The sequence below is a fragment of the Streptomyces scopuliridis RB72 genome, assembly GCF_000718095.1.
Lineage (GTDB): Bacteria > Actinomycetota > Actinomycetes > Streptomycetales > Streptomycetaceae > Streptomyces > Streptomyces scopuliridis.
The window spans coordinates 1-57105 of record NZ_JOEI01000030.1 but is presented as its reverse complement, the minus strand read 5'-3'; the positions used below and the strand labels follow the sequence as shown (position 1 = coordinate 57105).

Annotated in this window: 46 protein-coding genes, 1 rRNA gene and 3 pseudogenes (1 of these 50 only partly in view); 10 read left to right on the top strand and 40 right to left on the bottom strand. The window is 72.0% G+C overall.

The window, feature by feature from the left end; genetic code table 11:
* The 7 genes from IF11_RS0130180 to IF11_RS0130150 form a co-directional block, all read right to left on the bottom strand.
* A protein-coding gene (locus IF11_RS0130180) for a DNA polymerase III subunit alpha (protein WP_030354945.1) crosses the window boundary here: on the bottom strand, positions 1-1815 show its 5' portion. Its footprint begins 1749 nt before the window's first position; 1815 of the gene's 3564 nt are visible here — the first part of the coding sequence; the start codon lies at positions 1813-1815; its stop codon lies off the left edge, out of view.
* A gap of 255 nt (positions 1816-2070) precedes the next feature.
* A complete protein-coding gene (locus tag IF11_RS0130175; RefSeq protein ID WP_030354944.1) occupies positions 2071-3153 on the bottom strand; it encodes a S1 family peptidase in 1083 nt (360 codons plus the stop codon).
* 263 nt (positions 3154-3416) lie between these two features.
* A complete protein-coding gene (locus IF11_RS0130170; RefSeq protein WP_030354943.1) occupies positions 3417-4247 on the bottom strand; it encodes a DUF1684 domain-containing protein in 831 nt (276 codons plus the stop codon).
* On the bottom strand, positions 4244-5587 hold the full coding sequence (locus IF11_RS0130165; RefSeq protein WP_030354942.1) for an NtaA/DmoA family FMN-dependent monooxygenase: 1344 nt from the start codon (positions 5585-5587) through the stop codon (positions 4244-4246). The genes IF11_RS0130170 and IF11_RS0130165 overlap by 4 nt, the downstream gene beginning before the upstream one ends.
* Positions 5584-6705 carry an LLM class flavin-dependent oxidoreductase gene (locus IF11_RS0130160; protein WP_051746366.1) on the bottom strand — a complete coding sequence of 374 codons (1122 nt, stop codon included), beginning with the start codon at positions 6703-6705 and terminating at the stop codon, positions 5584-5586. Before IF11_RS0130160 ends, IF11_RS0130165 begins: the two co-directional genes overlap by 4 nt.
* Positions 6706-6720: 15 nt before the next feature.
* Positions 6721-8763, bottom strand: coding sequence for an FAD/NAD(P)-binding protein (locus IF11_RS0130155; protein ID WP_078490999.1), 2043 nt, complete (start codon positions 8761-8763; stop codon positions 6721-6723).
* Positions 8764-9156: 393 nt separating this feature from the next.
* Positions 9157-10323 (bottom strand): DUF5685 family protein, encoded by a 1167-nt coding sequence (locus tag IF11_RS0130150; RefSeq protein ID WP_063759265.1) that lies wholly within the window; start codon positions 10321-10323, stop codon positions 9157-9159.
* A gap of 237 nt (positions 10324-10560) precedes the next feature.
* Between IF11_RS0130150 and IF11_RS0130145 the strand changes: the two genes are divergently transcribed.
* A complete protein-coding gene (locus IF11_RS0130145) occupies positions 10561-10995 on the top strand; it encodes a cell division protein SepF (RefSeq protein WP_030354938.1) in 435 nt (144 codons plus the stop codon).
* A gap of 35 nt (positions 10996-11030) precedes the next feature.
* Here IF11_RS0130145 and IF11_RS0130140 read toward each other — a convergent pair whose 3' ends face one another.
* Positions 11031-12245, bottom strand: a complete 1215-nt coding sequence (locus tag IF11_RS0130140) for an acyl-CoA dehydrogenase family protein (protein ID WP_030354937.1) — start codon at positions 12243-12245, stop codon at positions 11031-11033.
* 143 nt (positions 12246-12388) lie between these two features.
* Entirely contained in the window at positions 12389-14131 is a 1743-nt protein-coding gene (locus IF11_RS0130135) for an MFS transporter (RefSeq protein WP_037728967.1), read from the bottom strand.
* Positions 14132-14556: 425 nt separating this feature from the next.
* On the opposite strand from IF11_RS0130135, the gene IF11_RS0130130 reads away from it, so the two are divergent.
* Positions 14557-15558 carry a phosphatase PAP2 family protein gene (locus IF11_RS0130130; protein ID WP_030354935.1) on the top strand — a complete coding sequence of 334 codons (1002 nt, stop codon included), beginning with the start codon at positions 14557-14559 and terminating at the stop codon, positions 15556-15558.
* Positions 15559-15690: 132 nt separating this feature from the next.
* On the opposite strand, the gene IF11_RS0130125 is transcribed toward IF11_RS0130130, so the two are convergent.
* The 4 genes from IF11_RS0130125 to IF11_RS0130110 form a co-directional block, all read right to left on the bottom strand.
* On the bottom strand, positions 15691-15906 hold the full coding sequence (locus IF11_RS0130125; RefSeq protein WP_030354934.1) for an I78 family peptidase inhibitor: 216 nt from the start codon (positions 15904-15906) through the stop codon (positions 15691-15693).
* 353 nt (positions 15907-16259) lie between these two features.
* Positions 16260-17219, bottom strand: a complete 960-nt coding sequence (locus IF11_RS0130120) for a helix-turn-helix transcriptional regulator (protein WP_030354933.1) — start codon at positions 17217-17219, stop codon at positions 16260-16262.
* A 55-nt stretch (positions 17220-17274) separates the two neighbouring features.
* On the bottom strand, positions 17275-18153 hold the full coding sequence (locus tag IF11_RS0130115; RefSeq protein ID WP_051746365.1) for a hypothetical protein: 879 nt from the start codon (positions 18151-18153) through the stop codon (positions 17275-17277).
* Positions 18150-19421 carry a glycosyltransferase family 4 protein gene (locus IF11_RS0130110; RefSeq protein WP_030354931.1) on the bottom strand — a complete coding sequence of 424 codons (1272 nt, stop codon included), beginning with the start codon at positions 19419-19421 and terminating at the stop codon, positions 18150-18152. The genes IF11_RS0130115 and IF11_RS0130110 overlap by 4 nt, the downstream gene beginning before the upstream one ends.
* Before the next feature lie 470 nt (positions 19422-19891).
* On the opposite strand from IF11_RS0130110, the gene IF11_RS0130105 reads away from it, so the two are divergent.
* Both IF11_RS0130105 and IF11_RS0130100 read left to right on the top strand, forming a co-directional pair.
* Positions 19892-20686 (top strand): hypothetical protein, encoded by a 795-nt coding sequence (locus IF11_RS0130105; RefSeq protein WP_030354930.1) that lies wholly within the window; start codon positions 19892-19894, stop codon positions 20684-20686.
* 101 nt (positions 20687-20787) lie between these two features.
* Positions 20788-21141: a hypothetical protein gene (locus tag IF11_RS0130100; RefSeq protein WP_030354929.1), complete on the top strand. Its 354-nt coding sequence runs from the start codon at positions 20788-20790 to the stop codon at positions 21139-21141.
* A gap of 87 nt (positions 21142-21228) precedes the next feature.
* Here the strand turns inward: IF11_RS0130100 and der are convergent, their stop codons facing one another.
* The 5 genes from der to aroH form a co-directional block, all read right to left on the bottom strand.
* Positions 21229-22689, bottom strand: a complete 1461-nt coding sequence (gene der, locus IF11_RS0130095; protein ID WP_030354928.1) for a ribosome biogenesis GTPase Der — start codon at positions 22687-22689, stop codon at positions 21229-21231.
* 66 nt (positions 22690-22755) lie between these two features.
* Complete coding sequence (locus tag IF11_RS0130090; RefSeq protein ID WP_240627722.1) at positions 22756-23343, bottom strand: lysophospholipid acyltransferase family protein; 588 nt, start codon at positions 23341-23343, stop codon at positions 22756-22758.
* A 107-nt stretch (positions 23344-23450) separates the two neighbouring features.
* The gene (gene cmk / locus IF11_RS0130085) at positions 23451-24164 is read right to left on the bottom strand and encodes a (d)CMP kinase (protein WP_051746364.1); all 714 of its coding nucleotides are present in this window, start codon (positions 24162-24164) and stop codon (positions 23451-23453) included.
* A 173-nt stretch (positions 24165-24337) separates the two neighbouring features.
* Positions 24338-25423 (bottom strand): prephenate dehydrogenase, encoded by a 1086-nt coding sequence (locus IF11_RS0130080; RefSeq protein WP_030354925.1) that lies wholly within the window; start codon positions 25421-25423, stop codon positions 24338-24340.
* Positions 25420-25782: a chorismate mutase gene (aroH, locus tag IF11_RS0130075; RefSeq protein WP_030354924.1), complete on the bottom strand. Its 363-nt coding sequence runs from the start codon at positions 25780-25782 to the stop codon at positions 25420-25422. The genes IF11_RS0130080 and aroH overlap by 4 nt, the downstream gene beginning before the upstream one ends.
* A 125-nt stretch (positions 25783-25907) precedes the next feature.
* Between aroH and IF11_RS0130070 the strand changes: the two genes are divergently transcribed.
* On the top strand, positions 25908-26591 hold the full coding sequence (locus IF11_RS0130070; protein WP_030354923.1) for a nucleotidyltransferase domain-containing protein: 684 nt from the start codon (positions 25908-25910) through the stop codon (positions 26589-26591).
* 23 nt (positions 26592-26614) lie between these two features.
* Here IF11_RS0130070 and IF11_RS0130065 read toward each other — a convergent pair whose 3' ends face one another.
* The 11 genes and pseudogenes from IF11_RS0130065 to IF11_RS0130015 form a co-directional block, all read right to left on the bottom strand.
* On the bottom strand, positions 26615-27637 hold the full coding sequence (locus IF11_RS0130065; RefSeq protein WP_030354922.1) for an ADP-ribosylglycohydrolase family protein: 1023 nt from the start codon (positions 27635-27637) through the stop codon (positions 26615-26617).
* Positions 27634-28377 (bottom strand): NUDIX hydrolase, encoded by a 744-nt coding sequence (locus IF11_RS0130060; protein ID WP_030354921.1) that lies wholly within the window; start codon positions 28375-28377, stop codon positions 27634-27636. The genes IF11_RS0130065 and IF11_RS0130060 overlap by 4 nt, the downstream gene beginning before the upstream one ends.
* A gap of 135 nt (positions 28378-28512) precedes the next feature.
* Entirely contained in the window at positions 28513-29712 is a 1200-nt protein-coding gene (locus tag IF11_RS0130055; RefSeq protein ID WP_030354920.1) for a pseudouridine synthase, read from the bottom strand.
* Complete coding sequence (gene scpB, locus IF11_RS0130050) at positions 29712-30278, bottom strand: SMC-Scp complex subunit ScpB (RefSeq protein WP_240627723.1); 567 nt, start codon at positions 30276-30278, stop codon at positions 29712-29714. Before scpB ends, IF11_RS0130055 begins: the two co-directional genes overlap by 1 nt.
* Positions 30279-30370: 92 nt before the next feature.
* Positions 30371-31432, bottom strand: coding sequence for a segregation and condensation protein A (locus IF11_RS0130045; RefSeq protein WP_051746362.1), 1062 nt, complete (start codon positions 31430-31432; stop codon positions 30371-30373).
* A 47-nt stretch (positions 31433-31479) separates the two neighbouring features.
* Positions 31480-32082, bottom strand: coding sequence for a hypothetical protein (locus IF11_RS0130040; RefSeq protein WP_030354917.1), 603 nt, complete (start codon positions 32080-32082; stop codon positions 31480-31482).
* A complete protein-coding gene (locus IF11_RS0130035; RefSeq protein WP_030354916.1) occupies positions 32079-33200 on the bottom strand; it encodes a ParA family protein in 1122 nt (373 codons plus the stop codon). Before IF11_RS0130035 ends, IF11_RS0130040 begins: the two co-directional genes overlap by 4 nt.
* Positions 33201-33582: 382 nt before the next feature.
* Positions 33583-34698 (bottom strand): alanine dehydrogenase, encoded by a 1116-nt coding sequence (gene ald, locus IF11_RS0130030; RefSeq protein WP_030354915.1) that lies wholly within the window; start codon positions 34696-34698, stop codon positions 33583-33585.
* Between the two features lie 155 nt (positions 34699-34853).
* Positions 34854-36852, bottom strand: a pseudogene (locus IF11_RS0130025) (AAA family ATPase).
* A gap of 756 nt (positions 36853-37608) precedes the next feature.
* Positions 37609-38235, bottom strand: coding sequence for an NUDIX domain-containing protein (locus tag IF11_RS0130020; RefSeq protein WP_030354913.1), 627 nt, complete (start codon positions 38233-38235; stop codon positions 37609-37611).
* Between the two features lie 98 nt (positions 38236-38333).
* Complete coding sequence (locus IF11_RS0130015; protein ID WP_051746361.1) at positions 38334-40052, bottom strand: CTP synthase; 1719 nt, start codon at positions 40050-40052, stop codon at positions 38334-38336.
* A gap of 415 nt (positions 40053-40467) precedes the next feature.
* Here IF11_RS0130015 and IF11_RS0130010 point away from each other — a divergent pair, with 415 nt between their 5' ends.
* Both IF11_RS0130010 and IF11_RS37140 read left to right on the top strand, forming a co-directional pair.
* Positions 40468-42294, top strand: a complete 1827-nt coding sequence (locus IF11_RS0130010) for a glycoside hydrolase family 15 protein (RefSeq protein ID WP_030354911.1) — start codon at positions 40468-40470, stop codon at positions 42292-42294.
* Between the two features lie 115 nt (positions 42295-42409).
* Positions 42410-43887, top strand: a pseudogene (locus IF11_RS37140) (PucR family transcriptional regulator).
* A gap of 18 nt (positions 43888-43905) precedes the next feature.
* Here IF11_RS37140 and IF11_RS0130000 read toward each other — a convergent pair.
* The 6 genes from IF11_RS0130000 to IF11_RS40490 form a co-directional block, all read right to left on the bottom strand.
* Positions 43906-44994 (bottom strand): glycosyltransferase family 4 protein, encoded by a 1089-nt coding sequence (locus IF11_RS0130000; protein ID WP_030354910.1) that lies wholly within the window; start codon positions 44992-44994, stop codon positions 43906-43908.
* Between the two features lie 175 nt (positions 44995-45169).
* Complete coding sequence (locus IF11_RS0129995) at positions 45170-45937, bottom strand: hypothetical protein (protein ID WP_030354909.1); 768 nt, start codon at positions 45935-45937, stop codon at positions 45170-45172.
* Between the two features lie 243 nt (positions 45938-46180).
* On the bottom strand, positions 46181-47935 hold the full coding sequence (gene recN / locus IF11_RS0129990; protein ID WP_030354908.1) for a DNA repair protein RecN: 1755 nt from the start codon (positions 47933-47935) through the stop codon (positions 46181-46183).
* Positions 47936-48107: 172 nt separating this feature from the next.
* A complete protein-coding gene (locus IF11_RS0129985; protein ID WP_030354907.1) occupies positions 48108-49013 on the bottom strand; it encodes an NAD kinase in 906 nt (301 codons plus the stop codon).
* Positions 49010-49825, bottom strand: a complete 816-nt coding sequence (locus IF11_RS0129980) for a TlyA family RNA methyltransferase (protein WP_030354906.1) — start codon at positions 49823-49825, stop codon at positions 49010-49012. Before IF11_RS0129980 ends, IF11_RS0129985 begins: the two co-directional genes overlap by 4 nt.
* Positions 49826-49861: 36 nt before the next feature.
* Positions 49862-50203: a hypothetical protein gene (locus IF11_RS40490; RefSeq protein ID WP_078490998.1), complete on the bottom strand. Its 342-nt coding sequence runs from the start codon at positions 50201-50203 to the stop codon at positions 49862-49864.
* 42 nt (positions 50204-50245) lie between these two features.
* On the opposite strand from IF11_RS40490, the gene IF11_RS0129970 reads away from it, so the two are divergent.
* On the top strand, positions 50246-50593 hold the full coding sequence (locus IF11_RS0129970; RefSeq protein ID WP_030354904.1) for an SCP2 sterol-binding domain-containing protein: 348 nt from the start codon (positions 50246-50248) through the stop codon (positions 50591-50593).
* Between the two features lie 30 nt (positions 50594-50623).
* Here IF11_RS0129970 and IF11_RS0129965 read toward each other — a convergent pair whose 3' ends face one another.
* Entirely contained in the window at positions 50624-51439 is an 816-nt protein-coding gene (locus tag IF11_RS0129965) for an ABC transporter ATP-binding protein (RefSeq protein ID WP_030354903.1), read from the bottom strand.
* A gap of 65 nt (positions 51440-51504) precedes the next feature.
* Here IF11_RS0129965 and IF11_RS0129960 point away from each other — a divergent pair, with 65 nt between their 5' ends.
* Positions 51505-52395 carry a siderophore-interacting protein gene (locus IF11_RS0129960; protein ID WP_030354902.1) on the top strand — a complete coding sequence of 297 codons (891 nt, stop codon included), beginning with the start codon at positions 51505-51507 and terminating at the stop codon, positions 52393-52395.
* A gap of 11 nt (positions 52396-52406) precedes the next feature.
* On the opposite strand, the gene IF11_RS0129955 is transcribed toward IF11_RS0129960, so the two are convergent.
* On the bottom strand, positions 52407-53462 hold the full coding sequence (locus IF11_RS0129955; RefSeq protein ID WP_030354901.1) for an HAD-IIA family hydrolase: 1056 nt from the start codon (positions 53460-53462) through the stop codon (positions 52407-52409).
* Positions 53463-53534: 72 nt separating this feature from the next.
* Between IF11_RS0129955 and IF11_RS0129950 the strand changes: the two genes are divergently transcribed.
* Positions 53535-54812 carry a DUF1015 family protein gene (locus IF11_RS0129950; RefSeq protein ID WP_030354900.1) on the top strand — a complete coding sequence of 426 codons (1278 nt, stop codon included), beginning with the start codon at positions 53535-53537 and terminating at the stop codon, positions 54810-54812.
* Between the two features lie 73 nt (positions 54813-54885).
* Here the strand turns inward: IF11_RS0129950 and IF11_RS41690 are convergent, their stop codons facing one another.
* The 3 genes and pseudogenes from IF11_RS41690 to rrf all read right to left on the bottom strand — a co-directional run.
* Positions 54886-55683, bottom strand: a complete 798-nt coding sequence (locus tag IF11_RS41690) for a tetratricopeptide repeat protein (RefSeq protein WP_037728958.1) — start codon at positions 55681-55683, stop codon at positions 54886-54888.
* Positions 55684-55917: 234 nt separating this feature from the next.
* Positions 55918-56478: pseudogene (locus IF11_RS43435) on the bottom strand (DEAD/DEAH box helicase); the annotation flags it as partial.
* A 531-nt stretch (positions 56479-57009) separates the two neighbouring features.
* Positions 57010-57105: ribosomal RNA gene (gene rrf, locus IF11_RS37985) — 5S ribosomal RNA — on the bottom strand; the annotation flags it as partial.

Below are 57105 nucleotides of genomic sequence, written 5' to 3'. Positions count from 1 at the left end.
GCCCAGCACATCGAGTTTGAGCAGCCCCATCTCCTCGACGTCCTCCTTGTCGAACTGGGACATGGGGAAGTGCTCGCCGCTGGTCGGCACCACCGGGGTACGGCGCAGCAGCGAGGCGTCCGAGAGCAGCACTCCGCACGGGTGCATGGCGACCCCGCGCGGCAGCGCGTCCAGCGCCTCCACCAGCTCCCACAGCCGGCCGTACTTCGCCCCGTCCCGCCGCAGCTCCCCGGCCAGCTCGCGCAGTTCGGGCAGTTCCTCCATCGCGGCGCGGGCGTCCCTGGCCCGGATATGCGGGAAGGACTTGGCGATCCGGTCGATCTCGGCCGGGTCCATGGAGAGGGCCGCGCCCACGTCCCGTACGGCATGACGCACCCGGTAGGTCTCGGGCATGGCGACGGCCGCGACCCGTTCCGGGCCGAAGCGGTCGAGGATCGCCCGGTAGACCTCCAGCCGGCGCGCGGACTCCACATCGATGTCGATGTCAGGGAGTCCGCGCCGGCGGGTGGAGAGGAAACGTTCCATCAGCAGTCCGTGCGCGACCGGGTCGGCGTGGGCGATCCCCAGCAGATGGTTGACCAGGGAGCCCGCGCCGGAGCCGCGCGCGGCGACCCGGATGCCCATGTCCCGTACGTCGTCCACGACTTGGGCGACCGTGAGGAAGTAGGAGGCGAAGCCGAGCTCCTCGATCGTGCGCAGCTCGGCGTCCATCCTGCCCCAGTACGTCCGGTGGTCGCGGCGCCGGTCGTAGCCGCGCAGCACCATCCCGGCGGCGCAGCGCGAGCGCAGCACCCGCCCGGCGGTACGGCGGTCCGCGCCGACCAGCCGCGGTTCGGGGAAGTGGACGGTGCCGAGGCCGAGATCGTCCACGGGGTCGACCAGACAGCCGGCGGCGGTCTCCTCGGTCAGGGCGAGCAGCCGGTGGGCGGTGTCGCGGCGGAATCCGGCGGCCTCGGCGACCAGCTCGGCGGTCCGTACCATCCCCGCCGGGTCCTTGAGCCAGCGCTCCCCGCTGTCCAGCCCCTTGCGCGGGTCGATGGGGACCAGCCGGCGGGCCGCGTCGAGGACATCGGCGACCGGGCCCTGCCCGGCGTCGGCGTAGCGCACGGCGTTGCTGAGCACCGCGCGTACGCCCTGTTCGGTGGCGAAGCCGAGGGTACGGGCGGCATGCCGCAGCGAGCCGGGGCCCGTGCCCGTACGCCCGTGGTGCACGACCTCCAGCCGGAGCGCGTCGCCGTAGATCTCCCGCCAGGGCGCGAGCAGCCGGGCGGCCCGGTCGGGACGGCCCGCCGCGAGGGCGCGGCCGATCTCGGAGTCGGGCCCGAGCAGCACGGTGAGGCCCGAGCCGTAATTGTCCTGCCAGGGCAGCAGCGGACCGCCGCCGCCCGGAACGTGCCCGCCGCCCACCGGAGCGTGCCCGCCGCCACCCGAAGCGGTGTCCGCCGAGGCGTGCGCGGTGGAGATGAGCCGGCACAGCTCCGCCCAGCCCCGCGCGCCGTCACGGGCGAGGAAGACCGCGCGGGGCGCGGACTCGTCGATGAAGGCGCCGCCGCGCACGGGCGTACGCCTGCGTCCGGCCGGGCCCGCCTCGCGCGCCCGCTCGCCCACCGCCAGCTCCACCCCGAAGAGCGGCCGTATCCCCTCCGCGGCGCATGCCCTGGCGAAGCGGACCGCGCCCGCGAGGGTGTCGCGGTCGGTCAGGGCGAGGGCGTCCATGCCCCGCTCGGCGGCGCGCGCGGCCAGCCGCTCCGGGTGGGAGGCCCCGTACCGCGAGGAGTACCCGGAGACGGTGTGCAGATGCGTGAAGCCGGGCATCCGCACCTCCTGGATCAGTCCGTTCTCAGTCTGCTCTCACCTCCCCCGCCTCTCCACCATAGACCAAGTTTCGAACGTGCGTACGATACTGCCGCGAGGGTGGGGGACCGGTCCCCCGGTCAGCCGTGCGAGCCCTTCCCACCTGCGCCGATACCAGGGAGAAGCGGCGCCGTGAACGCCCGGAGGGGCCCGGTCCACCACGGGCAGTGGTGGACCGGGCCCCTCCTCCCAGCGGGTTCGGTCAGCCGATCTCGGTCAGCCGATCTGGGCACCGTACGCGGCGAGCGCCTCCGGCACCGGCTGGAAGAACGTCTCACCGCCCGAGGAGCAGTCACCGCTGCCGCCCGAGGTCAGCCCGAGCGCGGTGTCGCCCGAGAAGAGCGAGCCGCCGCTGTCGCCCGGCTCGGCGCAGACCGAGGTCTGGATGAGCCCGTTGACGATGTCGCCGTTGCCGTAGTTCACGGTGGCGTCGAGTCCGGTCACCTCACCGTCGTGCACCTGGGTGGTGGAACCGCTGCGGGTCACCTGCTGGCCGACGGTCGCGTCGCCCGCCCGCGTGATCGCCTGCGTGCTGCCGTCGTAGAGGTTCACCTCGCTCGGGTGCGCCACGTCGGCGGTGTACTTGACCAGGCCGTAGTCGTTGTCCGGGAAGCTGGAGCCCTCGTTCGTCCCGATCTCGGTGCCCTGCGCGTCCGACCAGGTCTGGATGGACTCCGTGCAGTGCCCGGCGGTCAGGAAGTACGGCGCGCCGTCCTTGACCACGTTGAAGCCGAGCGAGCAGCGCCCGCCGCCGCCCGTGATGGCGTCACCGCCGGAGACGAAGGGCTTGAACTCCCCCGCCGTCTTCTTCAGCTCGGCCTTGTCGCCGAGCGCCTTCACCACGCCGCTGAGCGTGTCCCAGGACGCGCCCGTGACCGTACGGTCGGCCGTGACGACCACCTTGTTGGTCACCGGATCGACGGCCCACGACGTACCCGGAATGGTCGCCCGGTCCGTGAGGGTCTGCCGGGCGCTCTTCAGCTCGGCCAGGGAGTTCTGAACCAGTCTGGCCTTGCCGCCGGCCTGGCGCACGGTCTCGGCCGCCTGCTCGTTGACGACATTCACCACGAGCGCCTTCGACCCGGCGTCGTAGTACGCGCCGGCCGCGCCGGCGCCCAGGCTGTCGTCCAGGGTGGACGCGAGAGTTCCGGCCGCCGTGGCGGTCAGCGACTTCACCGTGAACTGGGGTGTGCTCTCACTGGCGTTCGCAGTCTGGAAGGTCACACCCGCGACCACCAGAGCGACCACGGCACCTCCCGCCATCGTCACTCGCTTCTTGGATATACGCCGATGATTCAACGTCAGCCTCCTGTGGGGGGACCGTGTCAGGCCATGTGGGGTGTACCTGACACGGAGGTTGCGGCTCCCACTATTCCGAGACTGGCCAGTAACACACAAGGTCGACTTCAGGACGGACACCCGCAACGGCCCTCGTACGCCGGGTCGTCGGCCGACCGCTTCCGGGCAGGGACGGTTCCATGTGCGAACACCTGGTGCGATCACCGCGTCATCAGCGGGTGAGGACTAGTCCTGTCTTGAATTCGCCCCTGTTATCGGAGGCGTCAGCCCGGCAGCACCTGACGCTCGCCCGCCGGCACGGCGATCGGGAGGGTGTTGCCGGGCGGCGGGAACGGGCAGATGAAGTGGTCCGCGAAGGCGCACGGCGGCAGCAGGGAACGGTTGAAGTCGACCGTCACCGACCCGTCCGCCGCCGGGGCGGCGGGCCGCAGGAAGCGGAAGCGGTAACTCCCCTTCCCGCTGGTGGTGTCGGCGAAGACCGCCCAGAGCGAGCCGTCGGGCTCGACCGCGACCTGGAGGGTGTGTTCTGTACCGCCGACGGTGAAGGCGATCTCACCGCCGAGCCCGAGGCCCCGTTCCCGCCCGTCGGCGTTCTCGACCCGGACGGTGCGGCTCGTGCCGTACGGCCGGAAGCGGCCCGGCAGCGTCCAGTCCGGGTCGTACGGCGTGGCCTCGATGCCCCGGAACGCGCGCCGCGCGGCGGACTCCGGGTCGAAGGAACGGACCGCCCAGAGCCCTTCGCGGCGCAGCACGACGAGCCTGCGCCCGCCGGCCGCGATCCGGGACTCCTCGACCGGGCCGCTGTCCGCCGTCAGCCGGATCTCCCGGACAGGACCCGGCGGCCGGCCGTCGGCGGTCAGTCCGTCTCCGTCCGCCGCCGTCAGCACCACCCCGTCCCCGTCCTCATCCACGCGCCACACCCCGGGGACATCCGGAAGATGACCTTCCGGATAGTCGGCGAGCCAGTGCGTGCCGGTGAGCGAGAGCGGTCCGTACGGCGCCGAGACCGTGGCCGCCCGGCGCTCGCGCCACCTCTCCCATTTCTGAACAGATGTGAGGGAAACGCCGGATACATCCGTTACATCCGTGCTCATGCGGCTGACCCCTTCCATTCGGGTGCGGGAAGCCCGAGATGAGAGCGCAGGGTGGCGCCCTCGTATTCCGTACGGAAGGCCCCACGCTCCTGGAGGAGCGGTACGACCCGGTCCACGAAGTCGTCAAGACCGCCCGGGGTCAGATGCGGTACGAGAATGAAGCCGTCCGCCGCCCCGGTCCGCACGAAGGTGTCGAGGCTCTCGGCGACGCCCTCCGGGGTGCCGATGAAGGACTGCCGCGCGGTGGTCTCGATGACGGTCTGCCGGATGGACAGCCCCTTGGCCTCGGACAGCGCCCGCCACTTGGCCGCGACCGCGAGCGGATCACCGATCCGCACCCGGCCCTGGACCAGCGCGGAGTCCGGGTCCGGATCGATCCCCGGCAGCGGCCCGTCCGGGTCGTACGCCGAGAGGTCCCGCCCCCAGACCTGCTCCAGGGCGAGGATCGCGTTCTGCGGGGAGACCTGCTGCCTGCGGATCCCGGCGGCCCGCTCCTGCGCCTCGGCGTCGCTGTCGCCGAGGACGACGGTGACCCCCGGCATGATCTTGAGGTCATCCGGGTCCCTGCCGTACTTCGCCAGCCGGGACTTGGTGTCGGCGTAGAACTCGCGGCCCGCCTCCAGGGTGCCGTGCCGGGTGAAGATGACATCGGCGGCGGAGGCGGCGAACTCCCGGCCCTCCTCCGAGTCGCCCGCCTGGATGACCACGGGGTGACCCTGCGGGGAGCGCGGGACGGTGAACTCCCCCTCGATCTCGAACTGCCGCCCGGAGTGGGCGAACGGGCGCGGTGTGCCGTACGGGGCGCCGGGCGCGGGCGGGGTCCAGGAGTCCCACAGCTCCCGCGCGGTCGCCACGAACTCGGCGGCCCTGGTGTAGCGGTCGGCGCGGTCGAGATAGCCGCCGCGCCGGAAGTTCTCCCCGGTGAAGGCGTCGGAGGACGTCACCACGTTCCAGGCGGCGCGGCCCGCGCTGAGATGGTCGAGCGTGGCGAGCCTGCGGGCCAGTTCGTAGGGCTCGTTGAAGGTGGCGTTCACGGTGGCGGCGAGGCCGAGCCGGTCGGTGACGGCGGCCAGCGCGCTCAGCACGGTGAGGGATTCGGGACGGCCGACCACGTCCAGATCGTGGATGAGGCCCTTGTGTTCGCGCAGCCGCAGCCCCTCGGCCAGGAAGAAGAAGTCGAACTTCCCGCGCTCGGCGGTGCGCGCCAGGGCCTCGAAGGAGGAGAAGTCGATCTGCGACTTGGAACGGGGGTCGGTCCATACGGTGGTGCTGTTGACCCCGGGGAAGTGCGCGGCGAGATGGATCCGCTTGCGGGCGGTACGGGAAGTGTCGGTCGTCATGAGGTTCCCCCCGCGGGCGCGTACTGGTTGGCCGGGCGTGCGAGGCTCAGATGCTCGCGGAGCGTGCCGCCCGGATGGAAGGTGCGGAACAGACTGCGGTGCTGGAGCAGCGCCACCGTGCCGTTGACGAGCCGTTCGAGATCGCGCCGCGGCTCGGCGGGCGTGAGATGGAAGCCGTCCACGGCGCCGGTGCCGTGCCAGCTGGTGATCAGGTCGGCGAGATCGACGGGGCCGCCGCGGTAGTGCGGTCCGGTGTCGCCGGCCGTCGTGCGCGGCGCGCTCTCCAGACCGGGTTCCACCGGGCGTTCGCCGTCGCCGAGATCGATGGTGAGCGCGGCCAGCACCCGCAGGGTGCCGGGGTCACGGCCGTGGTCGGCGGCCCGTGACCGGAGCTTCTCGCTGATCGCCGCCGCCTCGTCGGGCCGCCCGGCCCTGACCAGGACCACATCCGCGTGGCGCGCGGCGGTCTCCCTGCTGTGCCCCTCGGTCGCGTCGACCACGGTGACGGGGTGGCCCTGCGGCGGGCGCGGCACGATGGACGGGCCGCGGACCGTGAACGTGGCGCCCTCGAAGTCGACATAGTGCAGCTTGCCGCGGTCGATGAAGCGCCCTGTCGATGTATCGCGGATCTCGGCGTCGTCCTCCCAGCTGTCCCAGAGCCGGGCGGCCACCTCGGCCACCTCGCCCGCCTCCTGCCACAGGGCGGGGACGGAGGCGGCCGGGCGGCGGCCGAACAGCCGGGCCTCCGCCGGAGTGGTGGACACATCGACCAGCCAGCCGGCCCGGCCCCGGCTCACCCAGTCCAGGGTGGCCACGGCCGCGGAGACATGGAACGGCTCGGTGTGGGTGGTGGTGACGGTGGGCACGAGCCCGATGCGCTCGGTCGCGGGCGCGACCCGGGAGAGCACGGCGAGCGCGTCGGGGCCGGGGCGCGCGAAGGAGTCCTGGAGCGTGACGAAGTCGAGGGCGCCCCGCTCGGCGAGCCGGGCGAGTTCGACGTACCCCGCGGCGTCGAAGGACCGCTGACCGCCGATCTCGGCGGCGAGATACAGCGGGCGGTGCGGCGGATTGTGCGGCGGATTGTGCCGGGGTCGGTGCGGAGGTCGGGTGGCGGACATGGCGGGCCTTACCTTTCAGCTTCGGACGGGCAGCCCGTCCGGCGGTTGAGGAGCCGAAGCGTCCGTGGACGGTGCGGCCGGGGGCGGTGCGGCCGGGGGCGGTGCGGCCGGGGGCGGTGCGGCCGGGGGCCGCGCGAGGCCGGCGAGCAGGGTGAGCGCGGCCCGCGCGGTGGCGTCGTTCTGCCGGAACGCGGGTCCGCCCGTACGCGGCCGGGTGAAGGCGCCGCTGGACCGGGCGGTGGTGTACGGACCGAGCGCGAAGCGGCGGGGATGCGGGGTGCCGTCGCGCTCCAGCAGCCGCCCGTCGCCGGGGTCGACCCGGACCAGCCCCGCCGAGATCGCGGCGGCCCCCTCCTCGTACAGCGCGCGCAGCAGCGGGCTCCGGGTGCGTTCGGGCGAGGGGTCGGGCAGCCGCGCCTCGACCAGCGCGCGTGCCTCGACGTACTCCCCCGGTACGGCAGCGCTGCCCGCCCGGAAGATCCCCCGCCGCCCGTCGGCCTCGACCGACATGTCCGCGCCCAGGAAACGGACGACCCCGGCCCGGGAGAGCGCGAGCAGCTGGCGCAGCCGGGGTCCCGGCGGGCCGGAGGCGAGATAGCTGAAGAAGCCGTGCCAGCTGCCGCCGGGATCACCGAGGTCGCCGAGGCGGATCAGCTGCCCGTAGACGGAGAGCAGCCCGAAGAAGACGGCGAGGTCCGCGCTGTGGGCCGGGTCGTGTCTCCGGGCCAGATCCGCGCGTATGTAGTCGCGCAGCCCGTCCTGGAGCGCGTCGTACGAGTCGAAGCGCAGCCCGTCCAGCGGCCGGTCGAGGGCGGCGAGATCGAGCCGGTCGGCGGGGTCGGGTACGGCCGCGCTCACCAGGGCGTCCAGTTCGGGACTGCCGGGGTCGGCGGCGGCGTACTTCTCCTCGAAGTCGGTCCAGTCGACGCGGGTGCGCTCGGGGTGCGCGGTGAAGAGGCGGTGGTAGTGCGCGAAGCCGAGCTCCTTGTCGACCAGCGGCCGGACATCGCGCCGGAAGTCGGGCGGCTCCGGCCGGCTCAGCAGTGCGTCGATCTGCCCGGGCCCGAGGAAGCGGGGCAGCGGGGGCCGTTCACCGTCCAGCCCGTAACCGATCTTGGAGTGGTACGGGACACCGCGCCGCGATCCGACGTACAGGACCGGTTCGCGTCCCGAGGGGTGGTAGACCAGCTCCCCGTTGTCGTGGCCGGCGCTCCCCGAGTAGCGTCCGCCGCGCCCTTCGGTGACGAGCACCATCAGATCGACGAAGGCGAGTCCGAAGCCGCGGACGAGGACGGGTTCGCCGGCGGGCAGGGCGGACAGATCGCTGTCCGCGGTGAAGTCGGGCGGCAGATGGATCAGTCCGTGCTCTGCCGCGAACCGGCTCAACTCCACCTGTTCCGCGTCCGGTTCGGCGTCGAGATGTCCGAGGGTGAGCACAACGAGGTCGGCGAGGAGCGGTTCGGTACGGTCCGCGAGCCAGACGCGCTGGCGTCCGCCGCGCGGACCGCTGACGCGCACGGCGTCCGTGCGGTGCTGGTGGACAGTCACACCGGGCGGCAGGGCGGCGACGGTCTGTTCGTACACCCAGCTCAGATAGGCGCTCTGCACCCGGCGGCTGGGGAAGGTCTGGCCGGTGAGAGCGGCGATCTCGGCACGGAGCCCGGCCTCGGACGGAGCGAGCGCCGCCTCGGCCGCCTCCGACTCGGCGGAGAGCCGCGCCCTGCCCTCCCTGATGTCCCGTGCCCATTCGTGCAGCGCGGGTCCGTGCCGTACCGGACCGGCCAGGGCCACCGTGTCATCGGTGAACATGGTCACGTCCTCGGCCATGGAGTTCATCCAGAGCAGCGACGACTGATCACGGCGCCAGACCCGCCCGGCCCCCGGCGGATGCGGGTCCACGAGATGGATGTCCAGCGGCAGACCGTCGTACAGGGAGCGCGCGTTGGCGGCGATCCGCTCCAGAAAGCCTGTGCCGCGCGGACCTGCTCCGACCACGACAACAGACGGGGTCAGGGGTGGAGTGCGGACGGTGACCGAGGACACAGAGGACACAGGCATGCGAAGGCTCCGTGGATACAGCGATCGAACACGGGAGTGCCTTCACAGAAAACGCAGGCGGACCGAGCCCCTCAGCACGATCCGCTTGTCCGTAGGGAGGCTAAGCGGTGCCTACGGCCTGTTGTCAAGCTTGTCCGTACTGTGAACCGTCCGTCTCGGCTCGGTTGACGCGGAAACGGATGCCTGTTCCACTTGGCTCATGCATTCGCAGCAGTGGCTGGTCACGCGCTCCCACATCGACTTCGGTCGCGTGTGGTCCTCTTCCTGTTGAGCTGACGCCCTGCACGGCCTCCCCGTACTTCCGGCGCACGCGCGCCGTTTCCCCGCGTGCCTTCACACGCAGAGCGCCACGCTTCTCCCTCCCCCTCGCACGCCCCGTCGCATGGACGCCCGTCATGCTCCGCAGTCGCAGCAACTGCAGGCGTCGCAGCAGTCGCACCCTTCACAACAACAGTCGCAGCCGTCGGACCAGTTGCAGCAGCCCTCACGCTTCTTGCGTGACCACGGGCCCTCGTACTCGTCCGCACAACAGAGTCTGCAGGTGCAGCACAGCCCGACGAAGACCGCGCAGCCGGCCAGGAAGCCGCGCTTGCCCGGCTTCGGCGGCGGCTGCTGCCCGAAGCCGGGCGGCAGCCCCCCGCTCCCCTGCCCTTCGTGCGCGCAGGCCGTCGTGCCGAAAGCGCGGTCGACCGAGACCCGGAGTTCGTGCGCCAGCAGCACATGCGCCAGCCTGCCGTCGGTGAACTCCACGTCCCGCAGCGCCGACCGGATTCCGCGCACCGCGTCGTCGGCGAGCCGCCGCGCCTCCGCGCGGGACGTACCGGTCGCGGTGAGCGGGTTCCACGCACCCGACGCGGCGTCAGCAGGCTGGTCCTCCACGGCGTCCAGCAGATGCGCGAGCCGCCCGAAGAGCCGCCCGGCCTCGGCCAGTGGAGCGCTGTTGCCCGGCCGGCCCGCCAGAACGGCGGTGTACGCGAAGGCCGCGGCGGTCGCCGTCTCGGTCGGCTCGGTGACGGTGAGCAGGGGCGTACCGGGACCGGCCAGCGCCTCGATCCCCTGCTGCCGCTCGACGGCGTCGACCAGGACGGCCGTGTCGAACCCCAGCTCCGCGCCGGTGCGCGCGCCCGCCCTGTCCCACCCGTGGGCGACCCGGCGCGCGGCGGCGGCCAGCGGCCGGCGCCTCAACAGCCCGTCCCCGTCCGCGACGTGGTCCCGTATCTTCGCCGAGGCGAGCACCAGCGATACGGAGGCGGCGAGCCGCGCGCCCTCGCCCCTGGCTATCGGCGCCGTACGCATGCCGCGCAGCGGACAGGGGCCCGCGGTGCGCCGCTGCCGTGCGGTGCGCTCGGTCTGAGCCTCCGTCAGAACCGAGACGATCAGCCCGTCGTAGTTGGTGACGACCCGGGAGAACTGCCCGTGGTCCGCGCGAAGTGCCAGACAGAGCCCGCAGAGATGAGCCGTCCACTCGGCTTTGAGCCCGTCGGCGAGCCGATGCGTACACGGTCTGACGATTCCGAACACGACAATCCCCCGAGAGTCGTTCACAAGTGCGTGACGCATCGTACCGAGCGAGCGGTTCACCCGTCCGTCCCCAGCGTCACCCATCTGGCCGGAACGTAATATTTTGTACCGACTCAGGGCCTGTACGCTGGAAGAACCTTGACGAACCGCCACATCTTCTGCACCAGTACCGTCACGAATCATCTGCGCGCCGACTATCCCCTTGGCGCGCAATCCGCATGATGGTCGACCATAGGGATAGGGAACGTCATGTGACCGCGGTGAAAGGAGGCGTCCATGGGATCGGTGCGCAAGGCGAGTGCCTGGCTGGGCCTCGTTGAGGACAACGACGAGCGTTACTACGACGACGAGTACGCCGAGGGTGCGGAGAACGGCGACAACTGGCGGACCGACCCGCGCGTACGGGTCGTCGCCGAGGCCGCCCCGGAGCAGGACCGCAGAATCGCCACCGTCTCCCCGGACAGCTTCCGGGACGCCCGGACCATCGGCGAGCTCTTCCGGGCCGGCACCCCGGTCATCATGAACCTCACGGCCATGGAGCCCGCCGACGCCAAGCGCGTGGTGGACTTCGCCGCCGGACTGATCTTCGGGCTGCGCGGCTCGATCGACCGCGTGGCCACCCGGGTCTTCCTGCTGAGCCCCGCCGACACCGAGATCGTCACCGGCGAGGCCGCGGGCCGCGGCAAGGACGGCTTCTTCAACCAGAGCTGAGCAGGGCGCTCACCGGTTCGCCCGGTCCCACGGGGTCACCGGAAGGCGTCGAGGCCGGTGAGCGCCTTGCCCAGGACGAGCTGATGCATCTCGACGGTGCCCTCGTAGGTGAGCACCGACTCCAGGTTCGTCGCATGGCGCATCACGGGGTACTCCAGCGAGATCCCGTTGGCGCCGAGGATGGTCCGTGAGGTGCGGCAGATCTCGATCGCCTCCCGCACGTTGTTGAGCTTGCCGAAGCTGACCTGCTCGGCGCGGAGCCGGCCCGCGTCCATGCGCCGCCCCAGATGGTGGGCGAGCAGGATGCCCTTGTGCAGTTCGAGGGCCATGTCGGCCAGCTTGGCCTGGGTGAGCTGGAAGCCGCCGATCGGCCGGCCGAACTGCTCCCGGGTCCTGGCGTACTGAAGCGCCGCTTCGAAACTCGCGCGCGCCGCGCCCATCGAGCCCCAGACGATTCCGTACCGCGCGTGGCTCAGACAGCTGAGCGGGCCGCGCAGTCCGGTGACCTCCGGGAGGACGGCGTCGGCGGGCAGCCGTACGTCATCGAGGACCAGTTCGCTGGTGACCGAGGCACGCAGTGACCACTTGTGGGTGATCTCCGGGGCCGAGAATCCGGGGCTGCCCGCCGGGACCAGAAAGCCGCGAATGCCCTCGTCGGTCCTCGCCCAGACGACGGCGACCCCCGCCACCGAACCATTGGTGATCCACATCTTGCGGCCGTTGAGCACCCAGTCGGTGCCGTCCCGCTTGGCGTGGGTGCGCATTCCGGCCGGGTCGGAGCCGTGGTCGGGCTCGGTGAGTCCGAAGCAGCCGATGATCTCGCCGGCGGCCATGCCGGGCAGCCAGCGCCGCTTCTGCTCCTCGGAACCGAAGCGATGGATCGCGTACATGGCGAGCGAGCCCTGTACGGAGACGAGCGAGCGGATCCCGGAGTCGGCGGCCTCCAGCTCCAGACAGGTGAGCCCGTACTGGACGGCGGTGGCGCCCGCGCAGCCGTACCCGGTCAGGGACATCCCGAGCGCGCCGAGTCCGCCGAGTTCGCGGGTCAGTTCACGGATGACGGGCAGTTCGCCGCGCTCGTACCACTCGGCGATATGCGGCAGGACCCGGTCGGCGGCCCAGGTCCGCACGGTGTCCCGGATCGCCAGGTCCTCCGGTTCGAGCAGATCGTCGAGACCGAGGGGGTCGCCGGGGTCGAAGGGCGGGGGCTTGGCGACAGACGGAGCGGACGGCGTGGACGGTGCGGACATGGGACGGCCTCCGGCGGCTCGCACGGCTCGGACGAGCCGTAACTAGCAGCGCTAGTTACGGCTCCGTGACGACGGTACGACTCAGTGTGCCGCGCGTCCAGACGCACCCCGTCGGCGTCGGCCCGGCCCGCGGGCCGGTACGCCTAACGGGAGAGACGGCCCGCCGGGATCGCAGCCTCCGGGGACTCGCGTGGAGCCGACGGCGCTCTGCGCGGCCGGGGCGGTCGCCGCTCCTGCGGGCGGGGCGGCCGCGCCTCCCCGGACTCGGGCGCCTCGGGCGTCTCCTCGGGCGTCTCCTCGCGCGCCTCACGCGCTTCGACGGGCGGCTCCTCGTCGGCGCACGGCGGACACTCCATGACCTTCGGCAGCCGCAGCGCGGCCAGCGCGCCGAGCAGCAGCAGCCCCGCGCTGACCAGCAGCGTGACATGCAGGCCGTGGACGAACGAGTGGCGCGCGGCGGTACGCAGCGTCTCCCCCGCGGGTCCGCCGATCCCGGCCGCCACCTGATAGGCCTCACCGAGCGAGCTGGAAGCCGCCGAACCCGCCGCCGCGGGCACACCCTTCACCGACGACAGCGCGGGCGCGTACACCGCGTTCATCACGCTGCCGAGCAGCGCGATCCCCATGCCCGCACCCAGCTGGTACGAGGTCTCGCCGATGGCCGCGGCCCCGCCCGCCTGGTCCGCCGGAGCCTCGCTGAGCATCGATTCGTACGCGCCGAAGAGCGTGGTCTGGAGCCCGAAGCCGAGCAGGACGAAGCCGGCGGTCAGCAGTCCGGGCCGGTCGTGCTGGCCCATCATCACCAGCAGCAGCACGGCGCCGGCGGTCAGCACGAAGCCCCAGGCCACCATCCGGCGCGGCCCCACCCGGCGCAGCGTGGCGGAGCCGGTGACGCCCGCGGCCATGGCGGCGAAGGTGAGCGGCAGCAGCCGCAGTCCGGTCTCCAGCGGGCTGAGTCCCAGCACCAGCTGGAGGTACTGGACGGCGATCAGCTCCAGGCCCACCAGGGCCAGCATGGCGAGCACGATGCAGCCGACGGAGGTGGAGAACGTGGGCCTGGCGAACATCCGCATATCGATCAGCGGATGCTTCCTGCGCCGCTGTCTGCGGACGAAGAGGATGAGCAGGGCCGCGCCGACGCAGAGCGGGCCGAGGGTCTCGGGGCCGAGCGGCCCTTCCCCGGCGCCGAGCCGCTTCACCCCGAAGACCACCCCGAGCACCCCGGCCGCGGCCATCAGCGCGCCGAGCACGTCCCAGGGCCCGTCGCCGGGGCCCTTCGACTCGGGCAGTACCAGCCGGCCGAGCGGCAGCAGGAGCGCCAGCAGCGGGATATTGATCAGGAAGACCGAGCCCCACCAGAAGTGCTCGACGAGGAAGCCGCCGAGCACCGGGCCGAGGGCGGCCCCGACCGCGGCGACCGCCGTCCAGACACCGATCGCCATGGCGCGCTCGCGCCGGTCGGGAAAGACGTCGCGCAGGATGGAGAGCGTCGCGGGCATGATCATCGCGCCGCCGATACCGAGCAGGGCGCGCGCCCCGATCAGTACCAGCGGCGTATCGGCGAGGGCCGCGACAGCCGAGGCCACCCCGAAGAGCGCGTATCCGATGAGCAGGACCCGGCGTCTTCCGATGCGGTCGCCCAGCGTGCCGAAGAGGATCAGCAGCGCGGCGCAGACCAGCGGATACGCGTCCACGATCCAGAGCAGCTCGACACCGCTGGGCCTGAGGTCGGCGGTGACGGCCGGGACGGCGACATGCAGCACGGTCGCGTCCAGCGCGACCAGCAGCAGGCTCACACAGAGGACGACCAGGACGATCCAGCGGTTGGCACCGCCGCGGGCCCCGGCCGCGCGCAGCCGTGCGCCGGCCGTGGTGCTCCCGGACATCTGAGTACCTCCCAATGCGTCCCTCGCGCTCGGCGGGCCAACGGGGACACGGGTCCCTCGGAGCGGCCCGGCATCGACGGGCGAGTGAGCCGTCAGCGTACGCGAGTGAACGCGCGTGGCGCGTGGCGCATCTCTCACCGTCCCGGCCGACGAGTGTGGCGTACGCCACTCCACCGCGCCAGGACCGGGACTCCGAGCGCGCACGAGCGGGAGGGAAATTCCGTGCGACGCCACGGTGAACTCATTCTGTTCCGCAGAAAGACAGTTTCAGGAACGGCGTGCCGATTAATAGGGACGAAGGTCCCTTCGATTTCCGGAACGTCCCCCTGATAAACCGCGCTCCGAGACGCACTCCACATCACATCGTCATCACAAAGAGACCGGATCGACCGGTTCATTCGCTCACTCGCTGTAACGTCGATGGGGTGCGTACCGACATCTTTGCCCGTCTGGACCGGGAGCCGGAACCGCCGAAGATAGAGATCCCGCGGATGAGCCGCACCCGCAAGGCTCTCTTCGGCGGGACGCTGGCGTTCTATCTCGCCATCGTCGTTGCCGTGCTCGCCTCGTCCTCGCTGGTGATCCTCGACTGGAAGGTCATGCTCTTCCGGCCCTATCAGCAATGGCCGGAACTGCATCCTTTCCTCGACTACTTCGTGGTGCTGGGGCAGCGCGGCCCCACGGCCGTGATGATCGCGGCCTGGCTGGGCTGGCGCTCCTGGCGTCAGCACACGCTGCGGCCGCTGCTGGCCCTCGGCACGGCGCTGCTGCTGCTCAATGTGACCGTCGGGGCGGTGAAGCTCGGTCTCGGCCGGCTCGGCCCCCACTACGCGACGCAGATCGGCTCGGCCGAGCTCTTCGCGGGCGGCGATATATTTCCTTCGGGACACACCGCCAACGCCGTGGTGACCTGGGGAATCCTGGCCTATCTGGCCACCACGCCCCGGGCCAGGCGCTATCTGTCGGTCATGTCGGCCGTGGTCGCCCTGGGGGTCGGTGCGACAACCGTCTATCTCGGTACGCACTGGCTGAGCGATGTGCTGCTCGGCTGGGCCGCCGGGCTGCTGATCCTGCTGGCACTGCCCCTGTTCGAGCCGCTGATCGGCCGGGCCGAGCTGACCGTCTTCGCGGTCCGCGAGCGGTGGCGCGCGCGCCGCAGGACCACCCCGTCGACCCCGGTCGCCTCCGGGGGCCCGCGTCCCGCGCCGGTGTCGCACGAGGCGTCGGCGCTGGCCGACGAGCCGCCGTGCGAGCCCGTCGGAGCAGGCCACGGCGGCCACACCGGCGCGGGCCTGCCCACCGGAACCGTCACGGGTACGGGTCAGCTCACCCAGTCGAGGCCGCACGCGGTGCGCTCGGAACGTACGCCGGTCACCCCGGCGGGCAGCCGCCGGCCGGGGCACTCACGGCCCATGACGGGCGGCTGAGCGCCCCCAGGGACCGTGGACGGTACGCACGGCCCCGCCCCGCTCGTACGAAGGCCCCGGCTCCGGCCGGGGCCTTCGTACGTCTCAGAAGCCCGTCGGGAGCCCGTCAGGAGCCTCGTCTCGGGCCGTCGGTCAGCCGAGCCAGCAGCGGATGACCCGGCCCTCCTCCACCTCGAAGTTGAGCCGGCCCACGACGAACTCCATGGTGATGATCGAGCCCGGAGGCAGCGATCTGACCGTGGTCCAGCCGCGCTCGCGGGCGGTCCGTTCGGCGCTCCCGGAGTCGAGTCCGACATAGGACTCGGGGACGTCGTCGGGCTGTCGGGGTGGAGTCGGTATCGGTGCCATACCACTCACCGTAGGCGCCGGGGAGTGCCGAAGGAAGCCGAACGGATACCTCGTCCGTATGCTTCTCGTCCCTCCGCGGTCACACTTGTGTCACAGGTTCCGGCGTGCTCCGGATGCGAACGCGTCACTCTTACGGCCCCTTCACATCCGACTTCTTAGAAATTCCACAACCCTGAAGATCACATAAATAGCCGGCCCTGAATTCGACCGCCCACCACGGTCGTTTTCCGGCCGACCGCGGAAATCAATTGATGGGCCGTCGAGGAATTCACGAGTCCCCCGCACAATCCGCCGCCGGCCGACACCTGCCCGCACCAGCGCCTTCCCGTCGGCATGAGCCTGTCGCGTGCCTGTCAGCCGAGGGCGCGGGACAGCCGGTCCCGTACGACCCTGATGCGTTCGGTCAGCTCCGGTGGCTCGATCACCTCGAAGTCGAAGCCGAGCAGCGCCAGATGGATCACCATCACATCCAGGCTCCCCGCCCCGGTCCGCAGCAGACAACTGTGCGCGTCGACCGCCTCCAGGACGCCCGAGGACGGTGAGATGCCCTGGGCCGCCTCCTCGGCGGACGCGTGCAGCCGGATCACCGCCGCCGTGGCGTAGGCCCGGGTGGAGACGCCCCGCGAGACATACGCGGCGAGGTCCTCGGCCGGCGGGGTACGCGGGGTGAAGCGCGGGCCGTGCGGCGGTGTGGGGGTGATCCGGTCCACCCGGAACGTACGCCAGTCGGCGCGGTCCAGGTCCCAGGCGACCAGATACCAGCGGCGTTCGGTGCAGACAAGGCGGTGCGGCTCGACGGTGCGGCGGGTGACAGCGTCCTCGTGGTCGCGGTACGCGAAGCGCAGCCGCTCGCTGTCCCGGCAGGCGTTGGCCAGCTCCGTGAGGACCCCGGGGTCGACCATGGGCCCCCGCGGGCCCCGCAGCATGGGCACGGTGAAGGAGTTGAGGGCGCTGACCCGGCGCCGCAGCCGGCCGGGCAGCACCTGCTCCAGCTTCGCCAGGGCGCGTACGGAGATCTCGCCCATGCCCTCGATTCCGTTGCCGGCGGCGGTGCGCAGGCCGACGGCGACCGCGACGGCCTCCTCGTCGTCCAGCAGCAGCGGCGGCAGCTCGGCCCCCGCGCCGAGCTGGTAGCCGCCGCCCGTGCCGGGGCTGGCGTTGACCGGATAGCCGAGTGCGCGCAGCCGGTCGACATCGCGCCGTACGGTGCGCGGGGTGACGCCGAGCCGGTCGGCGAGGTCGGCGCCGGACCACTCGCGGTGGGCCTGGAGCAGTGAGAGCAGACGCAGCAGTCGTGCCGAGGTCTCCAACATGGGCCGAGCCTGACAGCCCTCGCGGACAGCTTCTGTCCGCAAGCCCCAGCTCCGGTCAGGGCGTCGGCACGGGCGCGGGCGCGGGGTCCAGTCGTACGCAGAAATCGTTGTCATGGGTGTAGCCGGGGGCGGCCAGCCGGCCGTCCGTGCCGTGCGCCGGGACGGCGTGGGCCGGATAGACATGGATCGCCCGCTTGTCCCAGATGTCGTCGAGGATGCGGGAGATCCGTATGCCGGCGGTGTCCGGCGCGGGCAGCAGCCAGAGATCCCAGCGCCGGCTCTCCCCTCCCGGCCCGCCCGGCTCTTCGGCCAGCGGTCCGTACGGCAGGGTGAAGGCGAACACCCCGCCCCGGCCGGTCACGGCCACCCGGTGCGTACGGTCGCCGCCGTGCAGCCGGGCCTCCGCGCGCGCGTGCTCGCCCAGTTCGGCGCCGTACAGCACGCCCTCGACCGACATCCCGGCCGGCGCGCAGCGGACCGTCCCGGCCTCGGCGTGCGGTGCGCGGAGCCAGGTCCTGAGGGCGAGCCGGCCGTCCGCGGTGGGGTACGGGACGCGGGCCGCGACCGGGCCCGTACCCGGCACCCGGTCGATCAGCGCCCGTACGTCCCTGATCCCGGGCCGTACGGGCCGGTCGCCCGAGGTGCCCGTGAAGATGTCCCAGTGGCCTTCGGCCAGTTCGACGGTGCTGGGCAGTACGGCGCGCAGCCGTGCCGGCCCGGCGCCGGAGGCCGTGGCGGGCCCGGTCAGCGGCAGCCGTACCTCGTCGTCCCCGCCGCCGTGCGTCCCGACCGCGTCGGCGCGGCGGCGCAGCACCAGCGTCGCGCCGGGGCGGGCGGCGTCCGTGACGTCGAAGGTGATTCCCCCCGCCGAGTCGGCGATGCAGTCGGCGGTGCACACGGGGGGCGACGCCCGCCGCCCGATGGGTCTGGTCATACGGTTCTGCCCTTTCGGATCACATCTGCGGCCTTGTCCCTGACGGTGAACGCACCGCCGAGTAAGGCGCTGCCACCGCGGCACAGCACGTCGCGGGGCTTCGCGCCCCCGGACGACCCCCGCGAGGACCGGGCCAGCTCGGCGTAGAGCGCCGCGTGGCGCTCCGCGATCCGCGCCGGGTCGAAGCGGGCCGAGGCCACGCGCGCCGCCTCTCCCATGCGCCGGCGCAGTCCGTCGTCCTGGATCAGCCCGAGCAGCGCGCCGGCGATCGCGTCCACGTCGCCCACCGGCACCAGCCGCCCGTCGACCCCGTGCTCGATGATCTCGCCGGGACCGTGCGGACAGTCGGTGGCGACGACGGGGACCCCGCAGCGCATGGCCTCGACGATGGTCATCCCGAAGGCCTCGTGGCTGGAGGTGACGGCGGCGAGCGATCCCTTCACCCACTCCGCCTCCAGCGGGTCGGTGGGGCCCATCAGGAAGACATGGTTGTACAGCCCGCTCTCCTCGATGAGCCGGCGCAGCGCCGCCTTCTCGTCGCCACCGCCGTGGATCCGCAGCCGCCAGTCCGGGCGTACGGCCACCACCTGGGAGAACGCCCGCACCAGCAGGTCGTACCGCTTGACCCGGGTCAGCCGGCCGGCCGCGACGACCCATTTGCCGGTGGAGTCGGCGGGGGCGACGGCGGGCGCGGGCACGCAGTTCGGTACGGCGACGATCCGTACGCCGGGCAGCCACAGCCGGGTGCGGTAGGCGCGGGCGTCGGCCTCGGTGACGGTGGTGACCGCGTGCAGCAGCCGGTAGCGGTGGCCGATCTCGCAGCGCAGCCGGCGGCCGTGGTTGTCGAGGGCCAGATGCTCCTGCCCCACCCGGATCTGGCCGTGTCCGCCCTGCCGGACGAGATGGACGTTGAGGCCGGGGCGGGTGCCGATGACGACATCGGCCTCCAGCGCGGCCAGCCGGGCGCCGATCCTGGCGTCGGTGAGCCGGCTGTACTGCCGGTAGCAGCCGTCGCCGCGCGGGAAGACCCGGGCGGGCCGCTGGTGCTCCGGGTCGTCACCGTCGTAGTCGGGGCTGCCGCGCCGCAGGTCGACAAGGTGACTCAGCCGGACTCCGGCCGGGGCTCCGAGGACCGGCTCCTCGCGGTGGCGGAAGACCGACACGATCTCGACATCGTGGTGGACCGCCAGCGCTTCGGCCAGATTGAACGTGCCGCGGATGGTCCCGCCGATGCCGTACGCGTTGTGGAGCAGAAAAGAGAGGTGCATACCGTGCCGGGTCTCCCTGGTCCTTCCGGTTTCCGCCGGTCCCTGTGCGGGCCGACTGGGTAGATGCGGAAATGACCCACATGGTGCCGACTCGGCGCGGATCTGTACGTTCACGCGCCGATACGGCGTCCGCGCGCCGCGCGGACGCCCCTCGGACGCCACACGGACCCCGTGTCGGGACCACCGAAGGGAGCAATGAGTTTCGGCCATCCCATTGATTCGCTGATTTCCCGGTTTGTCGACCTGTCCATCTGTCCATGTACGGACCGGCACTGCGGTCTTTCGGTTCAACTTCCTTTCACCCGGCAGGCGTTGAGCCGTACCGTCCCGTTCCGGCCGATGGCCCGCGCCCGGCCCGGGATGGTTCGATTCCGTGCCCCTTCGCGCGTGACCCGGGCGACGGCTCGCCCGTTGTCTTCTGTACGAGCCGGGAACAGCCCGGCCCACGCACCGAGTTCGAGGAGCCACCCGTGCCGCGCATGCTCGATGTCAGCGAGGACGTACGCGCCGAGATCGGCGACGAAGAAGCCGACCGGCTGCTCTCCGGCGAGAACTCCCCGGGCAGCTATGACTGCACGTCCTGCCGGACCCCCGGCGACTCCGAACAGGAGCGGACCAGCACCGTGCTGTTCGTCGGTGAGGAGACCGCCGTTCTCGCCTTCGCCCACGCCACCTGCATTCCCTCCCAGGTCGTCCAGGTCGCCGAGGACCAGCTCCAGGGGGCGGTCCGGTCGATCACCGGCGGCGAGCCCCGGCCCCAGAGGGCGCAGGGAGCCCCCGCCGCGAGCTCCAACCAGGCCGTGCTGGGGGTCACCAGCGGTCTGGTGCTGATCGAGGGCGATCTGCACCCCGCCCTGGTCGTCGAGCCGACCGCCCCGATCGTCCGGCCCGGCTCGGACGCCACCACCGACGAGTTCCTGCCGCTCCTCATCGAGCAGGGCTTCCAGCCGCTCGGTGATCTGAACCAGGTGCCCGCCCCGCTGCCCGGCTGGTCGGTGCTGCTCGCCATGGGACAGCTGCACGCCGTACTCCAGCCCGGCACCGGCGGCGGCACCCCGACCGCGTGGTGGCAGGCCCATCAGCCGCTCCAGGTCACCGAGGGCTGGCGGACCGCCGCCAACAAGTCGCACACCGTACTGGTCTTCGCGGCGCCGGTCGGCTCGATCGGCCAGCAGCCCCGCGAGGACCTGCTGCGCGACGCCCTGGAGAAGGCCGCGGCCAACGGCAGGCTGGTCGCCGCGGCGATGCCGCTGGCCGGCACGTGACCGAGGCCACGCGCCCCGTCCGCCCGTCGCGGCGCGTCACCGCGACGGCGAATTCCCAGGACAGCCCGCATCCGACGGGCGATGAGGTCGTTGGCACGTACGTGCACTCATACGACCCCACCCGCCAGCAGTACCAGAGCCATATCCCTTCCATGCGCCCCGCGCAGGATGTCGCGGACGGGTTCTCCACGACCCCGATCTACGACGCGCTGTACTCCGAATTCCGCCGGTCGTTCAGGGCGCTGCCCGGTGACCGCAGCAATGAGGAGAATCTCGGCTTCACGGCCTTCGGCACCGGGCTGCACGCCGCGCGTGGCGGGTACGGCGCCCACTCCGGGCTCGGGCATACGCCGTACCCCGGCTCCTGGCAGCGCGATCCCCGGCAGCACACGGGACGGCCGGCGCAGGCGGCGCTCCCGCCCGCTCTTCCCCCGGGCCCCCGCCGGGGCAGATGACAGCGCCGGAAGCGGTGGGGCCCGGCACGGATTCGTCCGTGCCGGGCCCCACCGCTTCCGGCGTGATGTACGTCCGGGCTTCCCGGCCTACTTCTTGCGGCCGCGCTTCTCGCGCACCCGTACGGAGATATGGATCGGGGTGCCCTCGAAGCCGAACTCCTCACGCAGCCGGCGCTCCACGAAGCGCCGGTAGCCGGCCTCGATGAAGCCCGAGGCGAAGAGCACGAAGCGCGGCGGCTTCGTGCCCGCCTGCGTACCGAACAGGATGCGGGGCTGCTTGCCGCCCCGGACCGGGTGCGGATGCGCGGCGACCAGCTCGCCCAGGAACGCGTTGAGCCGGCCGGTCGGGACCCGCGTCTCCCAGCCCGCGAGGGCCGTCTCGATCGCCGGGACCAGCTTCTCCATATGGCGGCCGGTGCGCGCCGACACATTCACCCGGGGGGCCCAGGCGACCTGTGCCAGCTCCGTCTCGATCTCCCGCTCCAGGTAGTAGCGGCGCTCCTCGTCGAGGGTGTCCCACTTGTTGTACGCGATGACCAGGGCACGGCCCGCCTCGACGGCCATCGTGATGATCCGCTGGTCCTGGACGCTGATGGACTCGCTGGTGTCGATCAGTACCACCGCCACCTCGGCCTTCTCGACGGCGGCGGCGGTACGCAGCGAGGCGTAGTAGTCCGCGCCTTCCTGGAGATGGACCCGGCGGCGGATACCCGCGGTGTCGATGAACTTCCAGACGACGCCGCCCAGCTCGATCAGCTCGTCGACCGGGTCGCGGGTGGTGCCCGCGATCTCGTTGACGACGACGCGGTCCTGGCCCGCGACCTTGTTCAGCAGGGACGACTTGCCGACGTTCGGGCGGCCGATGAGCGCGATACGGCGGGGGCCGCCGAGGGCGGTGCCGAATGTCTGCGCCGGGGCCTCGGGCAGCGCTTCGAGCACCGCGTCGAGCATGTCGCCGGTGCCCCGGCCGTGCAGCGAGGAGACCGGGTGGGGCTCGCCGAGCCCGAGCGACCAGAGCGCCGTGGCGTCGGCCTCGCCGCTCGGTCCGTCGACCTTGTTGGCGCAGAGCACGACGGGCTTGCCCGCCTTGCGCAGCAGCCGGACCACGGCCGTGTCGGTGTCGGTCGCGCCGACCGTGGAGTCCACGACGAAGACGACCGCGTCGGCGGCCTCGATCGCGTACTCGGCCTGGGCGGCGACGGAGGCGTCGATACCGAGGACGTCCTGCTCCCAGCCGCCGGTGTCGACGATCTTGAAGCGGCGGCCCGCCCACTCGGCCTCGTAGGTGACCCGGTCGCGGGTGACTCCGGGCTTGTCCTCGACGACCGCCTCGCGGCGGCCGATGATCCGGTTCACGAGAGTGGATTTGCCGACATTCGGTCGGCCGACGACGGCGAGGACGGGCAGCGGGCCGTGACCGGCCTCATCGATCGCACCCTCCACCTCCTCGGGCTCGAACCCCTCCTGAGCGGCAAGCTCCATGAAGTCCGCGTACTCGGCATCGCCGAGCTCTCCGTGCTCGTCGGCGGAGTCGATCTGGTCGTTCATGAAGTCCGTACCTCGTTCATCGTGATCGGTGCACCGCGGACACGCGGTGCACTACTCAAGTCTTTCCTAGCGCCCGGTCAGGCGCCTGGCGTTTTCCAGGTGGACGGTCAGCCGCTCCTGGATGCGCGCGGTGGCCTCGTCCAGCGCCTTGCGGGTGCGCCGTCCGGTGCCGTCCCCCGCCTCGAAGGCGTCGCCGAAGACGACGTCCACGCGGCTGCGCAGCGGGGGCAGCGCCCGTATCAGCCGGCCCCGGCGCTCCGTACTGCCCAGGACCGCCACCGGCACGATCGGCGCCCCGGACCGTACGGCGAAGTACGCCAGCCCGGCGCGCAGTGAGGCGAAGTCTCCCTCGCCCCGGGTGCCCTCGGGGAATATCCCCAGCACCCCGCCGTCCCTGAGCACCCCGAGCGCGTCGGTGATCGCGGCGCGGTCGGCGACCGTACGGTCCACCTTCAGCTGGCCGATGGCCCGCAGGAACGGGTCGAGCGGGCCGATGAACGCTTCCTTCTTGATCAGGAAGTGCACCGGCCGGGGCGCGGTGCCCATCAGCATCGGGCCGTCGATGTTGTGCGCGTGGTTGACGGCGAGGATGACGGGGCCGCTCGCCGGAACCCGCCACGCGCCCAGCACCCGCGGCTTCCACAGGCCGTACATCAGCCCGATGCCGATGCCGCGCCCGACCGCCGCGCCCTTCTCCGAGGCCGGGGCCGGGGCCGCGTCCTTCGGTGACGTGGCTCTCGCCGCCGGTGCCGACGGTGTGCTCACCGCGCGGCCCGCTTCTCCTCGACCAGGGTCACGACACACTCGATGACCTGCTGGAGCGTGAGATCCGTGGTGTCCACCTCGACCGCGTCGCCGGCCTTGGCGAGCGGGGACGTCTTACGGCCGGAGTCGGCCGCGTCCCGCTTGGCCAGGGCGTCCTTGGTGGCGGCGACATCGGTCGCCTCCTTGCCCTTCAGCTCACCGCTGCGCCGGGCGGCGCGCGCCTCCGGGGACGCGGTGAGGAAGACCTTGACGTCGGCGTCCGGCAGCACGGTCGTACCGATGTCGCGGCCCTCGACCACGATCCCCTTCCCGGCGGCCGAGGCGATGGAGCGCTGGAGCTCGGTGACGACGGTCCGTACCTCGGGCACGGCGCTGACCGCGCTCACCTTGGAGGTGACCTCCTGGGTACGGATCGGCCCGGAGGCGTCCGCCCCGTCCACGGTGATCGTGGGAGCGGCCGGGTCGGTCCCGGAGACCAGCACGGGCTTGCCCGCGGCGGTCGCGACGGCGGCGGGGTCCGAGACGTCGACACCGTTGGTGATCATCCACCAGGTCATCGCGCGGTACTGCGCGCCGGTGTCCAGGTAGCTCAGCCCGAGCTGGGCGGCCACGGCCTTGGAGGTGCTCGACTTGCCCGTGCCGGAGGGCCCGTCGATGGCGACGATCACTGCGGCCGGTGCGGTCCGGGCGGGGGTTGCTCCGTTGTCCACGGGGGTCGGACACCTTCCTGGTTCAAGGGGGTCGATGTGCGGGGACGCACATACGCCCCCGCACAAGGTTACCGAGTACTCAGGACCCCGAATGCACCCGTTCGGCGGGACGCGGACCACCGCGCCGGACTACTGAGGGACTACGGCGGAACCACCGCGGGACCACCGGCGGACTACTGCCGGATCGACCAGCCGCGTTCCCGCAGGGCCGCCGAGAGCACCGGAGCCGCCGACGGCACCACCATCAGCTGTACCAGGCCCGCCTGCTGCCCGGTCGCGTGCTCGATCCGTACGTCCTCCACATTGACCCCGGCGCGGCCCGCGTCCGCGAAGATCCGGGCCAGCTCGCCCGGCTGGTCGCTGATGAGCACGGCCACGATCTCGTACGTCGCGGGGGCGGCGCCGTGCTTGCCCGGCACCCGTACCCGTCCCGCGTTGCCGCGCCGCAGGACGTCCTCGATCCCGGCGGCCCCGCCGCGCCGCTTGTCCGCGTCCGCGGACTGGAGCGCGCGCAGCGCCTCGACCGTCTCCCCGAGGTCGGCGGCGACCCCGGCCAGTACGTCGGCGACCGGGCCGGGGTTGGCGGAGAGGATCTCGACCCACATCCCGGGGTCGGAGGCCGCGATCCGGGTGACATCGCGGATGCCCTGGCCGCAGAGGCGTACGGCCGTCTCGTCGGCCTCCTCAAGCCGGGCGGCGACCATCGACGAGATCAGCTGCGGGGTGTGCGAGACGAGGGCGACCGCGCGGTCGTGCGCGTCGGCGTCCATCACCACCGGCACGGCGCGGCACAACGCGACCAGTTCCAGGGCGAGGTTGAGCACCTCGGTGTCGGTGTCCCGGGTCGGGGTCAGCACCCACGGGCGCCCCTCGAAGAGATCGGCGGTCGCGGCCAGCGGTCCCGAGCGCTCCTTGCCGGCCATGGGGTGCGTACCGATGTACGCGGCGAGATCGAGGCCGAGCGCCTCCAGCTCGCGCCGGGGGCCGCCCTTGACGCTGGCCACGTCCAGATAGCCGCGGGCCACGCCGTCGCGCATCGCCGCGGAGAGCGTGGCGGCGACATGCGTGGGCGGTACGGCGATGATCGCGAGGTCGACGGGGCCCTCGGGCGCCTCGTCCGTCCCCGCGCCGAGCGCGGCGGCGGTCCTGGCGCGGGAGGGGTCGTGGTCGCTGAGATGGACGGTGACCCCCCGGCCGGCCAGGGCCAGCGCCGCCGAGGTGCCGATCAGGCCCGTACCGATGACGACGGCGGTTCTCACTGGGCGATGTCCTTGCGGAGGGCAGCCGCGGCGCCGAGGTAGACGTGCGCGATCTGGGACTTGGGGAGGTCGGACTCGATATGGGCGAGGATACGGACGACGCGCGGCAGGGCGCCCGCGATGTCCAGTTCCTGCGCGCAGATCAGGGGGACGTCGACGATGCCGAGCCCGCGGGCCGCGGCGGCCGGGAAGTCGCTGTGCAGATCGGGCGTGGCCGTGAACCAGACGCTGATCAGATCGTCCGCGGTGAGCGCGTTGCGCTCAAGGATCGCGGTGAGGAGCTGCCTGACCTGGTCGTCCATGTGCCCGGCTTCGTCCCGCTCCAGCTGGACCGCTCCGCGGACCGCTCGTACCGCCACGACGTTCTCCTCAGTGATCGAGTGCTCGTCCCAGGGTAGTCAGCCGCGGGGAACGGGGGCGCGGCGACCGTTCCCCGGGAGAAATGCCCGGGAACGCGGAGCGGTGTCCCCGTACCCTCTCGTCCATGACCTCGCCGGAAGCGCTCGTCCGTGAACACACCGTCTACGCGTGTGTGATGGGCTCGCGCGCCTTCGGACTGGCGACGGAGGGGAGCGACACCGACCGGCGCGGTGTCTTCCTCGCCCCGACCCCGCTCTTCTGGCGCTTCGAGAAGCCGCCGGCCCATGTCGAGGGCCCGGCCCCGGAGCAGTTCTCCTGGGAGCTGGAGCGCTTCTGCCACCTCGCCCTCCGGACCAACCCCAATGTCCTGGAGTGTCTGCACTCCCCGCTCGTGGAGCGGATCGACGACACCGGCCGTGAACTGCTCGCCCTGCGCGACGCGTTCCTGTCCCGCCACGCGCACCGGACCTTCGTCCGCTACGCCGAGGGCCAGCGCGAGAAGCTGGAGGCGGACGTCCGCCGGCACGGCGCCCCGCGCTGGAAGCACGCCATGCATCTGCTGCGACTGCTCGCCTCCTGCCGGGATCTGCTGCGTACGGGCAGTCTGGTGATCGACGTCGGCGAGGACCGGGACCGGCTGCTGGCGGTCAAGCGGGGCGAGGTCCCCTGGCCCGAGGTGGAGCGCCGTGTGACCCGCCTCGTCGCCGAATCCGACGAGGCGGCCCCCCGCTCCCCCCTGCCACCCGAGCCGGACCACGCGCGCGTCGAAGACTTCCTGACCCGCACACGCCGCGCCTCAGCGCTCTGACACGCGCGGCTCACCCACGCGGCTCAAGAATCCCAGAGCGCTCCCAGCGCCATCAGCTCGCCGTGGTACTCGATCCGCTCCGCCCACTCCTGGGGCCACGCGCCCGCGCCCAGGTGGGCGCCCGCGAACGCGCCCGTGAGGCAGGCGAGGGAGTCGGAGTCGCCCCTCGTGCAGGCCGCGCGGCGCAGGGCGGTGAGCGGGTCCTGGGGGAAGAGGAGGAAGCAGAGCAGGCCGGTGGCGAGGGCTTCCTCGGCGATCCAGCCGTCTCCGGTGGCCAGGCAGGGGTCGGTCTCCGGGGAGGGGGTGCGCAGGGCCTCCTGGAGGCGTTCCAGGGCTTCCAGGCACTCGTCCCAGCCCCGGGCGATGAAGGTCTCGGGCGTGGGGTCGCCGGAGAGGCTCCACAGGTCGCCGAGCCAGCGGTGGTAGTAGTGCTCGCGGTTCTCGTACGCGTACGAGCGCAGCTGGCCCACCAGCCCCTGCGGCTCACCGCCGTGCGCCAGCAGATAGACCGCGCGGGCCGTCAGATCGGAGGCGGCCAGCGCCGTCGGATGGCCGTGGGTGAGCGCCGCCTGCAACTGCGCCGCGCCGCCGCGCTGTTCGTCGCTGAGGCCGGGGACGAGTCCGATCGGCGCGACCCGCATATTGGCGCCGCAGCCCTTGGAGTCGATCCGGCTGGCCCGCTGCCAGGGGCGGTCGCTGTCGAGGAGTCTGCAGGCGGTCAGGCACGTGGCGCCGGGGGCGCGGTTGTTGTCCGGGGAGTGGTACCAGCGGACGAACTCGTCGCGCACCGGCCGCTCCAGCCGCAGCGGACCGAGCACGCCCCGGTCCATCGCGGTCCTGATCCCGCGCGCGAACGCCAGCGTCATCTGGGTGTCGTCCGTGACGAACGCGGGCTCCGGCAGCGCCATCTCCCGCCAGGGACCGCACTTGGCCAGGATCGACGGCACATCGTTGAACTCGGTGGGAAAGCCCAGCGCGTCACCGAGCGCGAGCCCGATCAGCGAGCCCGTGGCAGCCTGTTTGGTCAGGGCCCTCGCGATGATCATGCGTTCCGTCCTTCCGGTCGCAGCAGAGGTGGGTGCAGCGTGGTGGCGGAGCCCGCGCGATACAGCGCGGCCGGTTTCCCCCGGCCACCCGTCCGGCGCGGCGGCCCCTCCAGCGCCTGGACGAAACCGGGCGTGGTGAGGACCTTGCGCCGGAAGTTGGGGCGGTCGAGAGCCACGCCCCAGATCGTCTCGTACACCTGCCGCAGCTCCCCGAGCGTGAACTCGGGCGGGCAGAAGGCCGTGGCGAGACAGGTGTATTCGAGCTTGGCGCCGACCCGGTCGTAGGCGTCGGCGAGGATGTGCTCGTGGTCGAAGGCGAGCGGCCCGCGGGCGCCGAACTCCACCCACTGGGCGCGGGCCGCGTCCCCGCCGCCGCGCGGCTCCGGCAGATCGGGGATGAGCGCGGCGTACGCCACGGACACCACCCGCATCCTGGGGTCGCGGTCCGGATCGCTGTAGGTGCGCAGCTGCTCCAGATGGAGCGCGCCCGCGGTCCGCGCCAACAGACCGGTCTCCTCGGCGAGTTCGCGGCGGGCGGCCTGTCCGGCGGACTCCCTGGGCCGTACGAAGCCGCCGGGCAGCGCCCAGTCGCCCCGGTACGGTTCCTCGCCCCGCTCGACGAGGAGTACGTGCAGCCGGCCCAGGCGCACGGTGAAGACGGCGAGATCGACGGTGACCGCGAACGGCTCGAAGGCGGCGGGGTCGTAGCCCCCCGGCACGCGCCGTCCCCGGATCGTCATGGCCGCCACCCCCTCACGGTCACACTTAATGGTCACGTTGACTATAAAGGTGAACGGGCCGTCCGCACAAGGAAGAAGCCCGCGACCATACGGCCGCGGGCTTCGCGATGTCGAGCGGTGGTTGTCGAGCGGTGGTTACAGCCCGACTTCCTTCATCAGCATGCCCACCTCGGTGTTGGTGAGGCGGCGCAGCCAGCCGGACTTCTGGTCGCCCAGCGGGATCGGCCCGAAGGACGTCCGGACGAGCCGGTCGACCGGGAAGCCCGCCTCGGCGAGCATCCGGCGGACGATGTGCTTGCGGCCCTCGTGGAGGGTGACCTCCACCAGGTAGTTCTTGCCGGTGTTCTCGACGACCCGGAAGTGGTCGGCCTTGGCGTAGCCGTCGTCCAGCTGGATGCCGTCCTTCAGCCGCTTGCCCAGATCGCGCGGCAGCGGGCCCTGGATCGCGGCGAGATAGATCTTCTTGACGCCGTACTTGGGGTGCGTGAGGCGGTGGGCCAGCTCACCGTGGTTGGTGAGCAGGATGATGCCCTCGGTCTCCGTGTCGAGCCGGCCGACATGGAAGAGCCGGGTCTCGCGGTTGGTGACGTAGTCGCCGAGGTTCTGCCGCCCGTCGGGGTCCCCCATCGTGGAGACGACCCCGGCCGGCTTGTTCAGCGCGAAGAAGAGATGCGACTGCGTGGCGACCGTCAGCCCGTCGACCTTGATCTCATCGCGGTCCGGGTCAACGCGCATGCCCTGTTCGAGGACGATCTCGCCGTTCACCTCGACCCGGGCCTGCTCGATCAGCTCCTCGCACGCCCGGCGCGAGCCCATGCCGGCGCGGGCGAGGATCTTCTGCAGCCGCTCGCCCTCCTGCTCGGCGCCCGGGTTGGTCCTCGGCGTCTTGACCGAGGGCCGGTCCGCGTACCGGTCGCGGTTGCGCTGCTCGATCTTGGCGTCCAGTTCGCGCGGACGGGACGGCGCACCGCGCCGCGGACCGCCGCGGCCACCGCTCTGCGAAGGCTTGGGACCGCCCTTGGCACCGCCGCGGGCCGCCGCGCCCCGGGCACCGCCCTGACGGGAGCCCCCGCCGGAGGCACCGCCCGCGGAACCGCCGGAACCGCCGGAGCCACCGGAACGGCGCGAGCCGGCGGGTGCCCCGGACGCGCCGGAACCACCGGTGGGACCCGAGCGGCCGACGTCGTAACGGCGCTCCTCGGGACGGGGGCGGGACGGCCGCTTCTGCTCGTCGTCACGCCCGCTGCCGGCTCCCCGGTTGTCCCGGTTGCCGCCGCCGCTCCCGCCTCCGCCGTTCCTGTTGCCGCTTCCGCTGTTCCTGCCGTTGCTTCGCATCAAAGTTCCGTCTTGTCGTCTGCGTGGGTATCCGGTGCGTCCGGATCGAACGACGGAACGCCTTCCTGGCTCTCGGCCTCGATCGCGTCCGCCTCGGGGAGGAAGGGCGCGAGTTCCGGGAGCTCGTCCAGGCCCCGCAGGCCCATCCGCTCCAAAAAGTAGTTCGTCGTCCTGTACAGGATCGCACCTGTTTCGGGTTCCGCGCCCGCCTCCTCCACCAGCCCGCGCTGGAGCAGGGTCCGCATGACGCCGTCACAGTTCACCCCGCGCACCGCCGAGACCCTGGAACGGCTCACGGGCTGGCGGTACGCGACGACCGCCAGCGTCTCCAGCGCGGCCTGCGTGAGCCGGGCCTGCTGGCCGTCGAGTACGAACGCCTCCACGGCCTCCGCGTACTCGGGCCGGGTGTAGAAGCGCCAGCCGCCGGCGATCAGCCGCAGCTCGAAGCCCCGGCGCTGCACGCTGTACTCGTCGGCCAGCTCGCGCAGCGCGTCGGCGACGGCCCGCCGGGGGCGGTCGAGCACCTTGGCGAGATGTTCCTCGGTGGCGGGCTCGTCGACGACCATGAGGACCGCCTCCAGCGCGGGCTTGAGGTCCAGCTCCGCGACCGTACCCACCGCCCGCTCCCTCGCCTGGTCCCGCTCCCTCTCCCTCTCGCTCACGCCGTCACCCTCTTCTTCTCGTCCGTTCCGTCGGCCGGCTTCCCGCCCGTTTCGTCGGCCGGCCCGGACTCACGGTCGAACTCGTCCGTGACGGCCGCCTCCACATCACCGTCCCCGCCCGTCCAGCGGACCATGAGCGTGCCGAGCGCCTCCTCCTGGTCCAGGGCGACGGCACGCTCCCGGTAGAGCTCCAGCAGCGCCAGGAAGCGCGCCACGACGGTGAGGGTGTCCGCGGCGTCCTCGGCGAGCGCCAGGAAGCTGATCTCGCCGCGCTCCCGCAGCCGCGCGACGACGATCCCCGCCTGTTCCCGCACCGACACCAGCGGCGCGTGGATGTGCTCCACGTACACCTGCGGCCTGGGCTTGGGCTGCATCGCCTTCACGGCGAGCCGGGCGAAGCCCTCGGGCCCGATGCTGATCACGACCTCGGGGAGCAGCGCGGCGTGGTGCGGCTCCAGTCCGACGGTACGGGGATAGCGCCGGGCCTCGGTGTCCAGGCGCTCGCTGAAGATCTCCGCGACCTGTTTGTACGCGCGGTACTGGAGGAGCCGCGCGAAGAGCAGGTCCCGCGCTTCGAGCAGCGCGAGATCGGCTTCGTCCTCGACCTCGGCGGCGGGCAGCAGCCGGGCGGCCTTCAGATCCAGCAGCGTCGCCGCGACGACCAGGAACTCGGTGGTCTGGTCGAGGTCCCAGTCCGGCCCCATGGCGCGGATGTGCGCCATGAACTCGTCGGTGACCTTCGACAGCGCGACCTCGGTCACATCCAGCTTGTGCTTGGAGATGAGCTGGAGCAGCAGGTCGAAGGGGCCCTCGAAGTTCACCAGCCGTACGGTGAACCGCCCGTCACCGGGCGCGGCCTCCGACACAGGAGCGGGCTCGGGCACCGGCTCCGGCGCTGGCGCGGGAGCCGGCTCCACCACGGGCTCCGGTACGGGAGCGGGCTCGGGAGCGTGCTCCGCCACAGGCTCCGGTACGGGAGCCGGCTCGGGCACCGACGCCCCTGGCCCGCGGCCCAGGGTGCGGCGGGACGGGCGGTGGAGACCGGGGGGCGGGGGCATCGAGGTCCTGGGGGCGGGAGCGGAGTGGCGGCCCGCGCAGGCTATCTTCAGCGCCCGCGCAGGCGCCGCACGAGGATGCTCGCGTCGCCGCGCGATTCGAGGTCGGCGAGGACCACGGCGACGGCCTCGCGGACGATCCGGCCGCGGTCCACGGCGAGTCCGTGCTCACCGCGCAGCACGAGCCGCGCGTGTTCGAGGTCCATCAGTTCCTCGGCCGAGACATAGACCGTGATCTTCTCGTCGTGCCGTTCGCGTCCGCTGGGGCGGCGGTTGGCGCCACGTCCCCGGCGGCGCTGCTGCCCGCCCTGCGGCCCGGCGGCCCCCGGCTGGCCCTGACCCTGCCCCTGGCCCGCGGAGGACGCGGAAGCGGCCTCCTGCGGCCGTCGTCCCTTCACCGCGGAGGCGGCCTGCTCCGCGTCGGCGGTCCGGCTCCGGGACGGCGCCTGGGCGTCCGTACCGGCGGCGGAGTGCTCCTCCACCGCGGTGGAGGAGGCGGCGCCCGCCGCGTCGCCGGACGGATCGCTCTCGCCCGCCGGAGCGGGCACCCGGGGCTCGCCGTTGGCGTTCCTGCGCCGGTCCGCCGGCGAGGAGGACTGCAGCGCCATGCCCCCGGTCGTACGGAACAGCTCGTCGGCCCCGGGCAGACTCACTCGGCGTGACACCGGGCGAGCACCTCCCTGGCGAGCTGGCGATACGCGGCGGCGCCCACGGAGTTCGAGGCGTACGTGGTGATCGGCTCACCGGCGACCGTGGTCTCCGGGAAGCGTACGGTCCGCCCGATCACCGTGTGGTAGACGTGATCGTCGAAGGCCTCGACCACGCGCGCGAGGACCTCACGGCTGTGCACCGTACGGGAGTCGTACATCGTGGCGAGGATGCCGTCGAGTTCCAGCTCGGGGTTGAGCCGCTCCTGGACCTTCTCGATGGTCTCCGTGAGCAGCGCCACCCCGCGCAGCGCGAAGAACTCGCACTCCAGCGGCACGATCACCTTGTGCGCGGCGGTCAGCGCGTTCACGGTCAGCAGACCGAGCGAGGGCTGACAGTCGATCACGATGTAGTCGTAGTCCTGCATCAGCGGCTTCAGCGCCCGCTGGAGCGTGGACTCGCGCGCCACCTCGCTCACCAACTGCACTTCCGCGGCCGAGAGATCGATATTGCTCGGCAGCAGGTCCATGTTGGGCACGGCGGTCTTCAGCAGCACCTCGTCGGCCGCCATGCCCCGCTCCATGAGCAGGTTGTAGACGGTGAGGTCCAGCTCCATCGGGTTCACACCGAGACCGACCGACAGGGCTCCCTGCGGGTCGAAGTCGACGAGCAGCACACGCCGGCCGTACTCCGCGAGCGCGGCACCCAGGTTGATGGTCGACGTCGTCTTGCCGACGCCGCCCTTCTGGTTGCACATCGCGATGATCTTCGCGGGGCCGTGGTCGGTGAGCGGGCCCGGGATCGGGAAGTACGGCAGGGGACGCCCGGTCGGGCCGATCCGCTCGCGACGCTGGCGGGCGGCGTCGGGGGCGAGGGTGGCCGCGTACTCGGGGTCGGGCTCGTACTCGGCGTCGGGGTCGTAGAAGTGCCCCTCGGGCACTTCGTCGTAGTCGGCGAATGGAGTGGACTCTCGGCCACCCTCGTTGCCGGCCATGGCGTTCACGTGTTGGCCGTCCATCATCTGGTGGGCTGTCGTCATGTGCTGGTGGGTGGCGAAGGTGCGGACCGCTACGGAGCCGACAGCCTTGAGCCCGGACGACGGGCTCTGGCTCCTCACAGGCATTCCTGATTGACCACCCCCGGGAGTAAATGTCGACTCATTCACAAGTCGTCTTACCTCCTTGGACGGGACCAGGAAACTTATCGATAGGTCAGCGTGGCACCATGCCGACGGTTGGCGACTCTATGGCGTGTCACCGCTTCGCAGCAACACAATCCGCCGGACCCGGCCCGATGTGTCGGCAACGGAACACCTCTCTGTCAAGGGCGCACAAGCCTCTCACCAAGGCGTGCCCGGCATGTTTCGCCGACGCGCGAAACGGTTGAAAGCATTACGTTCGAGGCGTGTTGACCCGCCGTTCGGCGGCCACCGGACACGCGTACGGCCGGACCTCGCTGCGCAAGATCCGGCCGCTGGCGCGATGTTGACGAAGCGCGTTGACACATCAGCCCAGAAGCGCGGCCAATTCGGCGTGATCCAGCCCATGGGCCTCGGCGACCTCGCGGTAAATGACCTGGCCCTCATGGGTGTTGAGGCCCCTGGCGAGCGCCGGGTCCCGGCGCAGCGCGTCGAGCCAGCCGCGGTTCGCGAGCTCCACGATGTACGGCAGCGTGGCGTTGGTCAGCGCGTACGTGGAGGTGTGCGGGACGGCGCCCGGCATGTTGGCCACGCAGTAGAAGACCGAGTCATGGACCCGGAAGGTCGGCTCGGCGTGCGTCGTCGGCCGCGAATCCTCGAAGCAGCCGCCCTGATCAATCGCAATGTCGACAAGTACACTTCCGGGCTTCATCTTGGCGACAAGCTCGTTGGTGACCAGCTTCGGCGCCTTCGCGCCGGGGATGAGAACGGCCCCGACGACGAGGTCCGCCTCGACAACCGCCTTCTCCAGTTCGAAGGCGTTGGAGACAATGGTCTGGACCTTCGTGCCGAAGATCCTGTCGGCCTCGCGCAGCTTGTTGATGTCCCGGTCGAGCAGCGTCACATGGAAGCCCATACCGACGGCGATCTGCGTGGCGTTCCAGCCCGAGACACCGCCGCCGATGACGACGGCCCGGCCGGCCGCCGTACCGGGCACACCGCCCGGCAGCACGCCCCGGCCGCCGGCCGAGCGCATCAGGTGGTACGCGCCGACCTGCGGCGCCAGCCGGCCCGCGACCTCGGACATCGGGGCGAGCAGCGGCAGCGCGCGGTTCGCGGTCTCGACGGTCTCGTACGCGATGGCGGTGGTGCCGGAGTCCAGCAGGGCGTCGGTGCACGCGCGGGAGGCGGCGAGGTGCAGATACGTGAACAGCGTCTGGCCCTTGCGCAGCCGGTGGTACTCCTCGGCGACCGGCTCCTTGACCTTCAGCAGCAGATCGGCGGCGGCCCAGACCTCGTCGGCGGTGGCCAGTATCCGGGCGCCGGCCGCGTCGAACTCCTCGTCCGTGATCGAGGAGCCGGAGCCGGCGTTCCGCTCGATGACGACCTCATGCCCCTGGCGTACCAGCTCATGGACGCCGGCCGGGGTGATGGCCACCCGGAACTCGTTGTTCTTGACCTCGCGGGGGATACCGACCAACACGGCAGATCACGGTCCTTGGCTCAGGGGATGTCCGGGGGATGTCCAGGGGCGATCCCATACATACCCGGGCACGCGTGGCGCACGGGCAGACGCCGCGGGGGGTGCGGCGTAGCCAGTTTAATGAAGGATTTGTTGGTGTCTAGCCTTGCAAAGCATCAATCCCCAGCCGAAGCGCTACGGATTTCGTAGGTGTTTTCCCTCCGTTTCCAGCAGACGATCGGCCGTGGCCCGGTGCAGCCTCGCCGCGGTCGGATCGCCGAGCCGGTCCAGGGTGTCGGCCAGCCTGAGCTGGAGCGCGGCCTGGAGCCGTTCGTCCCCGGCCAGCCGCGCCCACTCGACCGCCTCCTGGCAGGTGCGCAGCGACTCCTGCGGCCGGCCCGCGTACTCCTGGACCCGGGCCGCCTCGCTCAACGCCCGCGCCTGGCCCGGGAGATCGCGCAGCCTGCGGTAGCCCGCGGCGGCGGCCCGCCAGTTGCGCAGCGCCTCGCCGTACAGCCCCGCGTAGGTGAAGACGGTGCCGAGGCGGCCGTACAGCCGGGCCTCGTCGGCGCGCTCGCCCCGGCTCAGCCGCTGCGCGAGCGCCCTGCCGTACCAGTCGGCGGCCCGCTGCCAGTCCCGCAGATCCTGGTAGGCACCGCCTACGGATTCCATCGCGCGGCCGGTGGCGTAGAGATCGTTCGCGGTCCTTCCCGCGTCCAGCGCGGCGCGGTAGCGGGCGAGCGCGTCCTGCGTACGGCCGGTCTGAGCGTCCAGATCGCCGATGTTCAGCAGCGCGGCGGCCTGCTCGCGGTGCAGCTCGCGCCGCTCGGCGATATCGAGCACCAGCTGATGGAGCCCGTACAGCTCGGGCGCCGCCGCCTCGGTGCCCCGGTGCGCGGCCAGCGCCCTGACCAGCGCGGCCACCAGCCGCCTGGCCAGCGTGTCCAGCTCACCGTCGGCGACCGCGAGCCGGGCGGAGGCCAGCAGCGCGGGCTGTCGCGCGCACAGCCATCCGGCCGCCGCCGCGGCGTTCGGGAAGCGCAGCGCGCGGGGCAGTTCGGCCAGCTTCTTGCGGGCCGGGGAGCCGTCGGGGTCGGTGACGGCGCGGCAGGACTGGAGCAGCCGTACGCTCCGCTCCAGCATCCGCGCGCGGGCGAGCTGCACCTCGGCGGGCCGGTCGTGCTCCTCCATGACGGCGCGCAGCAGCGGGACCAGACAGCCGGGGACCTCGTACTGCTCGGTGTCGACCGCCCGGAGCAGTCCCCGGGCGGCGAAATCGTCCAGTGTGGTCCTGGCGGCCGAGACCGAACAGCCGGCCAGCGCGGACGCGGTGTGCGCGTCGGCGAGGCCCGCGGGGGCGAGGGCGAGCAGTCGCAGTATCCGGGCGGCGGGCGACGGCAGGGTCTCGTAGACGAGATGGAAGGCGCGCGCGAGCGGCCGTTCGCCGACGGGCCGGTCCCAGTCGTGGGGCAGGGCCCGCAGCTGTTTGGTCACATCGGCGACGGACGCGGTGGGCCGGGCGGCGAGCCAGCCGCCGGCCAGCACGAGCGCGGAGGGCTGCCCCCCGCACTCCTCGGCCAGCGACTCGGCGGCCTGCGGATCGACGGTGATCCGGACGGCGCCGGTGAACCGGCCGAGAAGCTCGATGGCGGCCTTGGCGTCCATCCCGCCGAGCGTGCACGGACGGACGTCGGGGATCCCGGTCAGCGGGCCCTGCGCGACCGCGACCACCAGGCAGTCGGGGTTGTCGGGCACCAGCGGATCGACCTGCTCGGCGTCGACGGCGTCATCGAGGAGCAGCAGCACCCGCCGCGCGGAGAGCGCCTCGCGCACCATCTCGGACAGCTCGTCCTCGCCCGCGCCGGGCGGGGTGGCGAGGCCGAACGCGTTGAGGATCTCGCGCGCGGTGCGCTCGGTGGGCACCGGCTCGCCGCCGGGCTCGGTGAGCCGGGTCCGTACGACACCGTCCGGATAGCCGCCGCGCAGCTGGCGGGTCAGCTCCTCGGCCAGCGCGGTACGGCCCGAGCCGGGCCGGCCCGCGATCAGCAGCACCCGGGCGCGCGGCTCCTTGCGGCCGGAGAGCGTGTTGAGCCCGGCCCGCTCGATGTCGCCGCGCAAGGCCTTGAGTTCCCGCTGCCTGCCGAAGAACGCCCGCTCGTCGGACGGCGGTCCCACGGGGCCCGTCCGGGCGGAGGGGGGCGGCGGCTCGACCGGCCGCGTGAGATCGGGAGGGGGGACGGCCGGCTCGGCGGGAATGACCGGGGAGAGACACCCGGCTCCGGGTCCCGACGGCAGACCACCCGGCCCCGACGGCGGATCCCCCTGCCCGGACCGCGGAGCGCCGTCCCCGGGGCCGGTCTCCGCCGGGACCGGACCGGCGGGTCCGTCGGAACCGTCCGCCAGGTCTGATACGTCCGTGCGCGTGCCCACGCACACCGCCTGCCGCGTGTCACCACGCTCCGTCACACCGTCCGGCGCCGGCCTGGCCGTACCACTCGTGCTCACGGCGTCGATCGCGTCCTCGGGATCCTCCGGGACACTCACCCGGGCCGTACCTTTCGTCTCGGAACCCGCTGCCGCCCGCTTCTCGGCGGCCGATGTGGAACGGCTCCGCCGCTTGTCCGACGGCCCGTCAGTTTCACTCGCTCCCACGGCGGTTGGCTTCCCGCTCCGGGTGCTGCCGCGCTTTCCCCCGGCGCCCGGACGGCCGGGGCCACTCACATCCACCGCCTGATCCGTCACGGGCCACGCTCCGTCCGCCTGCGCACGAGCCGAGCCCGGCGGGTCTCCGCACGGGCGGTACGAGCGTAGTTCACTCTCAGCGACGAGAACGGTAGAGCGTGGCCGATATGTCCCCCAATCGGATCAGCATTTTTTCAGACTGGAGAATCATCCGACGCCCGGGCGCAGAGGCCCCGGTTCAGGACCGATTCAGGATTCGAACGGACGCGCGGGCCAGGGCGCCTCGGCCGGCCGGAGCGACTCGATACCGTCGCCCGCCAGCGCCGCGGTGAGCGCGAGCACCCCCACCGCCAGGCAGTTGTTGTGCAGTTCCCCGGCGAGCACACCCCGTACCAGCTCCGCCGTCTCCACCCGGGCCAGCTCCATGTCCGCCTCCTCCTCGGAGACTTCGAAGCGCTCGCCCTCCGCCTCCGACAGGCCGCGGGCGAGGAAGATCCGTACCGCCTCGTCGCAGCCGCCCGGCGTGGTGTAGACGTCCGTCAGCACCCGCCAGTCCTCGGCCTTGACGTGCGCCTCCTCGTACAGCTCGCGCTGGGCGGCGTGCAGTGGATTCTCGCCCGGCACATCGAGCAGACCGGCCGGGATCTCCCAGAGCTTCTGGCGGACGGGGTGCCGGTACTGGCGCAGTACAAGGACCCGGCCCGCGTCGTCCAGCGCGAGGATCGCCACGGATCCGGGGTGGACCTGGTAGTCGCGCGACACGACCGTACCGTCGGGCATGACCACATCATCCGTACGGACACTGGTCTTGTTGCCGCGGAAGGGCGTCGAGGTGGCGGTGACCCGCCACTCCTCGGGGGCGTCCTTGATCGTCATGAAAGCGTCCTCCCACACAGTGGCGCACAAGCGGAAACCGGGGCACAGGTCCCGAAAGACCCGTGCCCCGGCTTCCACCGTATCGCTTGGAGAACTGCTCAGGACTGGGCGGTCACCGGCTCCACCGGCGTCCGCTGCCCGCCCTGGTCCGCGCCGGCGCGCGCGGCCTGCCGGCGCTCGACCGCGGCCTTCACCAGCCCGGCGAAGAGCGGATGCGGCCGGGTCGGCCGGGACCGCAGCTCCGGGTGGGCCTGGGTGGCGACCAGATACGGGTGCGTGGTCCGCGCGTACTCGACATACTCGACCAGCTTGTTGTCCGGGGACGTGCCCGAGAAGACCAGCCCGGCCTTCTTCTCCAGCTCCGCGCGGTACGCGTTGTTGACCTCGTAGCGGTGGCGGTGGCGCTCCTCCACATACGGCTGGTCGTCATAGACCTCGCGCACGATCGAGCCCTCGGCGAGCTTCGCCGGGTAGAGACCGAGCCGCATCGTGCCGCCCAGGTCTCCGGCGCCCTCCACATAGGCGAGCTGCTCCTCCATCGTGGAGATCACCGGGTGGGCGGTGCCGGAGTCGAACTCCGTGGAGTTGGCGTCGGGGATCCCGGCGACATTGCGCGCGGCCTCGATGACGATGCACTGGAGGCCGAGACAGAGCCCCAGCAGCGGGACCTTGTGCTCCCTGGCGTACTGGATGGCGCCGACCTTGCCGGTGACCCCGCGCTCGCCGAAGCCGCCGGGGATCAGGATCCCGTCGACGTCGGCCAGCTGCCTGGCGGCGCCGGCCGGGGTCTTGCAGTCGTCCGAGGTGACCCACTTGACCTTGACGCGCGCCTTGTTCGCGAAGCCGCCGGCGCGGATCGCCTCGGTCACCGAGAGATAGGCGTCCGGGAGGTCGATGTACTTGCCGACCAGCGCGACGGTGACCTCGTGGTCGGGGTTGTGGACGCGGTCCAGCAGATCGTCCCAGACCGTCCAGTCCACATCGCGGAACGGCAGATCCAGCTTGCGCACCACATAGGCGTCCAGGCCCTCGGTGTGCAGCACCTTGGGGATGTCGTAGATCGACTTGGCGTCCACGCAGGCCACCACGGCCGCCTCGTCGACATCGCACATCAGCGAGATCTTGCGCTTGATCGCGGTCGGTACGTCGCGGTCGGCGCGGAGCACGATCGCGTCCGGCTGAATACCGATGTTGCGCAGGGCAGCGACCGAGTGCTGGGTCGGCTTGGTCTTCAGCTCGCCGGAGGGGCCGATGTACGGCAGCAGCGAGATGTGCACGACGAAGACGTTGTCGCGGCCGACCTCGTGGCGCACCTGGCGGACGGTCTCCAGGAACGGCAGCGACTCGATGTCGCCGACCGTGCCGCCGACCTCCGTGATGACCACATCGACATCGTCGGCCGCCATGCGCCGGATGCGGTGCTTGATCTCGTTGGTGATGTGCGGAATGACCTGGACCGTGTCGCCCAGGTACTCACCACGCCGCTCCTTCGCGATGACCTGCGAGTAGACCTGGCCGGTGGTGACATTGGCCGAGCCGTCGAGGTCCACGTCGAGGAAGCGCTCGTAGTGGCCGATGTCCAGGTCGGTCTCGGCTCCGTCGTTGGTGACGAATACCTCACCGTGCTGGAACGGGTTCATCGTGCCCGGGTCGACGTTCAGATACGGGTCGAGCTTCTGCATGGTGACCCGCAGACCACGCGCCTTGAGCAGCGCGCCCAGACTGGAGGCGGTCAGGCCCTTGCCGAGGGAGGAGGCAACACCCCCGGTGACGAAGAGGTGCTTGGTCGTCGAGGATGTCGTGGATCGGTTCGGCATGGCCAAGAGGGGGCTCCCGTGGTCGCGGTCTGAGGTGCGTGCCGGTGTCCCGGTCGAAGACTGAAGGGACTTCCGTCGCTGCGGGTACGGGGCCCCATTGCGTCGCAGGGAGTCCACCGGTCCACGGGCTACCAGGGTATCAGCGCCGAAGGGAGGGTGCTTCCGGCCACGCGCCGCCACCCGCATCCGATGAGCCTTTCCCCCGAGTCAGCCTTTTTCCCCACAGTCACCCTTGGCCTACCCGTTCGGCGGACCGATGTTGTCGGGACCGTGGCGCAGAGCCCCGTCGTGCGTCGTATCCTGCTCAAACATTCGCTGCCGAGTCCGGCCGGCATCGGCACCATCCCCGCCCGATTTCCCGGAAATAGAGCTCGTCAACGACCCTTGACCGAAGTACGCGCCCCACGGGGCGGACATGGCCGTTCGACTGGAGATGCACGTGGCCGGGCGCATCGAGGATTACGCACTCATCGGAGACATGCAGACCGCTGCCCTGGTCTGCCGGGACGGCACAGTCGACTGGCTGTGCCTGCCCCGCTTCGACTCGCATGCCGTGTTCGCGGCTCTGCTCGGCACCGATGAGCATGGTTTCTGGCGGCTGGGACCTGCGCACCCCGCGGGTTCCGTGCCGCCGCGGGCCACTCGGCGCCGCTACCGCGGAGACTCACTGATTCTCGAATCGGAGTGGGACACCCCCCGCGGCACCGTGAGAGTGACCGATTTCATGCCGCCGCGTGACGGCGCTCCGCAGGTGATCCGGATCGTGGAGGGCATCAGCGGACGGGTGCCGATGCGGTCCGCGCTGCGGATGCGGTTCAGTTACGGGCGGGTCGTGCCGTGGGTCCACAAGGTGGACAACCGCACGGTCGCCGTCGCGGGGCCCGACTCGGTCTGGCTGGATACGGACGCCGAGACGTACGGCAAGGACCTCACGACGTACTCCGACTTCACGGTGGCGCCGGGCGACCGGATCGCGTTCACGATCAGCTGGCAGCCCTCGCACCGGCAGCCGCCCGCGCTGCCCGACCCCGAGGGTTCGCTGGAGGCGACCTCCGACTTCTGGCGTGAATGGGTCGAGCACTGCACGTACCACGGCCCCTACCGGGAGGCGGTGGTCCGCTCGCTGATCACGCTGAAGGCGCTGACCTACGCGCCGACGGGCGGGATCGTGGCGGCGCCGACGACCTCTCTCCCGGAGGAGATCGGCGGCGTACGGAACTGGGACTACCGCTACACCTGGCTGCGCGACGCCGCGATCACGCTCTCCTCGCTGCTGCGCACCGGCTACCGCGAGGAGGCCCGCGCCTGGCGCGAGTGGCTGCTGCGCGCGGTCGCAGGTGACCCGGAGAATCTGCAGATCATGTACGGGATCGCGGGCGAGCGCGAGCTGGGCGAGGCGGAGCTCGACTGGCTGCCCGGCTATGAGCAGTCGGGCCCGGTCCGGGTCGGCAACGGCGCCGCGCACCAGCTCCAGCTGGATGTGTACGGCGAGGTCACCGAAGCGCTGCATCTGGCGCATATGACCGGTCTGGCCCGTAATGACTACGCCTCGGTGCTCCAGCTCAAGCTGATCCAGTATCTGGAGAAGCACTGGGACCAGCCGGACGAGGGCATCTGGGAGGTGCGCGGTCCGCGCCGGCACTTCGTGCACTCGAAGGTGATGGCCTGGGTCGCGGTCGACCGCACGATCAAGCTGATCGAGTCGGGCGACGCCGACGGGCCGCTGGAGCGCTGGCGCGAGATGCGGGACGACATCCACCGCGATGTCTGCGAGAAGGGGTACGACAAGGAGCGGAACACCTTCACGCAGTCGTACGGCTCCAAGGAGCTGGACGCGTCACTGCTGCTCATTCCGCAGATGGGCTTCCTGCCGCCGGACGACAAGCGGGTCATCGGCACGATCGAGGCGATCCAGCGGGAGCTGTCCACGGAGGACGGCTTCGTGATGCGGTACCCGACCTCGGGCGAGGAAGCCGGGGTGGACGGTCTGGAGGGCGACGAGGGCGCGTTCCTGGCCTGCTCGTTCTGGCTCGCCGACGATCTCGCGATGATCGGGCGGGTGGACGAGGCCAGGAAGCTCTTCGAGAAGCTGCTCGCGCTCCGTAACGATCTGGGACTGCTGGCCGAGGAGTGGGACTCCCGGCTCCAGCGCCAGGTGGGGAACTTCCCGCAGGCGTTCAGCCATGTCCCGCTGATCGACACGGCGCTGAGGCTGACGGCCTCGGGGGCGTACGGCGGCTGATGCCCGCCCGGGGCCCTCGTGGCTCCTGTGGTCCCCGCGACTCCGGGGCCCGGACGACGGTGGGTAATCTGCCGTGGTCCGGGCCCCGCGCGCTTTTCCAGTAGCCTCCGGCGTCATGGACAGTCAGGGCGGAATCACCGTGCGGCGGGCCCTTGAGCTGCCCGGGCTCCGGGCCGGCCTGCCCGAGGTCGTCGCCTGCGCGGACCGGCTGGACCGTACGGTGCGGTGGGTGCACGCGGGCGAGGTGCCGTACATCGCGTCCCTGCTCAAGGGCGGCGAGCTGCTGCTCACCACGGGGCTCGGGCTGGGCAGCCGCCCGGCCGAGCAGCGGGTCTTCGTGCGCCGGCTCGCCGAGCGCGGGATCGCGGCGCTGGTGGTGGAGCTGGGGTCCCGGTTCGACCGGCTGCCCGCGACGATCGTGGAGACGGCGCGGGCGGCCGGGCTGCCGCTGGTGCAGCTGCACCGCGCCCCGTGCCGTGGCCGCCGCCGGGCACATCCACCAGCACCGCCCCGGCGGGGGGCCCCCCCCCCCCCGCCCCCCCCTCGGCCCCGCTGAGGATGTGGGGGCGGCTCCGGGGGGCGGGGGCGGCCCCGGCGGCGGGGCGCCCCGCCGGGGCGGTGCTGGTGGATGTGCCCGGCGGCGGCCACGGCACGGGGGCGGTACGGGCGCGGCTGGTGCTGCCCGCCGTATCGGCGCCGCCGCTGCCGGTGCACCGGCTGGCGGCCGAGCGCGCGGCGGACATCCTGGCGGTCGTCCTGATGCAGGCCCGCCAGGAGGAGGAGCTCGCGGCGCGTGGCCGTGGCGACTTTCTGACAGATCTCGCGGAGGGCCGGATCCTCGCCGAGGACGCGCCCGCGCAGGCGAAGGTGCTGGGTTTCAAGCCGGGTGAGGGGCCGCTGCTGCCGATGGTGATGCGGCTGGCCCCCGAGTCGGCCCCGTCCGGACCGTCCGGCAACTGGGCGCTGCTGGCCAGGGCCGTGCTGGAGGAGCTGTCGTCGGTGGGGGTGCCGGTGCTGCTGGGCGTACGGCCCGTGGAGGGGCGGGTGCCGCTGCTGCTGGGGCTGCGCACCGAGTCCGAGCGTACGGCGGTGGCCGACCGGGTCGCGACGGCGCTGCGCGCGGGCGTGGAGCGGGCCGGACTGGAGCGTCCCGGGGCGCGGCCGCCGGTGGTCGTCGTCGGTGTCGCGGGCGGCTGGGCGGCGGCGAGCGCGGGGCTGCGGCACGCGGCGGAGACCGCGACGGCGGCCCAGGGGCTGCCGGACCGCGCCTGGTACGACGCCCGCCGGCTGGATATCGATCTGCTGCTGTGGCGGCTGCGTGAACACCCCGATCTGGCGGCCTTCGTGGACCGCGCGATCGGCCCGCTGCGCGCGCACGACCGCACCTCACGCCCCGCGCTGCTGCCGACCCTTGAGGTCTATCTCGCCCACGCGGGCCGCAAGGCGGAGACGGCGCGCGAGCTGCATCTCAACCGCCAGACGCTCTACAACCGGCTGGCGCGGATCGCGGAGCTGCTCGGCACGGACCTGGACGATCCGCAGACGGTACTGGCCCTGAGCCTGGCGCTGCGGGCGAGGCGCCACACGCTCTGACGCGGCCGGGCTCCTGGTTCAGCGGAATCGCTGGGGCTGCGTCAACTCGTCGTAGACGCACAGCACTTGAGCGATGGTCTCGTCCTCCGTCGGCCAGCTCGTCGCCTGCGCCCGGCCCGCCGCGGCGAGTTCCTGGCGGCGCTCGGGATCGGCGAGGAGTCGTATCACCGCGTCCGCGAGGGCCGCCGCGTCCCCGTACGGTACGAGTTCCGCCGCGTCGCCGACCAGTTCGGGAACGGCGCCGACCGCCGTGGCGACCAGCGGCACCCCGAGCCGCAGCGCCTCCTGCGCGAGCACGGAGCGGGCCTCCCAGCGGCTGGGCAGCAGCGCGACATCGGCGGCGGCGAGGAGTTCGGAGATGTCGTCGCGGCGGCCGATGAGCTGTACGGGCAACTCCGCGTTCTCGATTCGGCGCTGGAGCCTGGCGCGCTCCCGTCCCTCGCCCGCGATGACGACCAGCGGCATGGGGTCGAGGCGACGCCAGGTCCTGGCCGCGTCCAGCAGCGTGTCGTACCCCTTGTCCGGTACGAGACTTCCGACGGCCATCAGCAACGGGCGGTCGACCGCGCCGAGTTCGGCGCGCGACTTGTTCTCGGGACCGTCGGCGGGCCAGTGGGGCGCGGGCACCGCGACCGAAGCGAGACGGGCGTCGCGGGCCCCTCGCTCCCGGGCCCGGTCGACCAGTTCCGAGGAGGCGCCGAGCACAACGGCCGCCGCTCTGGCGGCCCTTCGCTCCATCAGCCGCAGCAGCCGGCCGCGCGGCCCTTCGGCATGCGCGCGGGAGTGCCAGGTGACGACCAGCGGGACGCGCAATCCGCCGAGCGCGATCGCGGTCCGTACGGCGGCGTGCACGCCGTGCGCGTGCACCACGTCCGCGCCGGCGCAGGCCGCCCGCAGAGCCGCGACGGCCGCCGGATCACTGCGTCGGGGTACGGGTACGTGCCGCGCCCCGGCGCCGCGGAAGTCGTAGGCGCGGTCGAGTTCGGCGGGGGCGCACACCGTCACCCGCACTCCCCTGGCCACCAGGCCGGCCGCCAACGAGCGTACGTGCGCGCTGCTGCCCGCACTGCCGCCGCCAAGTACCTGGACCGTACGCAGTTGTGTCACGTGGTCAAGGCTCCTGGATCGGGAATGGGGGACTGAGGGACGGTCAGGGTGTCCGGAGCGGCGCGGCCCGGACGCCCGAGAGTCGCTGCGCCAAGGATGCCAGTCCGTACGCACGTTCCGGCACCGCCGGGGCGTCGTTCGTGTGTCCGGCGCCTCAACTCGGCGCCCGGATCACTCACATGGGTGAGGACGCGCGTCGGCCGACCCGGTCACCGTACGCCGTCGCGGCGACAACGCCCAGTGCGTGAACCGCCAGCCCGGCCCAGCCGTTGCCCGCGACGACCGCGGCGCCGAGAGCCGCGCCGAGCGCGTGGGCGCCGGTGTCGCCGAGCATCGTACGCTCGGCGAGATCGTCGGCGATGACGGCGGCGGCGGCGCCGACGGGCACGGCCGCCAGAGCCCCCGCCGTACCGCGCCGAAGCAGGCCCGGAGCGCCGAGGGCGAGCACCCCGGCACAGGCCCGTCCCGGGCGTACGTCCAGCAGATTGACGCAGTGCGCGCTGCCGGCGATCACCACGCCGGCCAGGATCCGGTCGACCGGCCGCTCCTTGAGCAGCCCGCCCGCGACGAGCGCGGCGGCCCCGATGCCCAGCAGTTTCACCGCTCCGCTGGTCATCTCTCCGGCGCGCAGGGCAGTCAGATGCGCCCGGAAGCCCCGGCGCGGATCACCGGCGCCCGCCCGGTCGTCGTACGCCCTGCAGGCCGCGGCGGCGAGCACGGCCAGCACGACGGCTCCCCGCGCACCGGCCGGGACGGCGGCCCCGGCGGCGGCGCCGAGGGCGGTCGCGGGGCCCGCGTACAGATCCACCGTGCGCCCGGCGTAGTTGGTACGCCGCCCGAACTCCAGGCCTCCGGGCGCCCGTTCACGGAGCACTTCGTATACGGCGCGCGTGACCCCCAGCGCGGTGACGAACGCGGCGGTCCTGCCGCCCCTGGCTGCCATGCGGTCAGCCTAGGGCCTGTCTTCAAAGTCCCGCCTGCCCGGCGACGCCCGGCACGCACGCTCGCGGCATTGTCGGGATCACCCCAGTACGTCCCGTACTGGGGAGCCCCTCCGCCTTGCGATCGCACGCACCGCGGCGACATCTGGCCGCTGCCGCGGCGGGCGCCGGGCCCGCCCTTCGGGCGGACGGCGCTACTTTGAAGACAGGCCCTAGGCCGTGGCGTGCGGCGCCAATCCGTACCCCTAGCCGCCGGAGGCGGCACCGCGCGCCGTGGCGAGCAGTTCCTCCGCGTGCGCCCGCGCCGTTTCCGAGTCCTCCTGGCCCGCCAGCATCCGCGACAACTCCCGTACCCGGTCCTCGCCTTCCAGGACCGTCACCCCGGAGCGCGTCACCGAGCCGTCCACCGTCTTCTCGACCAGCAGCTGCCGGTCGGCGAAGGCGGCGACCTGCGGAAGGTGCGTGACCACGACCACCTGCGCCGAGGTGGCCAGCTTCGCCAGCCGCCGGCCGACCTCGACCGCCGCCTTGCCGCCGACGCCCGCGTCCACCTCGTCGAAGAGATACGTCGGCACCGGATCCGACCCCGCGAAGACCACCTCCACCGCGAGCATCACCCGCGACAGCTCACCGCCGGACGCGCCCTTGGCGATCGGCCGGGGCTGGGCGCCCGGGTGGGGGGCCAGCAGCAGTTCGACCTCGTCGACGCCGTGCGGCCCGTACACCACCGCGCGCCCGCCGACCTCGACGCCGTCCGCCTCGTCGGCGGACTCGGTCTGGCGGATGTCGAACGAGACGCGCGCGTGCGGCATGGCGAGCGAGGCCAGCTCGGCCGTGACGGCCTGCGCGAAGAGCGCCGCCGCCGCCGTACGCGCGTCGGTCAGCGCCTGCGCGAGCACGGACAGCTCGGACCGCAGCGCGTCACGCTCGGCCGTCAGCTCGCCGATCCGTTCGTCGTCGCCCTCCAGCTCGGTCAGCCGCGCGCTGCTCTCCTCGGCCCAGGCCAGGACGGTGGCGATGTCCTGGCCGTACTTGCGGGTCAGCCCGGTGAGCGCGGCCCTGCGCTCCTCCACGGCGGCCAGCCGCAGCGGATCGGCGTCCAGATTGTCCGCGTATCCGGCGAGTTCACCGGCCACATCCGCCAGCAGGATGGAGATCTCGCCCATCCGCTCTGCGAGCCCGGCCAGCGCGGGGTCGTGGGACCGTACGGCCTCCAGCGCCCGGCCCGCGCCCCCGACCAGGGTCGTCGCGTCGACGCCCTCCGGGTCCTCGGGGTTGCCGGCGAGCGCGGCGTGCGCGACGGAGGCCGCGGACGCGAGCGCTTCCGCGTGGCCGAGGCGCTCGGCCTCCGCGGCGAGTTCGGTGTCCTCCCCCGCCCTCGGCTCGACCGCCCCGATCTCGTTCAGCCCGAAGCGCAGCAGATCGGCCTCCTGGGCGCGCTCACGGGCCCGGGTGGTCAGCTCGTCCAGCTCCGAGGCGACGGCGCGCAGCCTGCGGTACGCCTCCGTGTACGCGGCGTACGGGACGGCGACCGCGTCGCCCGCGTACCGGTCGAGCGCCTTGCGCTGCCGAGCGGGCCGCAGCAGCCCCTGCTGGTCGGTCTGGCCGTGCACCGCGACCAGGTCGTCCGCCAGCTCGGCCAGGACGCCCACGGGCACGGAGCGCCCGCCGAGATGGGCGCGCGAGCGCCCCTCCGCCGAGACGGTTCTGCTGATGAGCAGCGCCCCGTCCTCCAGCTCCGCCCCCGCCTCCTCGGCGCGCAGGGTCGCCGGAGCACCGGCGGCGAGGGTGATCCGCCCCTCCACGACCGCCGACTTCGCGCCGATCCGCACGAGGGCGGGATCGGCGCGTCCGCCGAGCAGCAGTCCGAGACTGGTGACGACCATGGTCTTGCCCGCGCCGGTCTCACCGGTCACCGCCGTGAAGCCGGGTGACAGCTCGACGACCGCGTCGTCGATGACTCCGAGCGACCGTATCCGCATCTCCTCCAACACGGTCATGACCATACGAGGTCCGGGAGGCCGCGCGCGACGGACCCCACCCCCGATTCCCTCGACCGGGCAGTGTCCGGGCGGCGCGCGGCCTGAGTGATACGTACCGAATCCACCCGGAAACACCCCTATGTCATGGTGGCCCGGCCAATCTTGCCAGTCACGCCGCCGGCCGGTCCCGTCAGTGCGGCGCCCCGCGCCAGCCGGACACCGGCAGCGCGAACTTGGCCACCAGCCGGTCGGTGAACGAGGCGTGATGCAGCCGCGCCAGCCGTACGGGGACGGCTCCGCGCCGTACCTCCACCCTCGCTCCCGGCGGCAGCTCCACGGTCCTGCGCCCGTCGCACCACAGCACCCCGTGCGGGGTGTTCGCCTGCACCTCCACCGCCAGCACCGTGGTCGGCGAGGTCACCAGCGGCTTCGCGAAGAGCGCGTGCGCGCTGATCGGCACCATCAGCAGCGCCTCGACCTCCGGCCAGACGACCGGCCCGCCGGCCGAGAAGGCGTACGCCGTCGAGCCGGTGGGGGTGGCGCAGACGATCCCGTCGCAGCCGAACGCGGTGACCGGCCGCCCATCGATCTCCAGGACGACTTCGAGCATCCGCTCCGGTGAGACCTTCTGTACGGCCGCCTCGTTGAGCGCCCAGTCCCGGTGGACGACATCGCCGTTGCTGCGCACGACGACATCGATGGTCATCCGCTCCTCGACCTCGTAGGAGCGCGTGACGACGCGGTTGACGACCTTGTCCAGATCGTCACGTTCCGCCTCGGCGAGAAAGCCGACCCTGCCCAGATTGACCCCGAGCATCGGGACGCCCGAGGCCCGCGCGAACGCGGCGCCGCGCAGCAGCGTGCCGTCCCCGCCGAGCACGATCAGCAGCTCGCAGCCGTCGAGCGCGGCCGGGGTGGCGTCGGGGACCGTCTGCACGGACTCCGGCAGCGGCAGGTCGACCGCCTCCGTCGCCAGGACCCGTACGCGCAGACCGCTGCGTACCAGTCCGTTCACGACCAGTTCCGCGCTGCGGATCGCCGCTGGTCTGCCGGTGTGGGCCAGCAGGAATACGGTGCGTTCTGCGTTCGACGTCAACGGGGTCCCTCCGCCACTGCGCGGTCGACATCGGCCGGATCCAGTTCGGGTGCTCCGGCCTTGAGCCACAGAAAATACTCAACATTTCCGGAGGGCCCCGGCAGCGGACTGGCGGTGACTCCCCTTACCCCGAGGCCGAGTTCACCGGCGCGCCGTGCCACGGTCCGTACGGCCTCGGCGCGCAGTTCGGGGCTCCGTACGACCCCTCCGCTGCCCAGCCGCTCCTTGCCCACCTCGAACTGCGGCTTGACCATCAGTACGAGATCGGCGTCCGGGGCGGCGCAGCGCACCAGCGCGGGCAGCACCACCCCCAGCGCAATGAACGACAGATCCCCCACGATCAGATCCACGGGCTCCCCTTCGATCGCTTCGAGCGTCAACTCACGTACGTTCGTACGATCCTTGACGGTGACGCGTTCATCGCTCCGCAGCGACCAGGCGAGTTGGCCGTAACCGACGTCCACCGCGACGACATGGCCGACTCCGGCCCGCAGCAGGACATCCGTGAAACCGCCGGTGGACGCGCCGGCGTCGAGCGCCCGCCGGCCGGCGACCTCAAGGCCGAGCGGTACGAAGGCGGCCAGCGCTCCGGCGAGTTTGTGCCCGCCGCGCGAGACGTAGTCGGGATCGCCGTCGTCCTCGGTGACGACGACGGCGGCGCTGGTCTCCACCTGGGTGGCGGGTTTGGTCGCGGTGGTGCCGCCGACGGTCACCCGGCCCGCGGCGATCAGCTGGCTCGCGTGCTCACGCGAGCGCGCGAGGTTACGGCGTACCAGCTCGGCATCGAGACGGCGGCGTGCCAGTCCAGCCACGTTCGGTTCAGCTCCTGTGGTCGTACGCGGGAGAAGTCAGCGGGGCGTCGGCTGCCCCCGGGGCCCCTGGGCGTCGAGCGCGGTCAGTGCGTCGCGCAGGCCCCCGTGTACATCCTCGTACACCTCGACATGGCCGTCCGCAGGGAGGTGGTCGGCGTCCGCGAGCCGGGTCAGCAGCGTGTCCACCTCGGCGTCGCCGGTCGGGACCCGCTCCAGGCCGAGGGGCCGGGGCGCCGCGGGGTCGGTGGCGCCGGGTCCGGCCGCGCCGGTCTCGCGTTCCGGCTCCCGCTCGTGCCGCTCCTCGGGCCCTCGCTCGTACCGTTCCCCGGGCCGTTGCCCGGACCCTTGCCCGGCCGGGCCCGCCATCGAGTCGCTCATGCCCAGACGCTACCGCGAAGCACTGCGGTACCGTCGATCGCGATGGCGACGACGGAGGAGTGCCGCAGCGCACTCGACAAGCTCTCTGACAATCTGGCGCAGGCGGACGGAAAGGTCCGCACCGCGGCCGGCTTCGACCGCTCACTCAGCTGCCACATCACGGATCTGGACGTCACGTTCACCGGCCGGCTGGTGGACGGCCGGATCGTGGTGACCGACAGCGTGGAGGGACCACCACGGGAGAAGGCCGAGATCAGACTCGCCATGACGGGCGACGACCTGGTGGCGCTGGTTGACGGTGAACTGAACTTCGCCCGCGCCTGGGGCTCGGGCCGGGTCAGGCTGGAGGCCGGTTTCCGCGATCTGCTGCGGCTGAGGTCGCTGCTCTGAGGGATCCGCGCCAGGACCTGCCGGCCGCGTTCACTTCCCCGAGGGGACGGCTACGGGCCGCCGCGCCCGCCGCCCCGCCGGCACCACCAGTGGCGTACCGGTCTCCGGATCGTCGATGACCTGGCAGCGCAGCCCGAACACCTCCTCCACCCGCTCCGCCGTGACGACGTCCGCCGGAGTGCCCTCGGCCACGATCCGGCCGTCGCGCATCGCGATGAGGTGGGTGGCGTACCGGGCCGCGTGGTTGAGGTCGTGCAGGACGGCGACGAGCGTGCGGCCCTGTGTCTCGTGCAGTTCGGCGCAGAGGTCGAGCACATCGATCTGGTGCTGGATGTCGAGGAAGGTGGTCGGCTCGTCCAGCAGCAGCAGCGGCGTCTGCTGGGCGAGGGCCATCGCGATCCAGACCCGCTGGCGCTGACCGCCGGACAGTTCGTCGACATAGCGACCGGCGAGTTCACCGACGCCGGTCGCCGCCATCGATTCCTCGACAATCCGCTCGTCCTCCGGCGACCACTGACGCAGCAGCCCCTGGTGCGGATAGCGCCCGCGCGCCACCAGATCGGCGACCGTGATGCCGTCGGGCGCGATGGACGACTGCGGCAGCAGCCCCAGGGTCCTGGCGACCTTCTTGGCGGGCAGGGAGTGAATGGCCGCGCCGTCCAGCAGTACGCGCCCGTCGGACGGCTTGAGCATCCGCGAAAGCGCGCGCAGCAAAGTCGACTTGCCGCAGGCGTTCGGTCCCACGATCACCGTGAACGACTGGTCGGGGATCTCGACCGACAGGTCGCGAGCGATGATCCGCTGGTCGTAGCCGAGGGTCACCGATTCCGCGATGAGGCGCTGCATCGTCATCAGGTTAGGTTAGCCTACCCTCGCAACCGATCTCGCTGAGGGAAAGGCGAAGAGGCCCCATGACCGACGCCCCCTTCCAGTTCTTCACCGCCGAGGTGCTCCGCACGGAGCGCGTCACCCCGTCGATGGCCCGCGTCGTGCTGGGCTGCCCGGACTTGGCGCGCATGGCCACGGCCGGACGCGACCAGCGCGTCAAGCTGTTCCTGCCGCGGCCGGACGAGCGCGAGCCGGTCATGCCGGATCCGGCGCGGTCCGACTGGTACGACGCCTGGCGCGAACTCGATCCGGACGTACGCGGCATCATGCGTACGTACACCGTGCGCGAACTGCGCCGTGACCCGGATGAGTTGGTGATCGACTTCGCCCTGCACGGTACGGAGGGCAACGGCGAAGGCAGCAGTGCCGGTTGTGGCGGCGGTTGTGGTGGTACGGCCGTGGACGCCGCGTCAGGACCCGCCACGCGCTGGGCGCGAGCGGCCCGGCCCGGCGCCCGGATCGCCGTACTGGCACCGGTCGTCGAGGAGAACGCCGGCTATGACTTCCGGCCCCCGGACGGCGCCGACTGGATCCTGCTGACCGCCGACGAGTCGGCCCTGCCCGCCATCGCCGGGATCCTGGAATCCCTGCCGCCCGGTATGCCGACCCGGGTCTGGATCGAGGTCCATGACCCGGCCGACCGCCAGGAACTCCCCACCAAGGCCGCCTCCGAGATCGTCTGGCTGACCCGCGACCACCACGCGTCGCCCGCCACCGCGGACGCGATCCGCGCCGCCGCTCTGCCCGGGGGCACCCCGTACGCCTGGATCGCCGGTGAATCGGCGACGGTGAAGGCCGTACGCCGGCATCTCGTCGGCGAGCGCGGCTTCGACCGCAGGGCCGTCACGTTCACCGGCTACTGGCGCCGGGGTGCCTCCGAGGACCATCTGCTGGGCGCCGGAGAAGAGGCGTAGCCACCCGCGAGCTATAGACCGAGCTTCGCCAGCGCCTTGCCCGCGTCCAGCGTGCAGGACCCGTCACCCGCGTCCGTCCAGGCCGCCGCGCACAGCGCGCGCAGCCCGTCCAGCGCCGCGCCGTCCCCGTCGAGCACCAGCGCGCCACCGCTGACGTACGCGGTCCACCCACCGCAGCCGAAGGCTCCCGTGGCACCCGTGGCACCCGTGACGTCGGTGACATCGGTGACTTCGGGCTGACCGGTCAGCAATCCGCGCAGATCCGCGTCCACATACGTCGGCCGATGCTGGGGCTCGGCGGTCAGCAGCTCCGCCGCGTCCGTCACACCGGTCAGGACGAGCAGCGAGTCGACCCCGCCGTTGAACGCCCCCTCGATGTCCGTGTCCAGCCGGTCCCCGACGACCAGCGCACGCTTCGCCCCGGTCCGCAGGATCGTCTCGCGATGCATCGGGGGCAGCGGCTTCCCCGCGACCTGCGGCTCGGCGCCCGTCGCGATCCGTACGACCTCGACCGCCGCGCCATTGCCCGGCATGATCCCCCGCGCGCTCGGAATCGTCAGATCCGTATTGGACGCGAACCACGGCACGCCGCGGTTGATCGCGTAGCACGCCTCGGCGAACCGTCCCCAGGCCAGATCGGGCCCCCCGTACCCCTGCACCACGGCGGCCGGATCGTCGTCGGCCGACTCCACCGGTTCGAGGCCGCGCTCGCGCAGCGCGATCCGCAGCCCGTCCCCGCCGATGACCAGCACTTTGGACCCCGGCGGCAGCTGCTCGGCGATCAGCCGGGACACCGCCTGCGCCGAGGTGATCACATCGGCGGGGTCGGCGGGCACACCGAGCTCCGTCAGATGCGCGGCGACGGTGTCCGGCGGACGGAGGGCGTTATTGGTGACATACGCGAGCCGCATCCCCGCGTCCCGGGCCGTGTTGAGCGACTCGACCGCGTACGCGATGGCCTCCCCGCCCGCGTACACGACCCCGTCGAGATCGAGCAGAGCCGTGTCGTACGCCTCGTTCAGCGCGGTCGTGCTCCCGCTCGGCCTGGTCCTGCTCTGCTGGCTCATCCGTCTTACGCTCCTCGTTCGGGTCATCCCCCCGATCATCGCTCATCCCCGTACCGCACATACGATGCCCGCATGAACACAACAGGTCCCGCGGACAAGGGGCTGCGGCTGATCCCGTTCCGCGGACTCCGCTACGTCCCCGAGCGGATCGGCAGTCTCTCCGCGGTGACCTCGCCGCCGTACGACGTGGTCGTCAGGCCGGACGGGCTGCACCATCTGGAGTCGGCGGATCCGCACAACATCGTCCGGCTGATCCTGCCGCAGGCCACCACCCCCGCGGACCGCCACCGCCAGGCGGCGTCGACGCTGGAAGAGTGGCTGTCGGAGGGCGTCCTCGCCCCGGATCCGGAGCCCGCGCTGTACGTGTACGAGCAGCGCAGGGGCGAGCTGCTCCAGCGCGGGGTCATCGGGGCCCTGGCCCTCTCCGCCCCGGCGGACGGCATCGTGCTGCCGCACGAGGACGTGATGCCGGATGTCGTGGCGGACCGCGCGGCCCTGATGCGGACGACGGCGGCCAATCTGGAACCGCTGCTGCTGACCTACCGGAAGGGGGACGAGACGAGCGGCGCGGCGGCTGTCATCGAGCGCACCATCAGCCGTTCCCCGCTCCTCGCCACCACCACGGAGGACGGTTTCAGCCACCGGCTGTGGTCGGTCACCGACCCCGGAGACCTCGCGGAGATCACCGATGACCTCGCCCACCACCAGGCCCTGATCGCCGACGGTCATCACCGCTGGGCGACGTATCTGCGGCTGCGGGACGAGCACCCGGTCCCCGGGCCCTGGGGCTACGGTCTGGTGCTGCTGATCGACACAGCCCGTTACCCGCTCCAGGTCCGTTCCATCCACCGGCTGCTGCACGGGCTTCCTGTCGACCGGGCGGTGGCGGCGCTCGCGGGCTCCTTCCGGATCCGTACGGTCGACGGGCCGCTGCCCGAGGCCCTCGACGCGCTGGCCGACGCCGCCGCCTCGGGCAACGCGTTCCTGCTCGCCGGGGACGGCCGGTTCCAGCTGGTCGACCGGCCGGATCCGAGCCTGCTCGCGCGTACGGTCCCGGCCGACCGGCCGGCGGCCTGGCGGAGCCTGGACGCGACGGTCCTCCATGCCACGCTGCTCGACCACATCTGGCGAATCCCGGACGCCCCGGAGCACATCGCCTACATCCATGACACCGAGGCGGCCGTCAGCAAGGCGGAACACGACGGCAGCACGGCGGTCCTGATGCACCCGGTACGCGAGGACGTCGTACGGGAGCTGGCGCTCCAGGGCGTCACGATGCCGCGCAAGTCGACGTCCTTCGGCCCGAAGCCGGCGACGGGGCTGGTGCTGCGGAGCCTGGCTCTCGGCTGACGTCGATCCGGCCCTGGCCCGACATACGTGTGGGCGGCACCCCGGCCGGGATGCCGCCCACACGTTTCGTCACTCAGCCCTTGTCGTGGCTGTCCTTGTCGTCGGCCTTGTTGTCGGCTTCGACCTCGGCCTGGATCTCGTCGTCGATGTCCTCGTCGATGTCGCCGTCGACATCGACATCGGCCTCGGCTTCGGCCTCGACGCCGCCGCCGACGCCGGTCTCGACCACGGTGCCGGGCTCGTCCTCGTCCTCACCCAAGGCATCGACGAACTCGACGCCATCCAGCTCGGCCAGACGGTCCGAGGCATCCGTCGCCCCGTCCTTGTCCGCCTCGATCGTCTTGCCGAACCACTCCCGCGCCTCGTCCTCACGCCCGGCCGACAGCAGGGCGTCGGCATACGCGTACCGCAGCCGCGCGGTCCACGGCTGCACGGAGTTCGAGGCCAGCTCGGGGCTCTGCAGGGTCACGATGGCGGCGTCGATCTGCCCCATGTCCCTGCGCGCCCCGGCCGCGACGAGCCGCATCTCGACCTGGCCGGCCTTGTCGAGCTTCTGCACCTCGGGCTCACCGGCCATCGCCATCGCACGCTCGGGACGGCCGAGGCCGCGCTCGCAGTCCGCCATGACGGGCCACAGATCGACGCCTCCGGTCATCCGCCGCGCCGCCCGGAACTCGGCCAGCGCCTCGGCGTACTTCTGCGTCGCGTACGCGGCGAAGCCGGCGGCCTCGCGTACGGCGGCGACCCTGGAGGCGAGCCGCAGCGCGATACGGGAGTACGCGTAGGCCTGCTCGGGGTCCTCGTCGATCAGCTTCGCGACCATGACGAGGTTCCTGGCGACATCCTCGGCGAGCGTCTTGGGCAGGCTCATCAGCTCCTGCCGAACGCTCTTGTCGATCTCGTCGCCCGTGACGTCCTCGGGGATCGGCAGCCGCTTGATGGGCTCGCGGTCGCGGTCCCGGTCGTCCCGGCGCTCGTAGCCGCCCCCGCGACTGTCGTCACGGCCCCGGTATCCGCCGCGGTCCCCGCCCCGGTCGTCGCGACGCCCGTAGCCGCCACCGCCACCGCTGCTGGGACGCCCGCCCCGGTCATCACGGCGCGGGCCACTGGGACGGTCGTCCCGACGCCCGTAACCGCCGCCACTGCCACCGGTCGGACGGCCACCGCGACTGTCGTCACGACGCGGTCCGGAGGAACGTTCATCCCGACGGAAGCCGCCCGGCCGGTCGTCCCGCCGGTCGTCGCGGCGGAATCCGCCACGGTCGCTGTCCCGGCGAGGACCACTGGGCCGGTCATCACGACGGAAACCACCGGACCGGTCGTCACGACGCGGGGTGCTCGGACGGTCATCGCGACGCGGACCCGACGGACGGTCATCACGCCGGTCATCACGGCGGAACGCGGGACGGTCGTCGCGGCGGTCATCCCGACGCGGACCGGCAGGGCGGTCATCGCGCCGGTCGTCGCGGCGGAATCCACCGCGGTCGCTGTCCCGGCGAGGACCACTGGGCCGGTCATCACGACGGAAACCACCGGACCGGTCATCACGACGCGGACCCGACGGACGGTCATCGCGACGGTCATCAGGACGCGGACCGGCAGGGCGGTCATCCCGACGCCCGAAGCCACCACGGTCGTCAGAACGACGCGGAGTGCTCGGACGGTCGTCACGACGTCCGTATCCGCCGCCACCGCCACCGGAAGGCCGACCGCTGCCACCGGTAGGCCGGCCACCACGGCTGTCGTCCCGGCGGCCGTAACCGCCTCCGCTGGAACCGGCGTTGGGGCGACCACCACGATCGTCCTCACGACGCGGACCGCCGGGGCGGTCATCGCGACGGGGGCCGCTCGGCCGGTCGTCACGCGCACCGCGATACCCGCCACCGCGATTGTCATCACGGCGGTTGTTGTCATCACGACGGAAACCACCACGGTCCCGATCATCACGCCGCGGTCCGCGCTCGCGATCGTCACGACCTCCGCGGAAGCCGCCCCGGTCACCGCTGTCCCTGCGGCGCTGATCGCGCTCAGGACGGTCGTCGGAGGAGTTGGGGGACATCGGTTGGGCTCCTGTCTTCGGGTACCGCAGTCATTCTCGCGCAGTCGGCCTTCCGATGCGCTTCGGGTGAAAAGGGGTGGAAACAAAAAAAGACCCGTGATCCAGCGTGAACGCTGGACCACGGGTCCATGAAAGATTGTTCGGCGGCGTCCTACTCTCCCACAGGGTCCCCCCTGCAGTACCATCGGCGCTGTGAGGCTTAGCTTCCGGGTTCGGAATGTAACCGGGCGTTTC

What these genes read in the sequence shown, in the direction of transcription:
- IF11_RS0130170 (WP_030354943.1), bottom strand. Translation starts at nt 4,247, where the DNA reads ATGAGCACGGATGTAACGGATGTATCCGGCGTTTCCCTCACATCTGTT.
- IF11_RS0130165 (WP_030354942.1), bottom strand. Translation starts at nt 5,587, where the DNA reads ATGACGACCGACACTTCCCGTACCGCCCGCAAGCGGATCCATCTCGCC.
- IF11_RS0130160 (WP_051746366.1), bottom strand. Translation starts at nt 6,705, where the DNA reads ATGTCCGCCACCCGACCTCCGCACCGACCCCGGCACAATCCGCCGCAC.
- IF11_RS0130155 (WP_078490999.1), bottom strand. Translation starts at nt 8,763, where the DNA reads ATGCCTGTGTCCTCTGTGTCCTCGGTCACCGTCCGCACTCCACCCCTG.
- IF11_RS0130150 (WP_063759265.1), bottom strand. Translation starts at nt 10,323, where the DNA reads ATGCGTCACGCACTTGTGAACGACTCTCGGGGGATTGTCGTGTTCGGA.
- IF11_RS0130145 (WP_030354938.1), top strand. Translation starts at nt 10,561, where the DNA reads ATGGGATCGGTGCGCAAGGCGAGTGCCTGGCTGGGCCTCGTTGAGGAC.
- IF11_RS0130140 (WP_030354937.1), bottom strand. Translation starts at nt 12,245, where the DNA reads ATGTCCGCACCGTCCACGCCGTCCGCTCCGTCTGTCGCCAAGCCCCCG.
- IF11_RS0130135 (WP_037728967.1), bottom strand. Translation starts at nt 14,131, where the DNA reads ATGTCCGGGAGCACCACGGCCGGCGCACGGCTGCGCGCGGCCGGGGCC.
- IF11_RS0130125 (WP_030354934.1), bottom strand. Translation starts at nt 15,906, where the DNA reads ATGGCACCGATACCGACTCCACCCCGACAGCCCGACGACGTCCCCGAG.
- IF11_RS0130120 (WP_030354933.1), bottom strand. Translation starts at nt 17,219, where the DNA reads ATGTTGGAGACCTCGGCACGACTGCTGCGTCTGCTCTCACTGCTCCAG.
- IF11_RS0130115 (WP_051746365.1), bottom strand. Translation starts at nt 18,153, where the DNA reads ATGACCAGACCCATCGGGCGGCGGGCGTCGCCCCCCGTGTGCACCGCC.
- IF11_RS0130110 (WP_030354931.1), bottom strand. Translation starts at nt 19,421, where the DNA reads ATGCACCTCTCTTTTCTGCTCCACAACGCGTACGGCATCGGCGGGACC.
- der (WP_030354928.1), bottom strand. Translation starts at nt 22,689, where the DNA reads ATGAACGACCAGATCGACTCCGCCGACGAGCACGGAGAGCTCGGCGAT.
- IF11_RS0130090 (WP_240627722.1), bottom strand. Translation starts at nt 23,343, where the DNA reads ATGTACGGCCTGTGGAAGCCGCGGGTGCTGGGCGCGTGGCGGGTTCCG.
- IF11_RS0130070 (WP_030354923.1), top strand. Translation starts at nt 25,908, where the DNA reads ATGACCTCGCCGGAAGCGCTCGTCCGTGAACACACCGTCTACGCGTGT.
- IF11_RS0130065 (WP_030354922.1), bottom strand. Translation starts at nt 27,637, where the DNA reads ATGATCATCGCGAGGGCCCTGACCAAACAGGCTGCCACGGGCTCGCTG.
- IF11_RS0130060 (WP_030354921.1), bottom strand. Translation starts at nt 28,377, where the DNA reads ATGACGATCCGGGGACGGCGCGTGCCGGGGGGCTACGACCCCGCCGCC.
- IF11_RS0130055 (WP_030354920.1), bottom strand. Translation starts at nt 29,712, where the DNA reads ATGCGAAGCAACGGCAGGAACAGCGGAAGCGGCAACAGGAACGGCGGA.
- scpB (WP_240627723.1), bottom strand. Translation starts at nt 30,278, where the DNA reads ATGGTCGTCGACGAGCCCGCCACCGAGGAACATCTCGCCAAGGTGCTC.
- IF11_RS0130045 (WP_051746362.1), bottom strand. Translation starts at nt 31,432, where the DNA reads ATGCCCCCGCCCCCCGGTCTCCACCGCCCGTCCCGCCGCACCCTGGGC.
- IF11_RS0130035 (WP_030354916.1), bottom strand. Translation starts at nt 33,200, where the DNA reads ATGCCTGTGAGGAGCCAGAGCCCGTCGTCCGGGCTCAAGGCTGTCGGC.
- IF11_RS0130020 (WP_030354913.1), bottom strand. Translation starts at nt 38,235, where the DNA reads ATGACGATCAAGGACGCCCCCGAGGAGTGGCGGGTCACCGCCACCTCG.
- IF11_RS0130015 (WP_051746361.1), bottom strand. Translation starts at nt 40,052, where the DNA reads ATGCCGAACCGATCCACGACATCCTCGACGACCAAGCACCTCTTCGTC.
- IF11_RS0130010 (WP_030354911.1), top strand. Translation starts at nt 40,468, where the DNA reads ATGGCCGTTCGACTGGAGATGCACGTGGCCGGGCGCATCGAGGATTAC.
- IF11_RS0129995 (WP_030354909.1), bottom strand. Translation starts at nt 45,937, where the DNA reads ATGGCAGCCAGGGGCGGCAGGACCGCCGCGTTCGTCACCGCGCTGGGG.
- recN (WP_030354908.1), bottom strand. Translation starts at nt 47,935, where the DNA reads ATGACCGTGTTGGAGGAGATGCGGATACGGTCGCTCGGAGTCATCGAC.
- IF11_RS40490 (WP_078490998.1), bottom strand. Translation starts at nt 50,203, where the DNA reads ATGAGCGACTCGATGGCGGGCCCGGCCGGGCAAGGGTCCGGGCAACGG.
- IF11_RS0129970 (WP_030354904.1), top strand. Translation starts at nt 50,246, where the DNA reads ATGGCGACGACGGAGGAGTGCCGCAGCGCACTCGACAAGCTCTCTGAC.
- IF11_RS0129965 (WP_030354903.1), bottom strand. Translation starts at nt 51,439, where the DNA reads ATGCAGCGCCTCATCGCGGAATCGGTGACCCTCGGCTACGACCAGCGG.
- IF11_RS0129960 (WP_030354902.1), top strand. Translation starts at nt 51,505, where the DNA reads ATGACCGACGCCCCCTTCCAGTTCTTCACCGCCGAGGTGCTCCGCACG.
- IF11_RS0129955 (WP_030354901.1), bottom strand. Translation starts at nt 53,462, where the DNA reads ATGAGCCAGCAGAGCAGGACCAGGCCGAGCGGGAGCACGACCGCGCTG.
- IF11_RS0129950 (WP_030354900.1), top strand. Translation starts at nt 53,535, where the DNA reads ATGAACACAACAGGTCCCGCGGACAAGGGGCTGCGGCTGATCCCGTTC.
- IF11_RS41690 (WP_037728958.1), bottom strand. Translation starts at nt 55,683, where the DNA reads ATGAGCCTGCCCAAGACGCTCGCCGAGGATGTCGCCAGGAACCTCGTC.